This is a genomic window from Dactylosporangium sp. NPDC050588, assembly GCF_040654975.1.
GTDB classification, from domain to species: Bacteria; Actinomycetota; Actinomycetes; order Mycobacteriales; family Micromonosporaceae; genus Dactylosporangium; species Dactylosporangium maewongense.
The window spans coordinates 1-56,099 of the sequence record NZ_JBFAJA010000006.1; the positions used below are offsets into that span (position 1 = coordinate 1).

General features: G+C 71.6%; 54 protein-coding genes and 1 pseudogene (1 of these 55 running past the window's edge). 31 read left to right on the forward strand and 24 right to left on the reverse strand.

Annotated elements, in window-relative coordinates:
* The first annotated feature begins 376 nt into the window (after positions 1-376).
* The gene (locus tag AB0I21_RS05015) at positions 377-553 is read left to right on the forward strand and encodes a transposase (protein ID WP_360559140.1); all 177 of its coding nucleotides are present in this window, start codon (positions 377-379) and stop codon (positions 551-553) included.
* A gap of 416 nt (positions 554-969) precedes the next feature.
* On the opposite strand, the gene AB0I21_RS05020 is transcribed toward AB0I21_RS05015, so the two are convergent.
* The 7 genes from AB0I21_RS05020 to AB0I21_RS05050 are packed head-to-tail and all read right to left on the reverse strand — an operon-like array spanning position 970 to position 8,263.
* Positions 970-2,310, reverse strand: coding sequence for a metallophosphoesterase (locus AB0I21_RS05020; protein ID WP_360559141.1), 1,341 nt, complete (start codon positions 2,308-2,310; stop codon positions 970-972).
* A 3-nt stretch (positions 2,311-2,313) separates the two neighbouring features.
* Positions 2,314-2,559: a MoaD/ThiS family protein gene (locus tag AB0I21_RS05025; protein WP_360559142.1), complete on the reverse strand. Its 246-nt coding sequence runs from the start codon at positions 2,557-2,559 to the stop codon at positions 2,314-2,316.
* Positions 2,556-3,587, reverse strand: a complete 1,032-nt coding sequence (gene moaA, locus AB0I21_RS05030; RefSeq protein WP_360559143.1) for a GTP 3',8-cyclase MoaA — start codon at positions 3,585-3,587, stop codon at positions 2,556-2,558. Before moaA ends, AB0I21_RS05025 begins: the two co-directional genes overlap by 4 nt.
* A 30-nt stretch (positions 3,588-3,617) precedes the next feature.
* The gene (locus AB0I21_RS05035; protein WP_360559144.1) at positions 3,618-4,484 is read right to left on the reverse strand and encodes a fructosamine kinase family protein; all 867 of its coding nucleotides are present in this window, start codon (positions 4,482-4,484) and stop codon (positions 3,618-3,620) included.
* Positions 4,484-4,924 carry a hypothetical protein gene (locus AB0I21_RS05040; protein WP_344500776.1) on the reverse strand — a complete coding sequence of 147 codons (441 nt, stop codon included), beginning with the start codon at positions 4,922-4,924 and terminating at the stop codon, positions 4,484-4,486. The genes AB0I21_RS05035 and AB0I21_RS05040 overlap by 1 nt, the downstream gene beginning before the upstream one ends.
* On the reverse strand, positions 4,896-6,554 hold the full coding sequence (locus AB0I21_RS05045) for a GTPase (protein ID WP_360559145.1): 1,659 nt from the start codon (positions 6,552-6,554) through the stop codon (positions 4,896-4,898). The genes AB0I21_RS05040 and AB0I21_RS05045 overlap by 29 nt, the downstream gene beginning before the upstream one ends.
* The gene (locus AB0I21_RS05050; protein ID WP_360559282.1) at positions 6,551-8,263 is read right to left on the reverse strand and encodes a dynamin family protein; all 1,713 of its coding nucleotides are present in this window, start codon (positions 8,261-8,263) and stop codon (positions 6,551-6,553) included. Before AB0I21_RS05050 ends, AB0I21_RS05045 begins: the two co-directional genes overlap by 4 nt.
* Before the next feature lie 349 nt (positions 8,264-8,612).
* Here AB0I21_RS05050 and dnaK point away from each other — a divergent pair, with 349 nt between their 5' ends.
* The 4 genes from dnaK to AB0I21_RS05070 are packed head-to-tail and all read left to right on the forward strand — an operon-like array spanning position 8,613 to position 12,932.
* Entirely contained in the window at positions 8,613-10,484 is a 1,872-nt protein-coding gene (gene dnaK, locus AB0I21_RS05055) for a molecular chaperone DnaK (protein WP_360559146.1), read from the forward strand.
* Entirely contained in the window at positions 10,481-11,233 is a 753-nt protein-coding gene (grpE, locus tag AB0I21_RS05060) for a nucleotide exchange factor GrpE (protein WP_360559147.1), read from the forward strand. Before dnaK ends, grpE begins: the two co-directional genes overlap by 4 nt.
* 24 nt (positions 11,234-11,257) lie before the next feature.
* Positions 11,258-12,499: a molecular chaperone DnaJ gene (dnaJ, locus tag AB0I21_RS05065; RefSeq protein ID WP_360559148.1), complete on the forward strand. Its 1,242-nt coding sequence runs from the start codon at positions 11,258-11,260 to the stop codon at positions 12,497-12,499.
* Positions 12,489-12,932, forward strand: a complete 444-nt coding sequence (locus AB0I21_RS05070; protein WP_360559149.1) for a helix-turn-helix transcriptional regulator — start codon at positions 12,489-12,491, stop codon at positions 12,930-12,932. Before dnaJ ends, AB0I21_RS05070 begins: the two co-directional genes overlap by 11 nt.
* Positions 12,933-13,055: 123 nt before the next feature.
* Here AB0I21_RS05070 and AB0I21_RS05075 read toward each other — a convergent pair whose 3' ends face one another.
* Positions 13,056-13,487, reverse strand: a complete 432-nt coding sequence (locus tag AB0I21_RS05075) for a hypothetical protein (RefSeq protein ID WP_360559150.1) — start codon at positions 13,485-13,487, stop codon at positions 13,056-13,058.
* A 200-nt stretch (positions 13,488-13,687) separates the two neighbouring features.
* On the opposite strand from AB0I21_RS05075, the gene AB0I21_RS05080 reads away from it, so the two are divergent.
* The 10 genes from AB0I21_RS05080 to AB0I21_RS05125 all read left to right on the forward strand — a co-directional run bounded on the left by AB0I21_RS05080 (position 13,688) and on the right by AB0I21_RS05125 (position 23,831).
* Positions 13,688-14,242, forward strand: a complete 555-nt coding sequence (locus tag AB0I21_RS05080; RefSeq protein ID WP_344500790.1) for a DUF1707 domain-containing protein — start codon at positions 13,688-13,690, stop codon at positions 14,240-14,242.
* The gene (locus AB0I21_RS05085; RefSeq protein WP_360559151.1) at positions 14,230-15,399 is read left to right on the forward strand and encodes a sialidase family protein; all 1,170 of its coding nucleotides are present in this window, start codon (positions 14,230-14,232) and stop codon (positions 15,397-15,399) included. The genes AB0I21_RS05080 and AB0I21_RS05085 overlap by 13 nt, the downstream gene beginning before the upstream one ends.
* A gap of 73 nt (positions 15,400-15,472) precedes the next feature.
* The gene (clpB, locus tag AB0I21_RS05090; RefSeq protein ID WP_360559152.1) at positions 15,473-18,067 is read left to right on the forward strand and encodes an ATP-dependent chaperone ClpB; all 2,595 of its coding nucleotides are present in this window, start codon (positions 15,473-15,475) and stop codon (positions 18,065-18,067) included.
* A gap of 11 nt (positions 18,068-18,078) precedes the next feature.
* Positions 18,079-18,447, forward strand: a complete 369-nt coding sequence (locus tag AB0I21_RS05095; RefSeq protein ID WP_360559153.1) for a hypothetical protein — start codon at positions 18,079-18,081, stop codon at positions 18,445-18,447.
* Positions 18,448-18,516: 69 nt separating this feature from the next.
* The gene (locus tag AB0I21_RS05100; RefSeq protein ID WP_360559154.1) at positions 18,517-19,182 is read left to right on the forward strand and encodes a hypothetical protein; all 666 of its coding nucleotides are present in this window, start codon (positions 18,517-18,519) and stop codon (positions 19,180-19,182) included.
* 103 nt (positions 19,183-19,285) lie between these two features.
* Complete coding sequence (locus AB0I21_RS05105; RefSeq protein ID WP_360559155.1) at positions 19,286-20,080, forward strand: SDR family NAD(P)-dependent oxidoreductase; 795 nt, start codon at positions 19,286-19,288, stop codon at positions 20,078-20,080.
* A 340-nt stretch (positions 20,081-20,420) separates the two neighbouring features.
* A complete protein-coding gene (gene pyrE, locus AB0I21_RS05110) occupies positions 20,421-20,960 on the forward strand; it encodes an orotate phosphoribosyltransferase (protein ID WP_344500802.1) in 540 nt (179 codons plus the stop codon).
* Between the two features lie 63 nt (positions 20,961-21,023).
* A complete protein-coding gene (locus AB0I21_RS05115) occupies positions 21,024-21,404 on the forward strand; it encodes a metalloregulator ArsR/SmtB family transcription factor (protein WP_203848243.1) in 381 nt (126 codons plus the stop codon).
* Position 21,405: 1 nt separating this feature from the next.
* Entirely contained in the window at positions 21,406-22,044 is a 639-nt protein-coding gene (locus AB0I21_RS05120; RefSeq protein ID WP_360559156.1) for a class II aldolase/adducin family protein, read from the forward strand.
* A gap of 140 nt (positions 22,045-22,184) precedes the next feature.
* Positions 22,185-23,831 (forward strand): VWA domain-containing protein, encoded by a 1,647-nt coding sequence (locus AB0I21_RS05125; protein ID WP_360559157.1) that lies wholly within the window; start codon positions 22,185-22,187, stop codon positions 23,829-23,831.
* A 2-nt stretch (positions 23,832-23,833) separates the two neighbouring features.
* Here AB0I21_RS05125 and AB0I21_RS05130 read toward each other — a convergent pair whose 3' ends face one another.
* The 3 genes from AB0I21_RS05130 to AB0I21_RS05140 are packed head-to-tail and all read right to left on the reverse strand — an operon-like array spanning position 23,834 to position 28,459.
* The gene (locus AB0I21_RS05130) at positions 23,834-24,571 is read right to left on the reverse strand and encodes a VTT domain-containing protein (RefSeq protein ID WP_344500810.1); all 738 of its coding nucleotides are present in this window, start codon (positions 24,569-24,571) and stop codon (positions 23,834-23,836) included.
* Between the two features lie 25 nt (positions 24,572-24,596).
* Positions 24,597-27,095, reverse strand: a complete 2,499-nt coding sequence (locus AB0I21_RS05135; RefSeq protein ID WP_360559158.1) for a polynucleotide kinase-phosphatase — start codon at positions 27,093-27,095, stop codon at positions 24,597-24,599.
* Entirely contained in the window at positions 27,092-28,459 is a 1,368-nt protein-coding gene (locus AB0I21_RS05140; protein WP_360559159.1) for a 3' terminal RNA ribose 2'-O-methyltransferase Hen1, read from the reverse strand. The genes AB0I21_RS05135 and AB0I21_RS05140 overlap by 4 nt, the downstream gene beginning before the upstream one ends.
* A gap of 65 nt (positions 28,460-28,524) precedes the next feature.
* Between AB0I21_RS05140 and amrS the strand changes: the two genes are divergently transcribed.
* The 5 genes from amrS (at position 28,525) to AB0I21_RS05165 (ending at position 33,140) form a co-directional block, all read left to right on the forward strand.
* Complete coding sequence (gene amrS / locus AB0I21_RS05145) at positions 28,525-29,589, forward strand: AmmeMemoRadiSam system radical SAM enzyme (protein ID WP_360559160.1); 1,065 nt, start codon at positions 28,525-28,527, stop codon at positions 29,587-29,589.
* The gene (gene amrB / locus AB0I21_RS05150) at positions 29,586-30,464 is read left to right on the forward strand and encodes an AmmeMemoRadiSam system protein B (protein WP_360559161.1); all 879 of its coding nucleotides are present in this window, start codon (positions 29,586-29,588) and stop codon (positions 30,462-30,464) included. The genes amrS and amrB overlap by 4 nt, the downstream gene beginning before the upstream one ends.
* A gap of 140 nt (positions 30,465-30,604) precedes the next feature.
* Entirely contained in the window at positions 30,605-31,522 is a 918-nt protein-coding gene (locus AB0I21_RS05155; RefSeq protein ID WP_360559162.1) for a phytanoyl-CoA dioxygenase family protein, read from the forward strand.
* Positions 31,523-31,578: 56 nt separating this feature from the next.
* Positions 31,579-32,091, forward strand: a complete 513-nt coding sequence (locus AB0I21_RS05160) for a SigE family RNA polymerase sigma factor (protein WP_344500822.1) — start codon at positions 31,579-31,581, stop codon at positions 32,089-32,091.
* A complete protein-coding gene (locus AB0I21_RS05165) occupies positions 32,088-33,140 on the forward strand; it encodes an LCP family protein (protein WP_360559163.1) in 1,053 nt (350 codons plus the stop codon). The genes AB0I21_RS05160 and AB0I21_RS05165 overlap by 4 nt, the downstream gene beginning before the upstream one ends.
* Here the strand turns inward: AB0I21_RS05165 and AB0I21_RS05170 are convergent.
* On the reverse strand, positions 33,137-33,355 hold the full coding sequence (locus AB0I21_RS05170; RefSeq protein ID WP_344500826.1) for a hypothetical protein: 219 nt from the start codon (positions 33,353-33,355) through the stop codon (positions 33,137-33,139). The two genes, AB0I21_RS05165 and AB0I21_RS05170, sit on opposite strands and share 4 nt — an antisense overlap.
* 203 nt (positions 33,356-33,558) lie before the next feature.
* On the opposite strand from AB0I21_RS05170, the gene fbaA reads away from it, so the two are divergent.
* Positions 33,559-34,584: a class II fructose-bisphosphate aldolase gene (gene fbaA, locus AB0I21_RS05175; protein ID WP_360559164.1), complete on the forward strand. Its 1,026-nt coding sequence runs from the start codon at positions 33,559-33,561 to the stop codon at positions 34,582-34,584.
* Between the two features lie 98 nt (positions 34,585-34,682).
* Here the strand turns inward: fbaA and AB0I21_RS05180 are convergent, their stop codons facing one another.
* Complete coding sequence (locus AB0I21_RS05180) at positions 34,683-35,903, reverse strand: hypothetical protein (protein WP_360559165.1); 1,221 nt, start codon at positions 35,901-35,903, stop codon at positions 34,683-34,685.
* 178 nt (positions 35,904-36,081) lie between these two features.
* Here AB0I21_RS05180 and AB0I21_RS05185 point away from each other — a divergent pair, with 178 nt between their 5' ends.
* Positions 36,082-36,498, forward strand: coding sequence for a DUF3151 domain-containing protein (locus AB0I21_RS05185; protein WP_360559166.1), 417 nt, complete (start codon positions 36,082-36,084; stop codon positions 36,496-36,498).
* 4 nt (positions 36,499-36,502) lie between these two features.
* Here AB0I21_RS05185 and AB0I21_RS05190 read toward each other — a convergent pair whose 3' ends face one another.
* Both AB0I21_RS05190 and AB0I21_RS05195 read right to left on the reverse strand, forming a co-directional pair.
* Entirely contained in the window at positions 36,503-38,158 is a 1,656-nt protein-coding gene (locus AB0I21_RS05190) for a chromosome partitioning protein (RefSeq protein WP_360559167.1), read from the reverse strand.
* Positions 38,159-38,220: 62 nt separating this feature from the next.
* On the reverse strand, positions 38,221-39,105 hold the full coding sequence (locus AB0I21_RS05195; RefSeq protein WP_360559168.1) for a diacylglycerol kinase family protein: 885 nt from the start codon (positions 39,103-39,105) through the stop codon (positions 38,221-38,223).
* 89 nt (positions 39,106-39,194) lie between these two features.
* On the opposite strand from AB0I21_RS05195, the gene AB0I21_RS05200 reads away from it, so the two are divergent.
* The 5 genes from AB0I21_RS05200 (at position 39,195) to AB0I21_RS05220 (ending at position 44,446) form a co-directional block, all read left to right on the forward strand.
* A complete protein-coding gene (locus tag AB0I21_RS05200; protein WP_360559169.1) occupies positions 39,195-40,481 on the forward strand; it encodes an adenylosuccinate synthase in 1,287 nt (428 codons plus the stop codon).
* An 8-nt stretch (positions 40,482-40,489) separates the two neighbouring features.
* Entirely contained in the window at positions 40,490-41,737 is a 1,248-nt protein-coding gene (gene purD / locus AB0I21_RS05205) for a phosphoribosylamine--glycine ligase (RefSeq protein WP_360559170.1), read from the forward strand.
* Between the two features lie 60 nt (positions 41,738-41,797).
* The gene (locus AB0I21_RS05210) at positions 41,798-42,289 is read left to right on the forward strand and encodes a SigE family RNA polymerase sigma factor (protein WP_360559171.1); all 492 of its coding nucleotides are present in this window, start codon (positions 41,798-41,800) and stop codon (positions 42,287-42,289) included.
* Entirely contained in the window at positions 42,280-43,092 is an 813-nt protein-coding gene (locus AB0I21_RS05215; protein ID WP_360559172.1) for a hypothetical protein, read from the forward strand. The genes AB0I21_RS05210 and AB0I21_RS05215 overlap by 10 nt, the downstream gene beginning before the upstream one ends.
* 175 nt (positions 43,093-43,267) lie before the next feature.
* Positions 43,268-44,446 (forward strand): hypothetical protein, encoded by a 1,179-nt coding sequence (locus tag AB0I21_RS05220; RefSeq protein WP_360559173.1) that lies wholly within the window; start codon positions 43,268-43,270, stop codon positions 44,444-44,446.
* Positions 44,447-44,496: 50 nt separating this feature from the next.
* On the opposite strand, the gene AB0I21_RS05225 is transcribed toward AB0I21_RS05220, so the two are convergent.
* The 3 genes from AB0I21_RS05225 to AB0I21_RS05235 are packed head-to-tail and all read right to left on the reverse strand — an operon-like array spanning position 44,497 to position 47,755.
* Positions 44,497-46,044: an AMP-binding protein gene (locus tag AB0I21_RS05225; protein ID WP_360559174.1), complete on the reverse strand. Its 1,548-nt coding sequence runs from the start codon at positions 46,042-46,044 to the stop codon at positions 44,497-44,499.
* Between the two features lie 29 nt (positions 46,045-46,073).
* Positions 46,074-47,288, reverse strand: coding sequence for an acyl-CoA dehydrogenase family protein (locus AB0I21_RS05230; protein ID WP_360559175.1), 1,215 nt, complete (start codon positions 47,286-47,288; stop codon positions 46,074-46,076).
* A gap of 11 nt (positions 47,289-47,299) precedes the next feature.
* Complete coding sequence (locus AB0I21_RS05235; RefSeq protein WP_360559176.1) at positions 47,300-47,755, reverse strand: SCP2 sterol-binding domain-containing protein; 456 nt, start codon at positions 47,753-47,755, stop codon at positions 47,300-47,302.
* A 73-nt stretch (positions 47,756-47,828) separates the two neighbouring features.
* On the opposite strand from AB0I21_RS05235, the gene AB0I21_RS05240 reads away from it, so the two are divergent.
* Positions 47,829-48,443: a TetR/AcrR family transcriptional regulator gene (locus AB0I21_RS05240; RefSeq protein ID WP_344500852.1), complete on the forward strand. Its 615-nt coding sequence runs from the start codon at positions 47,829-47,831 to the stop codon at positions 48,441-48,443.
* Here AB0I21_RS05240 and AB0I21_RS05245 read toward each other — a convergent pair.
* The gene (locus AB0I21_RS05245; RefSeq protein WP_360559177.1) at positions 48,440-49,405 is read right to left on the reverse strand and encodes a rhomboid family intramembrane serine protease; all 966 of its coding nucleotides are present in this window, start codon (positions 49,403-49,405) and stop codon (positions 48,440-48,442) included. The two genes, AB0I21_RS05240 and AB0I21_RS05245, sit on opposite strands and share 4 nt — an antisense overlap.
* A 23-nt stretch (positions 49,406-49,428) precedes the next feature.
* Positions 49,429-49,968, reverse strand: coding sequence for a peptidylprolyl isomerase (locus AB0I21_RS05250; RefSeq protein ID WP_360559178.1), 540 nt, complete (start codon positions 49,966-49,968; stop codon positions 49,429-49,431).
* A gap of 215 nt (positions 49,969-50,183) precedes the next feature.
* Here AB0I21_RS05250 and AB0I21_RS05255 point away from each other — a divergent pair, with 215 nt between their 5' ends.
* Complete coding sequence (locus AB0I21_RS05255) at positions 50,184-50,768, forward strand: hypothetical protein (protein WP_360559179.1); 585 nt, start codon at positions 50,184-50,186, stop codon at positions 50,766-50,768.
* A gap of 69 nt (positions 50,769-50,837) precedes the next feature.
* Here AB0I21_RS05255 and AB0I21_RS05260 read toward each other — a convergent pair whose 3' ends face one another.
* Both AB0I21_RS05260 and AB0I21_RS05265 read right to left on the reverse strand, forming a co-directional pair.
* On the reverse strand, positions 50,838-51,977 hold the full coding sequence (locus tag AB0I21_RS05260) for a magnesium and cobalt transport protein CorA (protein ID WP_360559180.1): 1,140 nt from the start codon (positions 51,975-51,977) through the stop codon (positions 50,838-50,840).
* A 226-nt stretch (positions 51,978-52,203) separates the two neighbouring features.
* Positions 52,204-53,295, reverse strand: a complete 1,092-nt coding sequence (locus AB0I21_RS05265; RefSeq protein ID WP_360559181.1) for a PLP-dependent aminotransferase family protein — start codon at positions 53,293-53,295, stop codon at positions 52,204-52,206.
* Between the two features lie 99 nt (positions 53,296-53,394).
* On the opposite strand from AB0I21_RS05265, the gene AB0I21_RS05270 reads away from it, so the two are divergent.
* Positions 53,395-53,898, forward strand: a complete 504-nt coding sequence (locus tag AB0I21_RS05270; RefSeq protein WP_360559182.1) for a Uma2 family endonuclease — start codon at positions 53,395-53,397, stop codon at positions 53,896-53,898.
* A gap of 87 nt (positions 53,899-53,985) precedes the next feature.
* Here the strand turns inward: AB0I21_RS05270 and AB0I21_RS05275 are convergent.
* Together AB0I21_RS05275 and AB0I21_RS05280 are read right to left on the reverse strand one after the other, a co-directional pair.
* Positions 53,986-54,779 (reverse strand): annotated as a pseudogene (locus tag AB0I21_RS05275) (IS5 family transposase); the annotation flags it as partial.
* Between the two features lie 534 nt (positions 54,780-55,313).
* Entirely contained in the window at positions 55,314-55,706 is a 393-nt protein-coding gene (locus AB0I21_RS05280) for a CBS domain-containing protein (protein WP_344500864.1), read from the reverse strand.
* 166 nt (positions 55,707-55,872) lie between these two features.
* Here AB0I21_RS05280 and AB0I21_RS05285 point away from each other — a divergent pair, with 166 nt between their 5' ends.
* Positions 55,873-56,099, forward strand: partial view of a GuaB1 family IMP dehydrogenase-related protein gene (locus tag AB0I21_RS05285; protein WP_360559183.1) — the 5' end (the start) only. The gene runs 1,210 nt beyond the window's last position; only the first 227 of its 1,437 coding nucleotides appear in the window; the start codon lies at positions 55,873-55,875; its stop codon lies beyond the right edge, outside the window.

Here is a 56,099-nt window from a genome sequence, read left to right on the forward strand (position 1 = left end):
TCTCACCCGCACCCCAATGCGCCGCTCCGCGACGCACTGCCCGCGCCGAGACGCGAGGCAGGGCAAGCGGCGCCTGCGCGCCGCATCCGGTGGTCGCCCGCCGCCGTGGCTGGGGCACAGCATCGGCATCTTGCGCTAACACCACGCAAATCCGAAATATCAGGTGTGGGAGGCCTCGCTCTGCCTTGCGGTGCCTCGCCGGTCGCGTCCACGGGGCGAATCGCCTACTTGGGCGTGATGTGGCGAATGGAATTGGCCACCGCTAGATCCTTCAAACGGCGAAGTAACGAAGGAGAGATCAAGCGATGGCCGCACCTCCGAAGGTAGGCGGTGCCACGTTCCTGCGTGAGCACTTGGAGTCCGCGGCACCCGCGCGATGGCGAAGATCTTCGCCGAAGCACTCATATCCGCCGAGGCCGACGCGCTGTGCGGCGCGGGCTACGGCGAACGCAGCGACGCACGCGTCGACTTTCGTAACGGATACCGGCGCCGGGGCTGGGACATCCGCGCCTTCACCGTGGAGCTCGCGATGTCGAAGCTGCGGCAGGGCTAATACGTTTCGGACTGGCCGCCCCGCGCCGAATCAGGCATTGACCAGCCTCGTAGGGACAGCGGGGGACATCACGAACCTGTCGAAGTCGTAGGTGTCGGAGACGGCGGCGAATCTGGACGCGCAGGCCGAGGCGTTCCGTCTCCGGCCCCCTCGACGCAGCCCATTACGCGTTGTGTGGACGGACGCGCTCGTGATCAAGGTCCGCGAACCCGGCGAGTCGGTGCGGGGGATCGCGGCTCAGTCGGGTCGGGTGGCGTCGACGGTGGCCCGGGAGGTCTTGAACCGCTCGAACCATCGGTTGTCTGGGCTGAGGCGGCCGGGTCTGGTGTAACCGGGCGGTGCGGACGCAGGCGTCGTCGGACGCGTGCCCGGCCCGGTCCAAGGGCGGGCACGCTTACCAAACGTTGGGTGGCTTGTCAGGCGCGGTGTAATTCGATGACCGAGATGTCCGGTGGGGCGCCGAAGCGGACCGGGGGGCCCCAGAAGCCGGCGCCGCGGGTGACATAGACCTGGGTGCCGTCGACGGTGCCGAGGCCGGACACCACGGGGGCCTCCAGGCCCACCAGCAGGTTGAAGGGCACCATCTGGCCGCCGTGGGTGTGGCCCGACAGCTGCAGGTCGACGCCGTGCTTGGCGGCGTCGTGGGCCTGGACCGGCTGGTGGGCGAGCAGCACGACCGGGCGCGAGGCGTCGCGGCCGTCGAGGGCCTTTGCGAAGTCCGGCCCGTCGCCCATGTCGGAGCCCGTGACGTCGTTGACGCCGGCGAGGTCGAGGCCCTGGATGTCGAGGCGCTCGTTGCGCAGGACCCGCACGCCGAGCGAGTCCACCTCGTCGATCCACTCCTGGTAGCCGGAGAAATACTCGTGGTTGCCGGTGACGAAGAAGCTGCCCTGCCGCGATCGCAGGTCCTGCAGCGGCTCCGCCGCCGGGCCCAGCTCGGCCACCGAACCGTCGACCAGGTCCCCCACGATCGCGACGACGTCCGCGTCGACCGAGTTGATGATCCGGACGATCCGCTCGGTGTGCGAGCGGCCCAGCAGCGGGCCGAGGTGGATGTCGGAGACCAGTGCGATCTTGAAGCCGGACATGCTCGCCGGCAGCTTCGCCAGCCGGATCGGGACGCGCTTCAGCTGCGGCGCGCTCTTCGCCTGCCACGTGCCGATGCCCACCGCGCCCACGGACAGCACCCCGGCCGTCGCGGCCAGGGACCGCCCGAGCAGCAGCCGCCGTGAGGGGTCGTGCCTGCTGTCCACAGCCTCCGGCAACGGCTCCGCCGCCGACCGCTCGTCCACGACCTCGGCGAACTCGCCGTTGTCCACAGCCTGTGCCGGCCCGGCGGCGGCGCCGATATCCACAGCCCGCCCGCCCGCGTCCACAGTCTCCTGCACAGGTCGGGGACTTCTGTCCACAGGCCCGGCAGTGGTTTCCACAGAGTTATCCACAGGTCGGCGGCGGGTCCACGGGCGCAGGGCGAGCCGGGGCAGCTCCAGCAGCGCGAGCGTCACCAGCAGGTAGAACATCAGGGCCAGCCACAGGAACCCGGGCCACGCCAGGATCGGCTGCTGCTTCAGCGGCAGCACCCGCGAGCCGACCAGCGTCACCGGGATCAGCACCCCGAGCAGCGCCACCACCAGCGTGCCGACCCTGCGGCCGCGGCGGGTGGTGAAGACGTCCTTGACCAGGCGCTTCCACAGATACCAGTGGATGCCGAACACGATGAGCAGCACGACCACCAGGAACAGTGCGATGAACAACACGTGTCAGCCGCCCGCGAACGGTGGAAGGACGTCGACAGTCGCCGTCGCCGGCAGGGCCGCTTCGCGGTCCCGCCAGGACGTGCCGTCGACGAGGAACGAGCAGGCCGTGAGCACCGACGCCAGCCTGGGCCGGTCGTGGGTGAGCACGGCCACGAGCTCGCCGAGCGTCGCCGCCTCGACCTTCTCCTCGGGCACGCCGGCGGCCGCGCGGGCCCCGGCGAAGTAACGCACGAGCAGCACCGCGGTCATCCCCCGATCGCTGACATGGGACGGGCGGGCTGCAGGAACGTCGGGTCGTCGATGCCGTGCCCGGCCGGCTTCGCCCACATCGCCTTGCGCCACAGGTCGGCGAGCTCGCCGTCGGTGGCGCCGCCGCGCATCGCGCCGCGCAGGTCGGTCTCCTCCTGGCTGAACAGGCACGAACGCACCGAGCCGTCGGCGGTCAGGCGGGTGCGGTCGCAGGCGCCGCAGAACGGGCGCGACACGCTCGCGATCACGCCGACCCGCGCGGGTCCGCCGCCGACGGCGGTGTGCCCCTCGACCAGCCAGGTCTCGGCGGGCGCGCCGCCGCGCAGGACGGGGTCGGCTCGCAGGTCGAAGGACTCCCGCAGCCGGGCGAGGATCTCCTCGCCGGTCACCATCTCCTCGCGCCGCCAGGTGTGCCCGGCGTCCAGCGGCATCTGCTCGATGAACCGCAGCTCATAGCCGTGCTCGAGGGCGAACCGCAGCAGCGGCACCGCCTCGTCGTCGTTGACCCCGCGCAGCAGCACCGCATTCATCTTCACCGGCACCAGGCCGGCCTCCGCCGAGGCGGCGAGCCCGGCGAGCACGTCGGCGTGCCGGTCACGGCGGGTCAGGGTCTGGAACCTGGCGGGGTCGATGGTGTCGAGCGAGACGTTGACCCGGTCGAGGCCGGCCTCGGCGAGCGTGCCGGCGAGCCGGGCCAGGCCGACGCCATTGGTCGTCAACATGGTGCTCGGGCGCGGCTCCAGCGCGGCGACGGCCCGCACGATCCCCGGCAGCCCGCGGCGCAGCAGCGGCTCGCCGCCGGTGAACCGGACCTCGGTCACGCCGAGCTGGGTGACCGCGACCCCGATCAGCCTGACGACCTCGTCGTCGGTGAGCAGGGTCGGGCTCGGCAGCCAGTCGAGGCCCTCGGCGGGCATGCAATAGGTGCAGCGCAGGTTGCACCGGTCGGTCAGCGAGACCCGCAGGTCGGTAGCCACACGGCCATGGCGGTCGGCGAGACCGGCACCAGGTGGCTCCGAAGGCTTCATGCCGAAACGGTACCCCAGGGGTCTGACAGTTCAGAGTGCCCGCAATGTCGACCGCACCGACTCCCGGTACGCCGCCCCGAACAGCGCCGTGTGCACCAGCAGCAGGTACAGCCGATGCAACGCCACCCGATCCTGCCAACCGTCGGCGAGCGGCCACGCCTCGCGGTACGCGGCCATGATCCGGTCATGGTGCGGCGCCCCGCCCCACAGCCCCAGCAGCGCCAGGTCGGTCTCCCGGTGCCCGCCGTGCGCCGCCGGGTCCACCAGCCACCCGGCGCCGGACCGGTCCCACAGCACGTTGCCCGGCCACAGGTCGCCATGGATTCGAGAGGGCGGTTCGTCGCCACCGTACGACGAGATGCCGGCGATCACGCGCTCCACATCTGCCACGTCGGAGCCGGTCAGCGCGCCGTTGTCGATCGACGTCCGCAGGAAGGGCAGCAGCCGCCGCTCCGCGAACCACGGTCCCCACGGCCCGTCGGAGGGGTCGTTGGGCAGCGGCGCCGTGCCGATGAACCCGGGCCAGGCGGCCCCGAACGACGGCGCGCCCGCCCGGTGCATCGCCGCCAGCTGCCGCCCCAGCGAGGAAGCCCCGTCGGGGGTCGCCTCACCGTGCTCGATCCACTCGAGGGCGAGCATGGCCGGCAGCTCGGCGATCACCGACGGCACCTGCACCGTGCCGGCCTCCTGAAGCCACCGCAGACCGGCGGCCTCGGTGGCGAAGAACCCCGCGGGCGGGTCATCGAGGGACTTGCAGAAGATCGAGCTGCCGTCGTCGAGCGTGAGCCGCTGCGCGTTGCAGATCGACCCGCCCGGCACCGGCGTCTCGCGGATCCGCTGGTGCTTGATGAACACCGGCAGCTGCCCGGGGTGTGCGCGCAAGAAGTCCAGATCCATCAGCGCTGCCTTCGCAGAGAAACCAAGTGGGTCGCGGCCAGCGCCGGCGGCACCAGCGCCCCGGCCACCAGGCTCAACAGGCTCAGCACCCGATCCGTCGCGCCCATGTGCCCGGCGTGCAGCGCGTGGAAGCCGAAGTGCAGGGTGCCGAAGACGGCCGTGGCCACCCCGGCGAGCCAGCTGGTGGCGGGCCGGTCGAGCACGGCCGCGCCGCCGCAGAGCACCGCGATCATGAGCATCGTGGCGCCCAGGTCGACGATCAGGTGCTGGTTGTAGGGCGGGTACGCGGCCGTCCAGTGCAGCCCGAAGCCGGGAAACGTGGCGAAGAACCGCTCCGGGAAGACCACGGCCCACGCCCCCCAGGCGACGTTGACCAGGGCGATCACGGAGAAACCGGCGCGGCGGACGAAGTCAGCGGGCGGCGGCGCGTAAAGCGTCACGCGCGTCATCGTACGAGCGCAGCACCGCACGCATCGGCGCGACGATGTGCACGTCCGCGACCTGCGCGATCGCGGCCCGCAGCCGGCGGTCGGCGCGCGCCCTGGCCCGGCGGGCGGCCATCCCCACGACCGGACGGACGACGACCGACAGCAGCACCCCGAACAGCAGCCCGCCGACGAGCAGCGCGGTCGGCACCGGCAGCCGCCCGGCGTGCGGCGCTGCCAGGTCCGGCAGTCCGAGGAACGCGAAGACCGCCCGCACCGTCAGCCACAACAGCCCCACCAGCGCGGTGGCGGCGCCGAGCCACTGCAGCGCCCCCACCAGCCGCCACCAGAACGGTTTGCGGTCCATGCCGAGGTCCGCCGAGGCGACCGCCACGTCCAGCGCGTCGGGCACGTCGTCGAGGCGTGCCCGGGAAGCGGCGGTGACCGCGGCCGGCCACGGCTCCGGCAGCCCCGCGCTCGCCTGCTCGGCGACCTCTCGGGACGCGAGCGCCACCGCGGCCTTCTGCGCGGCGCTCGATTCAGGCAGTGACGATGCGGCAGGTGTACTGCCGGCAGGCTGATCCAGGTGCAGCCGCCGCAGCGGATCCGGCCGCAGCCGGCGGACCCAGCGGACGACCGGCCAGCCGAGGACGCCGGTGGCCCGGTGCCGGTAGGTGCGCTCGGTCGCCGCGACGACGACCGGCACCCCGGCCGCAGTGGCGAGGGACTCCGCGAGCCGGTCGATCGCGGCGGGTTGGATGCGCTCGCCCCGTACATCGGCGGCCACCAGCGGATCGAGCTCACCGACGGCACCGCTCACGTCGCCGGCGAGCCGCTGCAGGAAGGCCTGGCGCTGCGCGACGGTGCGCTCCAGCGTGGCGCGGAGCGTGTCGAGGCCGGGCTGGCCCTTCGCGGACGTCGGGAACGCCGGCACGCCGCCGAGCCCGTCGGCTTCCAGCAGGCGGCGCAGGTCGGCGACGAGCCGCTCGCTGTCGGTGCGGGTGAGCCGGTCGGCCTGGTTGAGCACCACGACCGTCACGTCCCGGTGCCGCTGGAACTGGGAGAGGTACTGCTGGTGGACCACGCGGTCGGCGTACTTCTGCGGGTCGAGCACCCACACGACCAGGTCGACGAGGCGCAGCAGCCGGTCGACCTCCAGCCGGTGCCGGGCCTCGATGGAGTCGAAGTCGGGCAGGTCGAGCAGCACCAGCCCGCGCAGGCCGGCCTCGTCCTCGCCGTCGAGCGCGCTCTCGCGGGTGAAGCGCCGGTTGGGCGGCACGCCGAGCCAGTCGAGCAGCGGCCCGGCGCCCTGCGCGCCCCACACGCAGGCGTGCGCGACGCCGGTCGTCGGGCGGCGCACCCCGACCCGCGACAGCTGAAACCGGCACAGCGCGTTGAACAGGCTGGACTTGCCGCTGCCGGTGGCGCCCGCGAGCGCGACGACGGTGTGCGCCCTGGACAGCGCGAGCCGCTCGCCGGCCCGGTCGATGACCGTGCGGGCCGTGACCAGCCTGGCGTCGGGCACGTGGTCCTCGGCCGCCTGCACGAACCGCCGCAGCGACTCCACCCGGTCGGCGAGCTGGTCGGCGTCCACCGAGCCGCCCTGCCGCGGGATCACCTGCTTGATCTTGTCCACCAAGCTCATTTCTGCGGCTCCAGCCGGACGTCGGCGCGGGCGAGCTGCACCGCGGTGCTGGCGGCGCGCAGGCGGCCGGCGTAGTCGTCGTCGATCCCCGCCCCGGCCAGCGCGCTGCGGTAGCGGCCGGCCTCCTCGTCGAAGAGGGCGGTGACCCGCTCCAGCAGGTCCTGTCTGGCCCGGGCGGCGAGCGACCGCACCGCCTGGTCGCCGAAGATCGCCTCGAGCACCTTCTGCGCGGTGACGGTGGTGCCGCCGGCGACCACGATCTCCAGCCCGGTCGGGATGAACGCGGTCGCCGCGAAGACGGAGACCATCACCAGCAGCCCGGTCGCGTTGACCGCATAGGCGCTGGCCCGGGCGAGCACCCGCTTGTCGCCGGCCTCGGAGCGCACCAGGTCGAGGACCGAGCGCTGCCAGTCGCGGATGAGCCGGGCGATCCGCTCGTCGAGGTCGTCGGAGGGGCGGGTCAGATTGGGCGCGGCGGTGAGCAGCGCGGCGCCCGCGGGGTGGGCCTTCCAGGCGGCGCCGGCCCGCTCGGCGGCGTCGGTCGCGGCGCCCTTGAGCAGGATCGCGAGCCCTGAGCCGATCGCCTCCTGGAAGCGCTCGCCGGGCGCCGGCCGGCCGGTGACGGCGGCGACGACCCGGTCGCGGGCGCGCCCGACCCGGGCCTGCAGCGCGCGCATGATGTCGCCCGTGCCGACGAGCTCCTGCCATCGGGCCAGCACCTCGCCCCGCAGCAGCGCCCCGTCGTGGATGCCATGCTCGACCGAGGAGGTGGCGGCCCGGTAGGACCCGCGGACCGCGTCGTCGAGCGACTTCGCCGCCGTGACCTGGTCCTCCGCGGCCGAGGCGAGCATGCCGACGTCCATCGTGAGCGCGTCGACGGCGCCGCCGACGGTCTGGCGGACCACGGCCGCGCGCGCCTCCGCGGAGCGGGCCAGCTTGCCGAACCAGTCGCGCAGCGGCGCCACCTGCGCCTCGCTGAGCAGCCCCTGACTGTCGAGCCGGGCCTCGGGCAGGATGAACAGCGGCACCCCGCCGAGCTCCTGCTCCTGCAGCATCCCGGTCAGGTGCGGGCCGATCTCGTCGGCCGCGCCGCCGCCGGGCACCCGGTCGAGCACCAGAGCGATGGCGGTGCCCCGGTTACGGGCGGTGCGCAGCATGCCCCACGGCACCGCGTCGGCATACCGCGCGGCGGTGGTGACGAAGAGCCAGAGGTCGGCGGCGGCGAGCAGTTGCGAGGCGAGCTGCCGGTTGGCGTCGACGACGGAGTCGATGTCGGGCGCGTCGAGCAGGGCCAGCCCGGGGCTGAGCGCCTGGGCGGACACGACCTGCAGCGTCCTGGCGTCGCTGCTCGCGCCGCTGGTGCGGGTCAGCGAAGGCAGCACGTTGGCCTTGGCGAACCACGACATGTCGGTGGGGTGGCAGACGAGGACCGGCGCCCGGGTGGTGGGGCGCAGCACGCCCGACGGGCTGACCGGGGTGCGGACCAGGCTGTTGACCAGCGTCGACTTGCCGGCGCCGGTCGAGCCGCCGACGACCACCAGCAGCGGCGCGTCGAGCCGGTCGAGCCTGGGCAGCAGATAGTCGTCGAGCTGGCCGACCATGGCGGTGGCGACCGCGGTGGCGCGCTCGGCGCTGGGCAGCGGCAGCGCGAACCGGGTCTCCTTGCCGAGCTCGCGGAGATCGACGAGCGCCGAGACGAGGTCGGCCAGTCCGGACCGCTCCGGCTCCCGGGCGCGCGGGGGCCGACCGGCGGACGGGCCATCAGCTGAAGGGCTGGCAGCCGCCGACCGGGCGGACACCGACTCGCCCTGTGTGGTCACTGCTAAAGCGTGCACGATGTCGCTGTCGAGCGCCATGCAATGGCCGTAAGCATCGATGTCACCCAGCGCAATCTCACCCATGACGTACCACAGCGGCGGCCCCGGGTGTGACAAGTTGCGTCGGTCTCACTCAAGGTTGGACTTGACGATCGAGACTTGCATGGCACTATTGAGTGACAGTCACTCAACTTCGCAGTCGGGGCTCTCGCACCGGCTGTCTCTTGGAGGTCAAGCAGCTATGGCACGTGCGGTCGGCATCGACCTCGGAACCACCAACTCGGTGGTCAGTGTCCTGGAGGGCGGCGAGCCCAGCGTCATCGCCAACGCCGAAGGTGCGCGCACGACGCCGTCCATCGTCGCGTTCGCCCGCAACGGTGAGGTGCTGGTGGGCGAGGTCGCCAAGCGCCAGGCGGTCACCAACCCGGACCGGACCATCCGCTCCGTGAAGCGTGAGATGGGCACCAACTGGGCCATCGACATCGACAGCAAGAAGTACACCCCGCAGGAGATCTCCGCGCGGGTGCTCATGAAGCTCAAGCGCGACGCCGAGGCCTACCTCGGCGAGCAGATCACCGACGCGGTCATCACCGTGCCGGCATATTTCAACGACTCGCAGCGCACCGCCACGAAGGAGGCCGGCGAGATCGCCGGTTTCAACGTGCTGCGCATCGTCAACGAGCCGACCGCCGCCGCCCTGGCCTATGGCCTGGACAAGGGCCCGAAGGAGCAGACCGTCCTGGTCTTCGACCTCGGCGGTGGCACGTTCGACGTGTCGGTCCTGGAGCTCGCCGAGGGCGTCGTCGAGGTCAAGTCGACCTCCGGTGACAACCACCTCGGTGGCGACGACTGGGACGAGCGGGTCATCGACCACCTGGTGAAGACGTTCCGCGGCCAGCACGGCATCGACCTGTCCGCCGACAAGATGGCGATGCAGCGTCTGCGCGAGGCCTCCGAGAAGGCCAAGATCGAGCTGTCCGCCGCCACCACCACCTCGATCAACCTGCCCTACATCACCGCCGGCCCCGACGGCCCGCTGCACCTGGACACCCAGCTGTCGCGCGCCGAGTTCCAGCGGATGACGCAGGACCTGCTCGACCGGACCAAGGTCCCGTTCGAGAACGCGATCCGCGACGCGGGCATCAAGGTCGGCCAGCTCGACCACGTCATCCTCGTCGGCGGCTCGACCCGTATGCCCGCGGTGACCGAGCTGGTCAAGCAGCTCACCGGCAAGGACCCCAACAAGGGCGTCAACCCGGACGAGGTCGTCGCCGTCGGCGCCGCCCTGCAGGCCGGTGTCCTCAAGGGTGAGGTCAAGGACGTCCTGCTGCTCGATGTCACCCCGCTGTCGCTGGGCATCGAGACCAAGGGCGGCATCATGCACAAGCTGGTCGAGCGCAACACGACCATCCCGACCAAGCGCTCCGAGGTCTACACCACCGCCGACGACAACCAGCCGTCGGTGCTCATCCAGGTCTTCCAGGGTGAGCGGGAGATGGCGGCCTACAACAAGCGCCTCGGCACCTTCGAGCTGACCGGCCTGCCGCCGGCGCCGCGTGGCGTGCCGCAGATCGAGGTCACCTTCGACATCGACGCCAACGGCATCGTGCACGTGTCCGCCAAGGACCTCGGCACGGGCAAGGAGCAGTCGATGACGATCACCGGCGGCTCGGCGCTGCCGAAGGACGACATCGAGCGGATGATGCGCGACGCGCAGGAGCACGCCGACGACGACAAGCGCCGCCGCGAGGAGGCCGAGACCCGCAACCTGGCCGAGGCCCTGCAGTGGCAGACCGAGAAGTTCCTCGCCGAGTCCGGTGACAAGATCCCGGCCGACGCCCGCGACCAGATGAACGAGGCGCTGGGCGACCTGCGCAGCGCGCTGGGTGGCAACGACACCGAGCGGATCAAGGCGGCGCACGAGAAGCTGGCGCAGGTCTCGCAGCAGGCCGGCAGCGCGCTCTACGAGCAGCAGCGGCAGCAGAGCGCCGGCGGCGAGGCTCCCGGCGCCGGGTTCGGCGGCGGCGACACGGCCGGCACCGCCGGCAATGCCGGAAACGGCCCGGATGACGTCGTCGACGCCGAGATCATCGACGAGGGCGACAAGAAGTGACCGACGAAGCCCGCGCCGCCGGCCCGGAGGGGCCGGCGGAGCGCGTTGTGATCAAGGACAAGCGGAAGGTGTCGGCCGACAGCAAGCAGGCCGAAGCACCCGACGCCGGACACACCGCGGAGGAGGCACACGTGGAGGTCGAGGAGACCGAGACCGTCGCCGAGCAGGCCGGGACGGACGTCGCAGAGACCGACGAGGCGCCGGTCGAGGGCGAGATCGTGGACGAGGCGTTCACGGTGCACGCGCCGCCGGTCAGCGAGCCGGGCGAGGCCGCCGCGCAGGGCACCACGGACGACGCGCACCAGCACGGCCTCGGCGCCGAGCTGGCCGCGCTGCGCACCGACCTCGACGAGCGCACCCGCGACCTGCAGCGGGTCACCGCCGAATACGCCAACTACCGCAAGCGGGTCGACCGCGACCGGGCGCTGGTGGTCGAGCAGTCCACCGGCAACGTGCTCGGCGCGCTGCTGCCCGTGCTCGACGACCTGGACCGGGCCCGCGAGCACGGCGACCTGGTCGGGCCGTTCGGCGCGGTGGCGGAGCAGCTGACGGCGGCGCTGACGAAGTTCGGGCTGACCGTCTTCGGGTCGAAGGGCGATCCGTTCGACCCGACCCGTCACGAGGCGGTGGCCCACCTGACCTCGGCCGAGGTGAGCGAGCCGACCTGCATCGACGTGATGCGGCGCGGCTACCTCCTCGGCGAGCGGCTGCTGCGACCGGCCCTGGTCGCCGTTGCCGACCCGGAGTAAGAGACGCCTGGAGGAGGTGGCGCGATGAGTTCGAAGGACTGGTTGGAAAAGGATTTCTACGCGGTTCTGGGCGTCACCAAATCCGCTACCACCGACGAGGTCAAGAAGGCGTACCGCAAGCTCGCGCGCGAGCTGCACCCCGACCGCAACCCCAACAACGCGGCGGCCGAGGAGCGGTTCAAGGCGGTGTCGGAGGCGTATGACGTGCTCTCCGACCCGGGCCGGCGCAAGGAGTACGACGAGATGCGGTCACTCTTCAGCGCGGGCGCGTTCCGGCGCAACGCCCGGGCCGGCAGCCACGGCCCGGGCGGGCCCGGCTTCGACTTCTCCGACCTGTTCGCCAATGGCGCGCAGGGCGGCGGGGCCGGCCCGGCCGCCGGCGCGGGTGTCGGTGGCGACCGCCGCTTCGGCGGTGCGGGTTTCTCCGACCTGTTCAGCTCGATCTTCTCCGGTGGCGGCGGACCCGGCGCGCCCGGTGGGACGCCCGGCCGCCGCGGCCGCGGACGCGACGTCGAGACCGAGGTGGTCCTCAACTTCGCCGACGCGGTCCAGGGCGCGACGCTGCCGATCACGCTGCGCACGCCCGGCACCTGCGAGACCTGCCACGGCAACGGCGCGGCCCCCGGCTCCACGCCGCGGACCTGCCCCAACTGCCGCGGCCAGGGTGTCGTCAGCAGCAACCAGGGCTCGTTCAGCTTCACCGAGCCGTGCCGCGAGTGCCAGGGCGTGGGCACGATCGTCGACGAGAAGTGCCCGGAGTGCGTGGGCAGCGGCGGCGTGACCAAGACCCGCACGATCAACGTGCGCATCCCTCCGGGGGTCGCCGAGGGTCAGCGGATCCGCCTGAGCGGTCGGGGTGAGCCGGGCACGCGTGGTGGCGCGGCCGGCGATCTGTTCGTGTTGATCAGGGTGCGTCCCGACTCGGTCTTCGGCCGGACCGGCGACGATCTGACCCTGACGGTGCCGGTGACCTTCGCGGAGGCGGCGCTCGGCGCCGACCTGCGGGTGCCGACCCTCGACGCGGCCGTGACGCTGCGGGTGCCCCCGGGCACCCCGAGCGGTCGGACGCTGCGGGTGCGCGGCAAGGGGGTCGCCCGGCGCGACGGGAAGGTCGGTGACCTGCTCGTCACGATCGACGTCCACGTGCCGGCGGAGCTCAGCGAGGCCGCCCGGCAGGCACTGTCCGACTACGCGGCCGCGGCGCCGCCGGCTCCGAGGGAGCGGCTCGACGCGATCGCACGGGAGCGCAGCAGCTATGAACGATGACGATGACGAGCGTGCGATCTTCATCGGCTTCGAGGCGGTCTCCGACGCCAAGGTGCTGATCATCTCGATCGCCGCCCGGCTGGCCGGGATGCACCCGCAGACCCTGCGGCAGTACGACCGCATGGGGCTGGTGCAGCCCGGCCGCACCTCCGGCGGCGGCCGCCGCTACAGCGAGCGCGACGTGGCGCTGCTGCGCGAGGTGCAGCGGCTCAGCCAGGAGGAAGGCGTCAACCTCGCCGGCATCAAGCGGATCATCGAGCTGGAAGGGCTCGTCGGTGACCTGCGCCAGCGGGTGGCCGACCTGGAGGACGAGCTGATCCGCACCCGGACCAGGCTGGCGCAGCTGGAGGCGGCCGGCTTCCCACGCCGCGATCTGGTGCCGACCAACCAGCACCCGACGGCGCTGGTGGTGTGGCGGCCTTCGCAGAAATAGCGTGTTTGCCGTTCCCCGCCGCAGGGCATCAGGTGCGCAGGGAATGGTGTGGTCATCCGGAGGGCTGACCGGATGCTCGCAGGGTGTGGTCAATGAGGGGGCGCCGTCGCTGACGGCGCCCTTTCAGCTGATCCTGCGGGGTGCGCGGGTCAGGCCGCCCTCGCACCAGTCGTGGTACTCGAACAGCTCCGGCCGGGCCAGCAGCATCCGGGCGTTGTGCGCCCAGGTGGTCAGGTGCTCGTCGCCCTGCTCCTCGGCCTGCTCGACGAACTTGCGCAGCCGCCGCTTCGGGTGGGCCCGGAAGTGCGTGCGGATCCCGTCGGCGGCGTAGATGTACAGGCAGTGCAGCGCGAACCGGCGGGCCGGGCAGGCCGGGTCCATCGCCAGGTCGAACAGCGTGCCGATCAGCCGGTCGCCGGCGACCAGGAGGTCCCAGTCGGGCGGCATCGTCTGCAGCACCGCCGCGTCGGGGTGATAGGCCCAGGCACGCAGCTCTGCTGGAGTAGGGTCGACCGGATTGGCAAAGCCCCGGAATCCCGCTTGTTGCACGCTCACTGTCAGCTCCCGTGGCCAGCGGGTATGTGATCGCCAGAGGTCCTGGAGTCGGCGACAACTTAGCCCGCCACCTGGCGACTGCGGAAGAGCCGAAGGGACCGGTTACTCTCCGGATACAGCCATACGGGTGGCTTTAGGGTGAAAAGTCGCCCCGGTTCAGGGCTATATCAATGGATCTCGCCTGGGTCTACAGTGTCGTCGTGAGCACGGACCATCGCGACATGCGCATCTCAGACGCGGAGCGCGAGCGGGTTGTGGCCCAGCTGAACACGGCGGTGTCCGAGGGTCGGCTCACCCTCGCGGAGTTCGAGGAGCGCGTCGACGGCGTCCTGCGCTCCCGCACGTTCGGCGAGGTCGAGCCGTATGTGATCGACCTTCCCGTGCAGCAGGTGACCGCGCCCAAGCTCGTCGAGATCCGCAACCGGGCGTCGGCGCTGAAGCGGCAGGGTCGCTGGACCGTCCCCCGCCTGCTGTCGATCTCGACCCGGTCCGGGTCGGTGAAGATCGACTTCACCGAGGCGATCTTCAGTGCCACCGCCGTGGACATCGCGCTCGACGCGCAGTCCAGCTCGGTCGAGCTCATCCTGCCCGCCGGCGCCGCCGCCGACCTCGACAGCATCGACGCCGACGCGAGCAACGTGCGGTCGAAGGTCGAGCCGTCCGGGCCGGGCGTCGCGTTCCGCATCAGCGGCCAGGTCAAGCGCAGCAGCGTCAAGGTGCGCTACCAGCGGAGGTTCCTGCGGTGGCGGTGGTGAAGCCGGTGGCGTCGGGGAAGCGTCGCGCGCTCGCCGCCGCCTTGGCCGTCACGCTGTCCATGACGCTGACCGCCGGTTCCTGCGGCCCCGGCGAGGAGCAGGCCGACGACCCCGCGCCGGACGTGTCCTACCAGGAGGAGGCACCGGCCCCGGCCGGCTCGGAAGACCCGCACAACCGGCAGTCGGTGGTCCAGGTGCCGAAGGGCACTTCGCCGCGCTCGGTCGAGTTCGCCGACGCCGACACCGGGTATGCCCTGTTCAGCACGTGCGTCAACGGGCAGGCCTGCCAGGTCGGCCTGGTCATCACGCTCGACGGCGGGCAGTCGTGGGTGCCCCGCAAGGTGCCCTTCGACGACGCCACCGAGGTCGAGATGCGCCTCGGCCGGGGCAACGTGCTGCTGCTCCGCACGGCGCCCGGCGGCTGGTATGTCTCCAAGGACACCGGCCACACGTTCAAGCAGTACCCGCTCAACCCGCCGCCGCCGGAGCTCAACCTCACCGAGCCGCGCTTCAGCGTCGGCTGCCTCGACGGCACGGTCGACTGCGCGGCGCGCCAGCCGATGGAGATCACCGACGACGGCAAGCGCGTGGCGCTGTCCAGCCACCCGTCGGGCAACCAGCGTTTCACGAGCCTGGTCGCGCAGGCTGACGGCAAGCTGTGGCTGACCGCGCAGTCCGTCGAGACCTCCGGCAGCGTCCCGCCGATGATCACGGTCAGCGTCTGGAGCAGCGCCGACCGCGGCCGCACCTGGCACACCGAGGGCACGGCCAGGCTGCCGCAGCAGAGCGGCGTGGAGCCGCACGTGGTGGTGGCCCCCGACGGCTCCGACGTGTGGCTCGCCGCCAACCAGTTCGCGGCCCGCCGCACCGAGGGCGGGACCTGGGTCGAGGCGAGCGCGATGCGTGAGGTCGCCGAGGTGTACGGCGCGGAGGTCCTGCCCGGCGGCCTGCTGCTGGTCGCCAGCGGTCAGGGCGTCTGGACGGTGGACAGCGAGCGGCGCACCCGCGACCAGGGCGGCCGGTTGGTCTTCCGGCTGCGCCGGCTGTCGGAGACGACGATCCTCGGCTACCCCGCGCAGCAGTCGGGTGAGGTGTGGCTGTGCGAGGTGAAAGACAAGAATTGTGAGTGGTCGAGGGTCGCTGTCGCTGCACGATAAGACTTGAGTGGAATAGACTCAACCTCGCGAGCGTCGTACCTGGTGCACAGGTATGGACCGGAACGAGGAGCCGATGAACGCCGAACGCCTGACCACCAAGAGTCGCGAGGTCATCAAGGCCGCCGTTGACGCGGCGAGCCAGCGCGGACACGCGACCGTCGAACCATGGCACCTGCTGCTGGCGCTGCTGGACACGGGCGGCTCGACTGCCGCGGGCCTGCTGCGCGCCGTGGGCGCCAACCCCGCCGACATCCGCCGCGCCGCGCTGCACGCCGTGGACCGGCTACCCAGCGCCAAGGGCTCCAGCGTGGTCGAGCCCAACGTCGCCCGCGAGTTCGCCAATGCGATCGCGGCCGCGGAGCAGATCGCCCGCCCGCTCGGCGACGAGTACACCTCGACCGAGCACCTGCTGGCCGGCCTGGCCCGGGTCGGCGGCGCGGTCGCCGCCCGCCTCAAGGAGTCCGGGGCCACCGAGGAGACCCTGGTCGCCGCGTTCCCGCAGGTCCGCGGCGGTGACCGGCGTGTCACCACGGCCGACCCGGAGCAGACCTTCCAGGCCCTGGAGAAGTACGGTGTCGACCTGACCCAGGCCGCCCGCGACGGCAAGATCGATCCGGTCATCGGCCGGGACTCCGAGATCCGCCGGGTGATCCAGGTGCTGTCCCGCCGCACCAAGAACAACCCCGTGCTGATCGGCGAGCCGGGCGTCGGCAAGACCGCGATCGTCGAGGGCCTGGCCCAGCGGATCGTGGCCGGCGACGTGCCCGAGTCCCTGCGCGACAAGCGCCTGGTCAGCCTCGACCTGGCGGCCATGGTCGCCGGCGCGCAATACCGTGGCCAGTTCGAGGAGCGCCTCAAGTCCGTCCTGGAGGAGATCAAGGGCTCAGACGGGCAGGTCATCACGTTCCTCGACGAGCTGCACACGATCGTCGGCGCCGGCAAGGGCGAGGGCTCGATGGACGCCGGCAACATGCTGAAGCCGATGCTGGCCCGCGGCGAGCTGCGGATGGTCGGCGCGACCACCCTGGACGAATACCGCGAGCACATCGAGAAGGACCCCGCGCTGGAGCGCCGGTTCCAGCCGGTCGTGGTCGGCGAGCCGTCGATCGAGGACACCATCGGCATCCTGCGCGGGCTCAAGGAGCGCTACGAGGTGCACCACGGCGTGCGGATCACCGACGCGGCCCTGGTCGCGGCGGCCACGCTCTCCGACCGGTACATCAGCGACCGCTTCCTCCCGGACAAGGCGATCGACCTGGTCGACGAGTCCGCCTCGCGGCTGCGCATGGAGATCGACTCCCGGCCCGTCGAGGTGGACGAGGTCGAGCGGACCGTGCGGCGGCTGGAGATCGAGGAGATGGCGCTGGCCAAGGAGCCCGACGCCGCCTCCGCGGAGCGGCTGGAGCGGCTGCGCGCCGAGCTGGCCGACCGTCGCGAGCACCTGACCGCGCTGACCGAGCGCTGGCAGAACGAGAAGCAGCACATCTCCGCCGTCTCCTCGATCAAGGAGCAGCTGGAGCAGCTGCGCGGCGAGGCCGACCGGGCCGAGCGCGACCTCGACCTCGCGAAGGCCTCGGAGCTGCGGTATGGGCGGATCCGCGACCTCGAGCAGGAGCTGCGCACCGCGGAGGTCGAGCTCGAGGAGCTGCAGTCCGCCGGCTCGATGCTGAAGGAGGAGGTCTCCGCCGACGACATCGCGGCGGTGGTCGCCTCGTGGACGGGCATCCCCGCCGGCCGGCTGCTGGAGGGCGAGACCGCCAAGCTGCTGCGGATGGAGGAGTCGCTGCGCAGCCGGGTCATCGGCCAGGAGGCCGCGGTGCAGGCCGTCTCCGACGCGGTGCGCCGCGCCCGCGCCGGGATCGCCGACCCCGACCGCCCCACGGGCAGCTTCCTGTTCCTGGGCCCGACCGGCGTCGGCAAGACCGAGCTGGCGAAGGCGCTCGCGGAGTTCCTCTTCGACGACGAGCGCGCCATCGTCCGCATCGACATGAGCGAGTACGGCGAGAAGCACACGGTCGCCCGGCTCGTCGGCGCGCCGCCCGGATACGTGGGCTACGAGGAGGGCGGCCAGCTCACCGAGGCGGTCCGCCGCCGGCCCTACTCGGTGGTGCTGCTCGACGAGGTCGAGAAGGCGCACCCCGACGTGTTCGACGTGCTGCTGGCGGTGCTCGACGACGGCCGGCTCACCGACGGGCAGGGCCGCACGGTCGACTTCCGCAACGCGATCCTCATCCTGACCTCCAACCTGGGCTCCGAGGTGCTCGCCGACGACCCGACGCTGACCAGGGAGCAGCGGCGCGACGCCGTGATCGCCTCCGTCCGGCAGCACTTCAAGCCGGAGTTCGTCAACCGGCTCGACGACATGGTCGTGTTCGACGCGCTGTCGCCCGCCGACCTGCGCGAGATCGTCGACATCCAGCTGCGGGCGCTCGGCCGGCGGCTGGCCGAGCGGCGGCTGACGCTGGACGTCACCGACGCGGCGCGTGACTGGCTCGCCAGTCTGGGGTATGACTCGGTGTATGGCGCCCGCCCGCTGCGGCGCCTGGTCCAGACGTCCATCGGCGACCAGCTCGCCAAGGCGCTGCTGGCCGGCACGATCCGCGACGGCGACCGCGTCGTGGTGGACCTGGCGGACGACAAGAAGGCGCTCGCTGTCAGCGCCGGATAAGGACGAGGGCGATGCTGTGGAAGAGGAAGGGCGCGTTCGACGATGAGCTGAGCCAGCTCGCCGCCGCTGACACGCTGGCGTTCGGCGGGGTCGGCTTCGCCGGCACGCTCACGCCCGCCACCAAGGCGTATTTCGCGGTCGGGGAGGGTCTCCACCGGCACGGTGCCAAGCTGCGGCCCAAGCTGGAGGCGCTCCTCGACCACGCCACGCCCGCCGGCCGGGTGTACGCGGCGGAGCTGCTGACCCGCATCGACCCGGCGGCCGGCAGGGCCGCGTGGCAGCGCCTGGCGGGGCAGGACGCCGCGGTCAGCACGTTCACCGGATGCATGATGGGCAGCACCACGCTGGCCCAGTATGCGCAAGATCGCCTCAACAGCTGAGCCCATAGCCTGCGCCCGCAGCCCGACATCGATACGGTTGATCCTCAAGGTTTCCTGGGAGGAGATCCGATGGCATTCGCCGACCCAGCGTCTGGGCCGCGAGCCCGACCGTCCACCGTCAACCTGGCCGTCTACCTGCTCTACGCGGCGGCCGGGATCGAACTCATCAACATCATCATCTCGCTCGTCTATGCCGGTGCGCTCGCCGACGGCGCCAAGAAGGCCGTCGCCGGCACGTCGCAGGAGGGCGCCGGGTTCGGCGCTGGTGCCAACGGTGCCGTCACGCTGATCTTCGGCATTCTGATCATCGTCCTGCTGGTCCTGCTCGCCGTCTTCGTCGGCAAGGGCAAGCAGGTCGCCCGCATCCTCACGTGGGTGCTCGGCGGCCTCGCGGCGTGCTGCTCGCTCGGTGGGTTCGCCTTCTCGCTCGCGGGGGAGAGCCTCTGGGAGCAGGCGCGCAAGAACGACCCGAAGCTGCCGACCTGGGACAAGTACAACGAGCTGCTCTACTCCGAGGTGCCGGGCTGGTTCCAGCCGGTGACCACGGTGCTCGGCGTGCTGCTGATCCTGGCGATCCTGGCGGTCATCGTGCTGCTGGCGCTGCCGGCGTCGCACCCGTACTTCCGCAAGGTCGAGGCGCAGTGGGAGCCGCCGGCGCCCGGCGACACCGGCTACCCGGGTGGCTACCCGCCGCCCGCCGACGGGCCGCCGCACCAGCCGCCGCCGGCTCCGTAAGGCCGCACCGCCTCTGTAGGGCGACACCGCCGAAGCGGCTCAGCACACTCGAAGGCCCCGGGAGACCGGGGCCTTCGGCGTGCCCGGGACTAGATTGGCGCGCATGACCCAACGGCCAGTCGCTCTCATCACCGGCGCCACCGCGGGCATCGGTGCCGCGTTCGCCCGCGAGCTCGCCAAGACCCACGATCTCGTGCTGGTGGCCCGGGACAAGGCCCGCCTCGAGGCCGTGGCGGCCGAGACGGTGGCGGCCGGGGCGGGCGGCGCCGAGGTGCTGCCGGCGGACCTGTCGACGCCCGAGGGCTGCGACCTGGTCGCGGCCCGGATCACCGCCGCGGACCGGCCCGTGGACCTGCTGGTCAACAACGCCGGGATGAGCCTCAACACGCCGTTCCCGCGCTCCAGCGTGGAGCGGGAGGAGCTGCTGCTGCGGCTCAACGTCCACGCGGTCATGCGGCTGACGCTCGCCGCGCTGCCCGGGATGACCGCCCGCGGCCGGGGCGACATCATCAACGTCTCCTCGGTGTCCGGGTTCGCCGCGATGATGCCCGGCTCCACGTACCCGGCGACCAAGGCCTGGGTCACCAACTTCAGCGAGTCGACCGGCCAGCTGGTGCGGGCCGGAGGGCTCCGCGTGATGGCGCTGTGCCCCGGGTTCACCCGCACCGAGTTTCACCAGCGGGCCGGCATCGACGCGGGCAAGACGCCGCCGTGGCTGTGGCTGGACGCCGGCAGCGTGGTCCGCGACGCCCTGCGCGACCTGGGGAAGGGCAAGCTCGTCAGCGTGCCCAGCTGGAAGTACAAGATGGTCGTCTTCGGGGTGCGGCACGCCCCGCAGGCACTGATGCGGCGTGTCGCCCGGGGCACGAGGAGCCGCATCGGCCGCGATGATCATTGAGGGGGGCCAGCATCGAGCATGATTGACGTCACGATGCCGCCGAACGGTCGGACTTGTGCGGCGAAGGGCTGAGTCCCCGGGACAAGCCCACCCCAGAAGTGGTGTTCGCGCAGGTCAGGGCCGATGTGACGGGCTCCGGCGAGGGGTACGAACCGGTGAAACCAACGCGAATCTCCCTCATGTGTGGTTCGTTGACCCCTGTCACCGTCACCCCTCGCGTCACTCGTGGTGATCGCTGCGATCACCTTCGTATTCCTCCTTGTCCACTTGACGGCCCTATATTTCTGCGAGAGTGCGGGTCATCGATTCGCCGAGCAGATTTAGCGCGTACGCTTCGGTCATGACCGACCGTGACGACCTGCTGAAACTCGTGCTCGACCTGGCTGTGGTCCGAGGCAAGGTGACGCTGTCGTCGGGACAAGTAGCTGACTGGTACGTGGACCTTCGTCGCTTGACGCTGCACCATGCTGGTGCGCCGCTCGTCGGCCGGGTGCTGCTCGATCTGGTCGCCGACTGGGATTTCGACGCTGTGGGAGGGCTGACCCTCGGCGCCGATCCGGTGGCCACCGCGATGCTGCATGCGGCTGCCGCGCGGGGGACGGGACGCGAGCTCGATGCGTTCGTCGTCCGGAAGAGTGACAAGGCTCACGGTCTGCAGCGCCGGGTCGAAGGACCCGACGTGGCGGGCCGGCGGGTGCTGGCGGTCGAGGACACCTCCACGACTGGGGGAAGCGTCCTCACTGCAGTAGAGGCGTTGCGCGAGGCCGGCGCGGAAGTTGTCGGTGTCGCGGTTATCGTCGACCGTGGGGCGGAAAAGGCGGTCCGCGCCGCGGGGCTGAGCTATCGCTCAGCATTTTCGTTGGCCGACCTCGGCCAATAGGGCTGAAAAATTGTCGATTCGGACCTGCGTATATGCAGGCGGGTCGATGGTGTTGGTGGAAGGATGGAATACGTGGGAACTGCGCTGGCTGAGATGACCCTGCCCCAGATCTCGCCACTTGCTGGCGAGCCGATTGACCGCGCCGATGCCGAGCGTCTTGCCGGCGTCCTGAAGGCACTTGCCGACCCTGCCCGACTCCGGCTCCTGAGCCTGATCCAGTCGGCACCGGACGGCGAGGCGTGTGTGTGTGACCTGACGGCCCCGCTCGGGCTCTCGCAGCCCACGGTGAGCCACCACCTGCGAATCCTGACCGAGGCCGGTCTCCTGGAGCGCGAGAAGCGGGGTGTCTGGGCGTTCTACCGCCTGGTGCCCGCCGCTATCGGCACCATCGCCGACCTTCTGACGCCGCCGCGCAAGCGCGCGACCAAGAAGGCACCTCGGTAGGTTGCTCCAGCGGCCCGGCGACCTGCGCGACCAGCTTGCCCTCCTGGGGCGGGCGGTCGTGCGGTCAGGGCTCGTCGTGGGCTCGGGCGGCAACCTGTCCGCCCGGGCGCCCGGCTCCGACGAATGCTGGGTGACGGCTGCCGGCACCTGGCTCGACGGACTGTCGCCGGACTCGTTTGTTCGGGTCCGAATCAGCGATGGCGCGGCGCTTGACAAAGATGCCGCGCCATCATCTGAGCTTGGGCTCCACCTGGCGACCTACCGCGTCCGACCCGACGCGAACGCGATCGTGCACCTCCACCCGCAGACGGTGCTGCTGCTCGACGCGATCGGCGAGCCGATCCGGCTCGTCACCACCGACCATGCCTTCTACCTGCGGCAGGTCGTGACCACCCCGTTCAGCCCGCCCGGCGATCCCCGGGTCGGTGAGCTGGCCGCGGCCGCGTGCGCGGGTGGCGTCAACTGCGTGATCCTCTCCCATCACGGCTGCTCCGTGATCGCCGACTCGGTCGAGCTGGCCCATAAGCGCGCCCTCTATCTGGAGGAAGCCGCGCTGCTGACTTACCGAGCGTTAACCCTGGGTCGCACCCCGCAGCCGGTGCCGACCGACTGGCTGAACCTTCCCTCAGCAACCGCCTGACCTGCGCCTACACTGCTCCGATCGCGTCGACGCGAGCGGAGACACGCGGCAACGCGCGAAGACACGCGGAGACGCGAGCAGAGGCACGCGAAGACCCGTAACAGGGACGCGAGCAGGCGGCGAAGGGCACGGTGAGGCACGTGGCGCGAGGGAAAGCACCGTTGGCGGTCGCCGGGATCGTGGCACTGATCGGCGTCGCCGTGGTCGCCGTCCGAGCGGTGGCCGGCGGCTCCGGCGACTGCGACGGCGGGATCAGGCTCGTCGTCGCCGCGGCGCCCGACATCGCGCCCGCGGTCCGCGACGCGGCGGCCCGCTGGAGCGCCACGAAGCCCGAGGTCGGCGGCGACTGCGTCCAGGTGCAGGTGCGCGCCGCCGAGCCGGCCGACGTCGCCGGCCAGCTCGCCGCCCGGGCCGGCGGCGCGATCAACGTCGCCGCCACCGCGGTCCCTTCCCCCGCCGCCGCCGACGTGCCGACCGTGTGGATCCCCGACTCGACCGCGTGGCTGGTGCGGATGCAGGCGGTCAGCCGCGAGGCGTTCGAGCCCGATGCCCTGTCCGTCGCCACCAGCCCGGTCGCCATCGCCGTGCCCGATCCGCTCGCCGCCACGCTCGACGCCGCCGGCGGCACCGCGGGCGCCCCCCAGGTCGCGGCGCTGCTCGCGAAGGTCGCCAACAAGCAGGTCCAGCTCGCCGCCGTCGACCCGCGCCGCAGCACCGCCGGCCTCGCCGGGGCCGGCCTGCTCTACGACTCGATCCTCACCGACCCCAAGCGACTGGTCGACGTGGTCAAGGCGTACCGGTCGATCGCCGTCGCCGCCGACCAGACCGCTCTGGACAAGAGCACGGGCCCGGCCCAGGTGGCGCCGATGAGCGAGCAGGCGGTCATCGCCCACAACGCGGGCGGACCGGTCGTGCCGCTCACCGCCCTGACCGTGGATCCGGCGGTGACGCTCGACTACCCGTACGCCATGATCAACGGTAAACCGAGGGCCAACCTCGAGGCAGCGGGCCGCTTCCGGGCCGCGCTGACGGCGGAGGGCAACCGCGACCTCTTCGCCAGGCTCGGCTTCCGCGCCGCCGACGGCTCCACCAGCGCCGGCTTCCCCGCCGGCCGCGGCGCCGCCACCGCTCCGGTCACGGTGAAGGCGCTCGCCGAGGAACGGAAGATCACCGACATCCTCGGGTACTGGAACGCCACGACCGCCCCGTCGCGCGTCCTCACGCTGGTCGACACGACGTCGTCGATGAACCGGCCGATGGCCGGCGCCGGCTCCCCGTCGCGCCTGCAGGTGCTGCGCAAGACGGCCACCGACGGGCTCGCCCTCTTCACCGACGACAGCGAGCTGGGCCTGTGGGCCTACGCCTCCGGGCATCAGGAGGTCGTGCCGCTCAACCCGCTCAGCCAGGGGCAGCGGGCCAGGCTGACCACCGCCGTCGCCGGCGCCAAGGCCACCACCGCCGACGTCTGCGGGCTCTACGAGACGGTCCTGGCGGCGTACAAGGTGCTGAAGGAGGGCTACAAGGAGGGCCGCTCCAACACCGTCGTCGTCTTCACCGACGGCACCAACTCCAAGCCGGGGATGAGCCTGGAGACGCTGAAACTGGAGCTGGAACGAGCGACGGACCCGACCCGTCCAGTACGCGTGGTGCTACTGGGGGTCGGGCCCGACGTCAAGCAGCAGGAGCTGGCGGAGATCGCCGCGGCCACCGGTGGCCGGTCCTTCGTCGTCACCGACCCCGAGCAGATCGGCAACATCTTCCTGCAGGCGCTGATCAGGACCAGCTAGCGCTACTCCGCGGCGCGGTGGGCGCCGGCGCGGCCCTCCTCGACGGGGACCGCGGGGGTGCGGCGGCGCTCCCGCCAGCCGCGGAAGATCTCGATGAAGATCGGCAGGGCCGAGATCAGCACGATCAGCAGCACCGCCGGCAGCAGGTACTTGTCGATCTGGCCGTCCGGGATCGCGTCGTTGATCTGCTTCGCGAGGCCCCAGCCGACGAGCAGGATGCCGTCGGTCCACAGGATGCCGCCGATCACGTTCCAGAGGAAGAACTGCCGGGCCGGCATGCCGATCGTGCCGGCGACCGGGTTGAGGAACGTCCGGACGATCGGGATGAACCGGGCGAGCACCACGGCCTTCGCCGGGCCGAACTTCACGAAGTAGTGCTCGGCCTTCTCGACGTACTCCTTCTTGAACAGCCGCGAGTTGGGCCGGTCGAACATCCTGCGGCCATATTTGGCGCCGAGGAAGTGGCCCAGCTGGGCGCCGGCGATCGCGCACAGCGGCGCGCCGATGAGCAGCTGGGTCAGGCTCAGCCTGGTGCCCAGCAGCTCCTCGGCGACCGATGACGCGCCGACGCCGGCCAGGAACAGCAGTGAGTCTCCGGGGAAGAAGAAGCCCACGAGGAGGCCCGTCTCCACGAACATGATGATCCAGACGCCGATCACGCCGAAGGTGTTGAGCAGGCCCTTCGCGTCGAGCGGGTTGAAGGCGAGCAGCTCGCTGAAAGCGCGAGTCTTTTCTTCCATGGCGCACCAGCGTACGTGAGCCCGGCTACAAACGGGGATCGACCGGCTCGCTTTCACAGGCCAGCAGGGCAAACACCAGCTGGTGCACAGTTCGCGCGGAGCCTCCGGCCGCCAGCAGGTCCAGCGCCGCGAGCCCCAGGCCCTGCTCCCGCAGCGCCAGGTTGCGCTTGCGCTGCAACCCCCTGGCCCGCAGCTGATCGAGCCGCGTCAGGTAGTCGGGGCCGTAGATGATCCGCAGGTACTCCCGGCCGCGGCACTTCAGCGCCGGCTGGACCCGCGGCCCGGCGTCGACGGCCGGCTTGAGCACCATGCCCTCGCCGCCCGCCGCGGTCAGCTCCAGCCACCAGTCGGTCGCCGCCGCGACGTCCGTGGGGGACGCCGGGTCGACCACCAGCCGCCGGGTCGGGGCGAACAGGTCGTCCGCCGCCACGAGCCGGTCCACCATCGCCAGGTGCCACTCGTGGTCCTGGCGCAGGTACGCCGCGCCTTCCCCGGCCAGCACGTGGAACGGCGCCAGCCGGAGCCCGTCGAGTCCGTCCGTCGGCCAGCAGTACTGGCGGTACACCTCCGTGAACGCCGCCATCGACGCCACCCGGCCGGTGAAGCGGGCCTGCAACGACGCCACGTCGACGCCCCGCCCGGCGGCGGCGGTCAGGGCCGCGACGGCGGCGGGCAGCGCGGCACCCGCCGCCGCGGCGACGCTCGCATACTGCTCGCGGATCAGCGGCTCGGCCTTCGCCGACCACGGCAGCACCTCGGCGTCCAGCAGCAGCCAGTCGGTGCCGAGCTCGTCGAAGAGCCCCATGGCAGCAGTCCTGACCCGGTCCAAGATCGCTGATTCCAGCGCCGGGTCCCCGAAGAACGGCCGCCCCGTCCGCGTGTAGATCACCCCGCCGCCGGCGATGCCGAAGCGCCGAAGGCCCGCGGGTGGGGTGCGGCACACGACGAGGACCGCCCGCGAGCCCATGTGCTTCTCCTCGCACACGACCCGCGGCACGCCCGCCTTGGCATAGTCGGCCAGGGCCTCCACCGGGTGCTCCAGGTAGCCCTCGACCGCCGACGTCGACGCGGGCGCCATCGTCGGCGGCAGCCACACCAGCCAGCGCGGGTCGACCGCGAAGCGGCTCATGACCTCCAGAGCCGCCGCGGCGTTCTCGGCCGCCACCGTCACCCGCCCCCCGGGCGTCTCCAGAGTGCGCCGCCCGGTGACGTCGGCGATGTCCAGTCCGCGCTCCTCCGGCACCGGCGCGGCCAGCGGCCGCACCGGCTCGTAGTGCGTGCGGACGGCCGGCACCGAGACCAGCTCCCGGGACGGGTACCGCAGCGCGGTCAGCGCGCCACCGAAGACGCAGCCGGTGTCGACACAGATCGTGTTGTTGACCCACTCGGCGGCCGGCACGGGCGTGTGGCCGTAGACGACGGTCGCCGCGCCCTGGTACTCCTGCGCCCACGGGTAGCGGACGGGCAGCCCGTACTCGTCGGTCTCGCCGGTCGTGTCGCCGTACAGCGCGAACGCCCGCACCCGCCCCGAAGCGCGCCCGTGGTAGGCCTCCTTGAGCCCGGCGTGCGCGACCACCAGCCGCCCGCCGTCGAGGACGTAGTGGCTGATGAGCCCGTCGAGGAAGGCGGGCAGCACGGCGCCGAGCTCGGCGTCGGTCTCGAGCTGGTCGAGGGTCTCCTGCAGCCCGTGCGTCCGCTTGACGTTGGCGCCCCGCAGAGCCCGCAGCAGCTTCGCCTCGTGGTTGCCCGACACGCACAGCGCGTGCCCGGCCGCGACCATGCCCATGACCAGCCGCAGGACGCCGGGGGAGTCGGGGCCGCGGTCGACGAGGTCGCCGACGAACACCGCCGTGCGCCCGTCCGGGTGCCACGCGTCCGCGGGCCGCCCGGCGGCGTCACGGTCCAGGACGTAGCCGAGCCGGTCCAGCAGCAGCTCCAGCTCCTCCCGGCAGCCGTGCACGTCGCCGATGACGTCGAACGGGCCGGTCAGCTCCTTCTTGTCGTTGAAGAGCTTCTCGTACGCCACGACCGCCGACTCCACCTCGGCCACGTCACGCAGGACGTGCACCTGGCGGAAGCCCTCCCGCCCGAGGTGCTTCAGCGAGCGGCGCAGGTCGCGGTGCTGCCGCGACAGCACGGGCCGGCCGAAGTCCCGGTCGGGGCGCAGCTCGGTGCGCGCCCAGCACTCGCTCTCCGGCACGTCCAGGACGATCGCGACGGGCAGCACGTCGTGCGCCCGGGCCAGGTCGACCAGCGCCTTCCGCGCGTGTGCCTGCACGTTGGTCGCGTCGACGACGGTGAGCCGGCCGGCCCGCAGCCGCTTGCCGGCGATGTAGTGCAGCGCGTCGAACGCCTCCGCGGACGCGGACTGGTCGTTCTCGTCGTCGGCGACCAGCGCCCGGAACGCGTCGGACGACAGCACCTGCGTCGGCGCGAACTGCCGCCGCGCGAACGTCGACTTGCCGGAGCCGGAGATGCCGACCAGCGCCACCAGGCACAGCTCGGGGATCGTCACCGTGGTCACTTCTTGAACACCGCCATCTGGGTGGACGTGCCGACTTCAAGGTCTTCCTCGCCGATGCCGTGGCGCGTCACGGTGTACCCGTAGCGGGCCGCGACGTCGTCGCACCACGCGCCGAACTGCGCCCTGTCCCACTCGAACCGGTGGTCGTGGTGGCGCATCCGGCCGTGCTCCAGGCCGGGGTACCGGACGTTGTACTCGACGTTGGGGGTGGTGACGACGACCGTGCGCGGGGCCGCGTGCCCGAAGACACTGGCCGCGAGCGCCGGCAGCCGTGGCGGGTCGACGTGCTCGACGACCTCCATGAGGACCGCCGCGTCGTAGCCGCGCAGCCGGTCGTCGCGGTAGGTCAGGGCCGTCTGCAGCAGCCGGATCCGCGCCCGCTGCCGGTCGGGGAGGCGGTCCAGGCGCAACCGGCGGGCGGCCATCTCCAGCGACACGGTCGACACGTCGGCGCCGACGATCTCGGTGAACCGCCGGTCCCGGATCAGCTCGCCGAGCAGCGCGCCGGGGCCGCAGCCGAGGTCCAGCACCCGGCTCGCGCCTGCCTCGGCCAGCTGCCGGACGACCGCGGCCCGGCGCAGCGCCGCCAGCGACTCGGGCCGGGGAGCCCGTTCGATCACGGAGTCGGCGTCGGGATCCACGTCCGACAGCCGGGACAGCGCCTCGTTGGTCAGCGATGTGCGGTGCGCGAGGTACCGGCGGGCGATCACGCCCTTCGCCGGGTGCTCCGCCAGCCACCCGGTCCCCGCCCGGATCAGCTTCTCGACCTCGTCGGAGGAGACCCAGTAGTGCTTGGCGTCGTCGAGCACCGGCAGCAGCACGTACACGTGGTTGAGCGCGTCCGCGAGCCGCATCGTGCCGCGCAGCGTCAGGTCGACGTACCGGCTGGGCCCCCACTCCGGGTGCGCGGCGTCCAGCGGGATCGGCGCCGCCTCGACGGTCCAGCCGAGCGGCTCGAAGAACGTGGCCGCGTCACCCTTGCAGCGCAGCGCCGGGATCCGCAGCTCGAGGGGGATCGGGGTGGCGGCGAGCTCGGGCCGGTCCCGTGAGTCGCCGCGCAGCGCGGTGCGCAGCACCCGGCCGAGCGCCACCGCCAGCAGGCTCGACGCGGCGTAGGGCCGGTCGTTGACGTGCTGGCGCAGCGTGAACGTGTCGGGCCCCTTCCCGGGCCCTTTCGCACTGCGCGCCGCCGGATCCGCGTCCAGCAGCAGGGCGGCCGTGCACCGGTCCTCACCCGCCTCCGGGTAGAAGACGTGCGCCGTGCCGCCGCTGACCTCGAACGACTGCAGCCTGCCGGGATGCTTCACGAGCAGGTAGCCGAGGTCGGTCGCGGGCCGGTGGGTGGTGGTGATGGTCAGCAGCACCGCGTCATGGTCCCGCCGCGATTATCGGTGGGTCAGGTGGTTTTCCCGGGCGTACAGTCGGGCTTATGGCGACGGTGCCGACCGTGCACTGGCACCGGTTGGCTGACGGCCGGGTGCAGTGCGACGTCTGCCCGAGAGCGTGCCGGCTCCATGAGGGCCAGCGCGGGTTCTGCTTTGTCCGGCAGTGCTCCGGTGACGAGATCGTCCTCACCACCTATGGCCGTTCGTCCGGTTTCTGCGTCGACCCGATCGAGAAGAAACCGCTCAACCACTTCCTGCCGGGCTCGCCGGTGCTGTCCTTCGGCACCGCGGGCTGCAACCTCGGCTGCCGCTTCTGTCAGAACTGGGACATCTCCAAGAGCCGCGAGATCGACACCCTCGCCGCCTCCGCCGACCCTTCGCAGCTCGCCGCGGCCGCTGTACGGCTGGGCTGCCGATCGATCGCGTTCACCTACAACGATCCGGTGATCTTCATGGAGTACGCGATGGACGTCGCCGACGCCTGTCGCGAGGCCGGGATCAAGGCGGTCGCGGTGTCCGCCGGCTACATGAACCCGGCGCCGCGGGAGGAGTTCTACCGGCACATCGACGCGGCCAACATCGACCTGAAGGGGTTCACCGAACGGTTCTACGAGAAGGTGACCTTCGCCCGCCTCGACGCGGTGCTGTCCACATTGGAGTACCTGCGCGGCACCGACGTGTGGTTCGAGATCACGACGCTGCTCATCCCGGGGCAGAACGACGGCGACGACGAGCTGCGCCGCGAGTGCGACTGGCTGCTGGAGCACCTCGGCACCGACGTGCCGCTGCACTTCACCGCGTTCCACCCCGACTTCAAGATGCGCGACATCCCGCACACGCCACCGGAGACGCTGCGCCGGGCCCGCCGCATCGCGCTCGACGCCGGCCTGCGGTTCGTCTACACCGGCAACGTCCACGACCCCGACGGCCAGACCACGCACTGTCCGGGCTGCGACCGGCCGGTCGTCGTCCGCGACTGGTACGACCTGCGCGCCTACCACCTGACCGACGACGGCCTCTGCGTCCACTGCGGACACCGGCTGCCCGGCGTCTACGACGGCCCGGCCGGGACCTGGGGCCAGCGCCGCCTGCCAGTAGTTTTGTCATGACGCGCCCGGCGGCAGTGGCCGGCACGTTCTACCCGGCCGATCCGGTGGAGCTCGCGACCCTGATCGACGCGATGCTCGACGCCGCACCCCCGGCACGGACACCGGTCAGTACGAAGCCGCCTGGCACGTCGGGTGGCGCGCCGTCCGACCCCACGCCCTCGACACAGACGATGGTCACTACCACGTCCGTCGATGGGCTGGTGGCCTACATCGTGCCGCACGCGGGCTACCAGTTCTCCGGCCCGACCGCCGCCCACGTCTACCGCGAGCTACGCGACCGCCCGGCGCCCTTCGAGCGGGCCGTCGTCCTCGGCCCGGCCCATCATGTGCCGCTGCGGGGCGCCGCCGTGTCCACCGCCACTGCGTGGGCGACCCCCCTCGGCGAGATCGCGATCGACACGGACCGCGCCCGGCTGCTGGTCGACCGCGGGCTCGCCGTCGCCGACGACCGCCCGCACGCCCCTGAGCACTCGATCGAGGTGCAGGTGCCGCTGCTGCTTCGCGTACACCTGCCGAAACTGCTGCCAGTGCTCATCGGGCCCGACGATCCGGACGCGGTCGCCGCGCTGCTCGACGCCGTCGCGGGACCGGGCACGGTGGTGCTGTGCAGCACCGACCTGTCGCACTACCTGACCGAGGAGGAGGCCCGGCGGCGCGACGCGGCCACCGCGGCGGCCATCGACGACCTGGCGCCGGAGCGGATCGGCGCGGGCGACGCCTGCGGCCGGCACGCGCTGCGCGGCCTGCTCACCTGGGGCCGGCGGCACGCGCTGCGCGTGGACCGGCTCGCGCTCGCCACGTCCGCGGACACCGGCGGGCCGAGGGACCGGGTCGTCGGCTACCCGGCGGTGCGTCTCTCCCGCGCGCCTTACTAGGTAGACGTCGCGGACGGGTTCATCCGTTGCACGCGAAATGTCCAGAAATTGCCGCACGAACGGGCGACCACGGTCGTGGAGCCCGTGCCCGTCTGGTGCGGTGAGGGCGCCTGCGGACGGCGCCGGAACTGGAGACGGGGATGTCAGCGATAGCGGCAGCGCCGGACAACGGCACCGCGACCTGGACGCCGATGACCCGCGAGCAGCGCGAGCAGTTCGACGCGGACGGTTACCTCGTGATCAAGGGCGTGCTGAGCCCGGACGAGGTGCGCCACTACGCGTCGGTGCTGGAGACCGCGCACCAGCAGCACCCCCGCGCCGCGGACGGCTCGTTGCACCTGCTCAGCCCGGTTACCCACCATCCCGACCTGGTCGACCTGATCGACCACCCGGCGACGTTTCCGCTGGTCTGGTCGATCCTCGGGTGGAACGTGCACATCTACCACTCGCATCTTGACGTACACCCGCCGCTGGCGGCGCCGAAGCCCGACTGGTGGCACTGGCACCAGGACGGCGGCCGGCAGAACCGCGAGCTGGAGACCGACCCGCGCCCCCGGCTGTCGGTGAAGCTCGCCTACTGGCTGTCCGACGTGTCGGAGACCGGCCGCGGCAACCTGACCCTGATCCCCGGCAGCCACCGGACCAACTGGCTGCCCGGCCCGCCGACCCGCGACGTGCCGTGGCCGACGCCGGACGGTGCGCGGCAGGTCGCGGTCGACGCCGGTGACGTCGTGTTCTTCGACCGGCGGATCTGGCACGCGCGGTCGGACAACCTCTCCGACATCACGCGCAAGTGCGTGTTCCTCGGCTACACGTACCGGTGGATCGCCATCCGCGACGACGTCGCCGGCCTGCCGCAGCGCTCCTGGTGGTCGGGCCTGAACCCGGTCCAGCAGCAGCTGCTCGGCGGCGTCGGGAACACCGGCGGCGGGCACGGCCACGACAACGGCACCGACGGCGACCACCACTGGGGCCACTACCCGCAGACCACGCCGCTCTACGAGGCGCTGCGCGACCGCGGGCTGTTGGACCCCGGTTACCCTCCGCTGATTCCCTGACATTCGCAACAGATCCTCCCCCTGACCCGTCATAGGGTCATGGGGAGGGGGTCGGGTTGACGTTCGAGGAGTTCGTGGAGGCGCGGCTGCAGGCGCTGCTGCGCTACGCGGTCATGCTCACCGGCGATCCGCACACCGCGCAGGACCTCGTGCAGGAGACGATGATCCGGGCGCAGCTGAAGTGGCGCCGGATCGCCGCCGCCAGCGTGCCTGAGCACTACGTCAAGCGCATGCTCACGAATGCCTATATCGACCTGCACCGCGGCTCGTGGCTGCGCCGGGTGGTGCTGCGGGCGGAGCTGCCCTCCGAGGCGGCCAACCGTGATCTCGTGGTGGCCGATCACGCCGGGGCGTCCGCCGACCGCGACCAGATGTGGATCTGGCTGGCCCGGCTGCCCCGGCGGCAGCGGGCCGCCCTGGTGCTGCGGTACTACGAGAGCCTCAGCGACGTGGAGATCGCCGAGGTCCTCGGCTGCGCGATCGGCACCGTCCGCTCGCTGATCTCCAGGGCGCTCGCGACGCTGCGCACCGAGGTCGTGCCGGAGCTGATCGGCGGCGACGTCCGATGAACGACGCCGTGACCTCGCCCCTCACCGACGCCCTCACCGACGCCTTCGCCCGGCACGAGGACGACGTGCCTGACGCCATGGCGCTGCGCCCGGCGATCGCCGCCGGTGCCAGCAAGCGCCGCGCGCGTCGCCGCCGCCGCTGGGCGGTCTCCTCCGGCGCGCTGGTGCTGGCGCTCGCCGCGTCCCTGGTCTTCACCCTGCGCGACCCGTCGCCGCCCGCGCCCCAGGTCGAGTCGCTGGTGGACGCGGGCACGGCCGATGTCAGCAACTTCCTGCTGCTGGGCACCGACCGGCGGCCGCAGTCGGCGGGCGACACGGTGCGCGCCGACGCGATCCTCCTGTTACACGTCGACCCGGACACCCGCACCGTCTACCAGCTGTCCATCCCGCGCGACCTGGTCGTGGACGTGCCCAACTTCGGCCGCCAGCAGGCCAACAACGCATACGTCTTCGGCGGTTACGAGCTGACCGCCCGCATCCTCGGCGACCTGCTCGGGGTCGGGATCGCCGGTGGCGCGGTCGTCGACTTCAACGGCATGCAGCGGGTCACGGACGCCGTCGGCGGTGTCGACCTCTGCGTCGACCAGCGGACCGTCTCCATCCACCTCGGCGTCGACGCCACGGGCCGCACCGCGCCGCTCCGTCCTGGCATGCGCCCCGTCGTGTACGAGCCGGGCTGCCGCCACTTCGCCGGATGGGAGGCGCTGGACTTCGTCCGGCAGCGCCAGTCGCTCACGAACGGTGGCGACGACCGCGACACGCACCTGCGGCAGCTCCTCGCCGCGCTCGCCCGGAAGCTCAGCGATCCGGTGAAGCTGGCCAAGGCGATGCCGGTCGCGGGCGGCGCCCTCGACCTGCACCTCGGCGACATGTCGCTGCCGACGCTGGCCGGCATGCTGGCCCGCTACGACGCCGCGCACGTGCCGGGCCTGAAGCTGCCGCTCAGGGCGGACCGCACGATCGTGCCGGGCGGCGACGGCCTGTTCGCCGCGCTGCGCAACGGCACCGTGCCGGAGTGGGCCGCCGCGCATCCGCAGTTCGTGTCCTAGCGGTATTCGTCGTCCTGGCCGGCGTCGCGGTCCTGTTCGACGGCGTCGTACTCGTTCGCGTCCCAGGGATGCGCGCTCTTGAACACCGTCCCGCGCTCCGTCGGGTCGGCAGGGAGTGCCTGCTCGGCGGCGTCGGCGGGCGATGCCTCCGGGTCGCGCACATCAGGGTCGAGCCGGTCGTCGACGGTCAACAGATCTTCATCGGGCTGAGCCATGTGTCCTCCCTCAGGTTTCTCCAACCGTACGACCGAATCGGCGGTAACGCGGCCTAGCCGGGCAATTCACCTTGTCCCCACCCTCCCGCCGTACATGAGCCAATGCCACTGCGAGATACTCCGTTGCAGGACAGCGCGGTCCTCGACGAGCCGCGCACGCCCGGCTCCAACACCGCACGATCCAACAGCCAAGGAGCGCCGTCATGCCCATCGCCTCTCCCGATGTCTACGCCGAGATGCTCGACCGCGCCAAGGCCGGCGCGTTCGCCTACCCGGCGATCAACGTCTCGTCGTCGCAGACGCTGAACGCGGCGCTGCGCGGCTTCGCCGATGCGGAGAGTGACGGCATCATCCAGGTCTCCACCGGCGGTGCCGAGTACCTCTCCGGCCCGACGGTCAAGGACATGGTCACCGGCTCGGTCGCCTTCGCCGCGTTCGCCCGCGAGGTCGCGAAGAAGTACTCGATCAACGTGGCGCTGCACACCGACCACTGCCCGAAGAACAACCTCGACAAGTTCGTCCGGCCGCTGCTCGCCATCTCGGCCGAGCGCGTCGCCAAGGGCGAGGAGCCGCTGTTCCAGTCCCACATGTGGGACGGCTCGGCGGTGCCCCTGACCGAGAACCTGCAGATCGCCGAGGAGCTGCTGGCGCTGACCGCCGCGGCCAAGGTCGTCCTGGAGATCGAGGTCGGCGTCGTCGGCGGCGAAGAGGACGGTGTCGTCGGCGCGATCGACGAGAAGCTCTACACCACCGTCGAGGACGGCCTGGCCATGGTCGACGCCCTCGGCCTCGGCGAGAAGGGCCGCTACATGGCCGCCCTGACCTTCGGCAACGTCCACGGCGTCTACAAGCCGGGCAACGTGAAGCTCAAGCCCGAGATCCTCAAGACCATCCAGGACGCGGTCGGCGCCAAGTTCGGCAAGGACAAGCCGCTCTCCCTGGTCTTCCACGGCGGCTCGGGCTCGCTGCTCGAGGAGATCCGCGAGGCACTCGACTACGGCGTCGTGAAGATGAACATCGACACCGACACGCAGTACGCCTTCACCCGCCCGGTCGCCGCCCACATGTTCAGCAACTACGACGGCGTCCTGAAGGTCGACGGCGAGGTCGGCAACAAGAAGGCCTACGACCCGCGCGCCTGGGGCAAGGTCGCCGAGGCCGGCCTGGCCGCCCGCGTCGTCGAGGCCTGCGAGCACCTCCGCTCGACCGGCACCACGCTGTCCAAGTAGTTCCCGCGGTTTTTCCGAGGCCCGGCCCCTCTCACCCGAGGGCGCCGGGCCTTCGCATGCGGCCCGGCAACCGGATCGGCGGCCGGGCCTTCGCGTGCTCAGGCGGTCAGGATCTCGGCGGCCTCGGCGACGTCGTCGGTGATGTGGAGCAGGTGGCGCAGGTCGCCGACGGGGGACGCGGCCAGCAAGGGCTCCAGCAGGCTGCGGACCGGCAGGCGCTCGGTCCAGTGCTTGCCGTCCAGGAAGACGAACGGGCCGCTCACGCCGTCGGTGGCGTAGAACGTCTTCGTCGCGGCCTGGAAGATCTCCTGCACCGTGCCGGCCATGCCGGGGGCGAAGACGATGCCGCCGCGGGACAGGCGCAGGATGGTGTCCTCGCGGATCGCGTTGGAGAAGTACTTCGCGATCTTGGCGGCGAAGAGGTTGGCGGGCTCGTGGCCGTAGAGCCACGTCGGGATCGCCAGGCCGCCGCGGCGGGCCCAGGTCACCGGGTCGACGGCCACCTGGTCGGCGGGCTCGACCGAGTCGGGCGTCGGCGGGACCGGTCGCGCATACGCCGCCCGTACGTCCAGCGCCGCCCTCGTGAAGGGGTCGTGGTCGTGGAAGTCGGGCGCCGCGGACAGGCGGTCGATCGCGTCGGCGAGGGCGCTCAGCGGCTGGTCGGCGAGGAACGCGCCCAGGTTGGCGGCCTCCATCACGCCCGGGCCGCCGCCGGTGACCACCAGCCGGTCCGCGCCGGCGAGACGCCAGGCCAGCTCGGCGGCGTTGCGGTAGTCGGAGGCGCCGCGGGGGACGGCGTGGCCGCCCATGATGCCGATCGCGGCGGCGGGGCCGCGCGCGCCGATCCAGCCGGCGGTGACGTTGGCCAGCGCGTTGTCGATCCCGGAGTCGTGCATCCGCTGCGCGATCGCCTCGCGGATCTCCGGCGTCGCGCCGCCGGTCGCCCGGAAGTGCTCGTAGACCAGCGTGTCGAACATGCCGCCGAACCCGTCGGAGGCGAACCCGGCGGCGAGGTCGTCCGGCACGTACAGCTGCGAGGGGTGCGTCGGGTAGGGCAGCCCGGCGAACTCGGGGACCACCACCGCCCGCCGCCGCAGCAGGTCGACGACGGCCTCGGTGGCCGCGAAGTGGCAGCCGACGAAGAGCGTGTCCTGCACGTCGACGCCGGAGAGGTCCACGGCGGCGAGGTCGAGACCCTGGACGACCTTCGTGGCGAGCGAGCCGTTGTCCAGATGGAACAGCAGCTCCTCCGGCGACTCGATCTCGTCGGGCGAGTGGTCGTGCAGCGCGACCACGTCTGGCGGGGGCGGAGTGGGCACGACGCCATCTTGCCAGGTGGTGCAAAGGGCGATGGCCCGACCGTGGAGATCGGGCCACCGCGTTACCGGGTCCTGGGGAGGCTCCGGACCTCCCTTTCTAGTACTCGCCCGAACCGGGCACACCCCCCGCTCGCGGGACGCAGCCTCCACCGTTCAGCCAACCTGGTTGAATGGCTGGATGCAGAACCTGCTGCCCCAGCCTTCACCGACGCTGCTTCCCGACGAGCCCGAGGCCGCCGCGCAGCTCGCCGCCGCCGCCGGTTCCGAGAAGGACGTCAAGGACGTCGCAGCGGCCCACCCGGCGTTCAGCGCCGCCTGGGCCGAGCTCGCCGAGCTCGCCCTCGCCGACGGCGAGCCGGTCACCGCCTATGCCTACGCCCGCACCGGCTACCACCGCGGCCTCGACCAGCTGCGTCGCAACGGCTGGCGCGGCGCCGGCCCCGTGCCGTGGTCGCACGAACCCAACCGGGGCTTCCTGCGCGCGCTGAACGCGCTCGGCCTCGCCGCCGAGTCGATCGGCGAGGCCGACGAGGCGGAGCGCTGCGCGAAGTTCCTCGACGACAGCGACCCGGCGGCCACGGCCGCCCTGCGGTAACCCGTCACAGCCCTTCGGAGATGGCCGCGGCGACCTTCAACCAGGCGTCGCGGCTCGCCGAGGTCAGACCCCCGTAGCGGATCGGCTCTCCCGAGTCGATGAAGCGTTCGTACGGCGCGAGCAGCACCGTCCTGGTCCGCGCCGCGAAGTGGCGGGTGATCGCCGGGATGTCGAGGTGCCGGCGGCTCGGCGGCATCGACACGACGGTCACCGCCTGCCGGACCAGCCGCTGCCGGCCGTGCTGCTCCAGGTGGTCGAGCATCCTCGACGCCGTCTCGGCCGAGTCGTTGCGGGCCGACATCGTGACCACCAGCTGGTCGGTGGCGTCGATCGCGGCCTGCCAGTTCTCCGCGCGGACGTTGTTGCCGGTGTCCACCACGATCAGCTTGTAGAACCGGCTGACCACGTCGCGGATCTCGCCGAACGACTGCGCGGTGAGCATCTCGCCGGCGGTCGCGGACTCGTCGCTGGCGAGCACGTCGAACATGCCCTCGCCCTGCGCCCTGACGTACTGCGACAGGTCGCCGACCCGGCCCTGCGCGCCCTGGAAGTGGTCCAGGTCGCGGAGCAGGTCACGGACGGTCCTGTTGTGGAAGTCCTGCTGCGCCCGCATGCCGAGCGTGCCCTGGGTCTCGTTGTTGTCCCAGGCCAGCACGTACCCGCCGCGCTTCTGCCCGAACGTCATCGCCAGCAGCAGCACCGCGACCGTCTTGCCGGCGCCACCTTTCGGGTTGACCACGGTCACCTGCCGCAGCCCGCCGAAGTTGCGCCGGACGAGGTCGACGTCGCGCCGGAACTCCAGCTCCCGCCGTCCGGGGCTGAGCGACAGCACGCCGAGCGTGCCCTTGGACACCGCCCCACGCACCCCGCGGGCCGCGACCGGGTCGGCGGGCCGCGCCTGCCTGCGCCGCGCGAACTCGTCCGCCGTCGGCGTGCTCCCGTCCGACCAGCTCGCGGGCGGGGGCGCCTCACTCGGCGGCCGGTGCGCCACCGGCGGCGCCGGGTGACCGGGCGGCGCCTGATGAGCCGCAGGTCCTTGGTGTGGCGTCGGCGGCTGATGCACGGGCGGCGCCGGCGGCTGATCCGTCGGGGGAGCTTGATACGCGGGCGGCGCCGGCGACTGATCGGTGGGGGGCGCCTGGTAGGCGGGCGGCGGTTGATACGTGGCGGGCGCCCGGTAGGTGGGCGGCGCGGGCGGTGGTGGCGCCGCCTGCGGGTGGGACAGGACCGGGGGCCGCGGCGCCGGCACGCCGTTGACCGGCACCGCACCGTTGCCAGGTGGCGCTCCGCCGCCCGGCAGGAAGATCGGCCCCGCGCCCGAGACGGGGATCCCACCGGCTCCGGAGACCGGGATCGCGCCCGCGCCCGAGACCGGCACGTGCGGGACCGGCTGCCCGTGCTGAATCTCACTGCCGCGGTCGTCGGCGTCCGGTGCGGGCTCGAGCCACGGCCCCGGATCGCCGGCGTCGACGTCGCCCCGCCCGCTCGCCTGCGTCAACCGCGTCCGGGTCGGCGGCTGTGACCAGGGCGACCCGACGTGCTCCGGCTCCTCCTGCGGAGCGTCGTCCTCCCGCGGAGCGCCGCCGCCCTCCCGGACGGCGTGAGCTTCGGTGCGCCGGCCCGAGACGAACTCGTCGGGCGGCCAGAGTGCGTCGTTCACAGCTGTTCCCCTCCCGCGCTCCCCCACCGTATGCGAGTCGGCACCGTATGCGAAGGAGACGCTTAGGGGACGTACACGGCCCAGGCCGCGCGCTCCATCCACCACGAGCGCTTCCGCGTGAGGGTGCCCTCGGCGCCGTCGTCGACGAAGGGGATCTCGGTGCGGGGGGTGATGGCGACCGCCCGGCCGTGCGCGCGGCGGACCTCGATCTCGACGCGGGGCCGGCGGAAGAGCGACCTGGATGCCCGCGGCACCGCCACCGCCACGTCCAGGACGCCGTCGTCCACGGAGGGCGACAGGACCAGCGGGAGGCCGTCGACCGTCGCATACCGCGAAGCGTTGGCCACCACCGACATGAGCACGGGCTCGGTGCCGTCGGCGAGGACGGCGTCGTCGACCTCGACCCGGGCGAGGAACGTGCTGGCCGAGCCGCTCGCGTCGACCCCGCCGACCAGGACGCCGTCGAGGGTGACCCCGCCGCCGTCGTTGCGCAGCAGGTCCAGGCGGCGGGTGTTGCCACCGAGGACGGCGGCGGCCACGTCGGCGGGGTTGCGGGGCAGGCCGAGGCGGGTCACGAGGTCCGTGGAGTCGGGGCCGAGCGGCAGGATGCCGACCGGCGGCAGGTCCGGCAGCGTCCGGTCGTCGGGGATGACCTCCTCCGACAGTGCCCGCTTGCTGGGCGCCGGGGCGTACATCCGGACCAGCCGCCGCATGACCGCGCGGAGCTGGCCGTCGGCGGCGGTCGCCACGACGAGCCGCACGTCCGGCAGGGCCTTCAGCGCCGCGTCGATCTCCGCGTCGGTGTGTGCGACGACCGTCTCGACCTGGGCGCTTGCTGTGCGCAGCGCGTCGCGGCAGGCAAGAATAGGGGTACGCGTGCCGCACGCGCCGCCATCGCAGCCGCAGGAGCTGCCTTCGCCCAGCGCGAGCACCACCACGTCGACCACCGTTGTCAACCTGCCTTTCACGCGGTTGTTAGCCTGGCACCCCGGGCGACCCGCTGGGGCGCCCGACCCTTTGGAGAGGGCAACAGACGATGCCAGCGATCGTGCTCATCGGCGCTCAGTGGGGCGACGAGGGCAAGGGCAAGGTTACCGACATGATTGGCGGCGACGTCGACTACGTCGTGCGCTACTCCGGCGGCAACAACGCGGGTCACACCGTGGTGACGCCGGACGGGCAGAAATTCGCCCTGCACCTCATGCCGTCAGGGGCACTGTGGCCCAACGCGGCGATCGTCATCGGCAACGGGGTGGTCATCGACCCGAAGGTGCTGCTGGTCGAGATCGACGGTCTCGCCGAGCGCGGCGTCGATGTGTCCCGCCTGATGATATCGGGTGACGCACACCTCATCATGCCGCATCACCGGGCCCTGGACCGGGTCGTGGAGCGCTACCTCGGCTCGTCCCGGATCGGCACGACCGGCCGTGGCATCGGCCCGGCCTATGGCGACAAGGTCGCCCGCATGGGCATCCGCGTCCAGGACCTGCTCGACCCGGGCATCCTGCGCAAGAAGCTCGAGATCGTGCTGCGCGAGCGCAACCAGGTCCTCTTCAAGGTGTACAACCGCAAGGAGATCGACGTCGACGCGACGGTCGAGGAGTACCTGACCTACGCGGAGCGCCTGCGGCCCTACATCACCGACACCCGTCAGGTGCTGTGGAAGGGCCTGGAGGAGGGCCGGACGGTCCTGCTCGAGGGCGCTCAGGCGACGATGCTCGACATGGACCACGGCACGTATCCGTTCGTGACGTCGTCCAACCCGACCGCGGGCGGCGCCTGCGTCGGCGCGGGTGTGCCGCCGACCGCGATCACGCAGGTCATCGGCGTGACGAAGGCCTACACGACGCGGGTCGGCTCCGGCCCGTTCCCGACCGAGCTGTTCGACGACTTCGGCGTGCACCTGCGCAAGATCGGCCGGGAGTACGGCACGACGACCGGCCGGGAGCGCCGCACCGGCTGGTACGACGCGGTCGTCGCCAAGTACGCCACCAGGCTCAACGGCATCACCGATCTGGTCGTTACCAAGCTCGACGTGCTCTCCGGCCTGGAGAAGGTCCCGCTCTGCGTGGCCTACGAGGTGGACGGCAAGCGCACCGACGAGATGCCGATGACGCAGACCGAGTTCCACCACGCCACCCCGGTCTACGAGGAGCTCCCCGGCTGGTGGGAGGACATCTCGAAGGCGCGCGAGTTCGCCGACCTGCCGGCCAACGCGCAGCGCTACATCGAGCGGATCGAGGAGCTCGCCGGCACCCGGGTGTCGATCGTCGGGGTGGGTCCCGGGCGTGACGAGAACGTGGTGCGTCACAGCCTGCTTTAATCTGTCGCGTGCGCGTACTCCTGCTCGGCTCCGGCGGTCGTGAACACGCCATCGCCGCCGCCCTGGTTGCCGACCCGGCCGTGACCGATCTGATCGTCGCCCCGGGCAACCCCGGCACCGCCGCGATCGCGACCAACGTGGGGGTCGACGCGCTCGACCCGGACGCGGTCGCGGCCCTCGCCGTCGAGCGCGGCGTCGACCTGGTCGTCGTCGGCCCGGAGGCGCCGCTCGTGGCGGGGGTCGCCGACGCGGTCCGGGCGAAGGGCATCGCCTGCTTCGGCCCGTCGCAGGCGGCCGCGCAGCTGGAGGGCTCGAAGGCGTTCGCGAAGGACGTGATGCGGGCGGCGGGCGTGCCCACCGCCCGCTCGTTCGTCTGCACCTCGCCCGAGGAGCTGGCGGAGGCGCTCGACACGTTCGGCGCGCCCTACGTGGTGAAGGACGACGGTCTCGCCGCCGGCAAGGGCGTCGTCGTCACCGAGAGCCGCGACGAGGCCCTCGCGCACGGCGCCGCCTGCGGGCGGGTCGTCGTCGAGGAGTACCTGGCCGGCCCCGAGGTCTCCCTCTTCGTCGTCACCGACGGCACCGCCGCCGTGCCGTTGCAGCCGGCCCAGGACTTCAAGCGCATCGGCGACGGCGACACCGGGCCCAACACCGGCGGGATGGGCGCGTATTCGCCGCTGCCCTGGGCCCCCGCGGGCCTGGTCGACGAGGTCATGGTGGCGGTGGTGCAGCCCACGCTGGCCGAGATGCGCAAGCGCGGCACGCCCTTCACGGGGGTGCTCTACGTGGGGCTGGCGCTGACCGCCCAGGGCCCGAAGGTCATCGAGTACAACTGCCGCTTCGGCGATCCGGAGACCCAGGTCGTCCTGGCCCGCCTCGAAACGCCGCTCGCCGGCGTCCTGCACGCCGCCGCCGTCGGCCGGCTCGCCGAGGACCCGCCGCTGGCGTGGCGCCCCGGCTCGGCCGTCTGCGTGGTCATGGCCAGCGCCGGCTACCCGGAGTCGGCCCGCAAGGGCGACGTCATCGCCGGCGCCGACGGCGTCCCCGGTGTCATCCACGCCGGCACCGCCCGCTCGGAGGACGGCGCGCTGGTCACCGCGGGCGGGCGGGTCCTCACCTGCACCGCGACCGGCGACACCCTGGCCGACGCCCGCGCGGCCGCCTACCGGCTCGTCGACGCGATCAGCTTCGACGGCGCCCAGCACCGCACCGACATCGCCCTCGCCGCCCTCGAGGACAGGATCTCGATCCCCTAGGCAACCCCGCACGTGCCGGCCTCCGTTCTCCCGGTGAACCCGACCGGAGAGGGAGCACGGATGCCGACCGAGCAGGCCTACCGCGACTACGTCGCGGGCAACCTGGACCGCCTGCGCCGCACCGCGTACCTGCTGTGCGGCGACTGGCACCTGGCCGACGACCTGACGTCGACCGTGCTGGTCAAGCTGCTGCGGCACTGGAAACGCGCGTCGAGGATGGAGCATCCCGACGCGTACGTGCGGCGCATGCTCATGTCCGCCTGGCTCGACGAGCGCCGCCGCCCCTGGCGCCGCGAGTCGTCCACCGACCGCCTGCCGGACCGCCCGGCCTCCGGTCCGGACGCCGACCAGCGGCTGGACGTGCTCTCCCTTCTCGCCGGGCTGCCCCCGCGCCGCCGGGCCGTGCTCGTCCTGCGGTACTTCTGCGACCTGTCCGTCGAGGAGACCGCGCAGGCACTCGGCTGCAGCGAGGGCACCGTCAAGAGCCAGGCCGCCCGCGCGCTGGAGTCGCTGCGGGCCGGCCTTACGGAGGGAGACCCGCAGTGGATCTGACCCATGCCATGCACGCCGCCACCCAGGACCCGCCACCCACCAGCATCGACGTCGACCAGCTCATCACCGGCGAGCACCGCCGGGTCCGCCGCGTGCGGGCGGTCGCCGCGGCCCTCTCGGTCGCGGTGCTCGTGACGGGCGTCGTCGCGCTGCCGCAGTACCTGTCGCAGAAGCCGTCCGGGCAGAGCCCCGGCCTGCCCCCGCCGTCGGCGATGGCCACCGCGACTCGGTCGCCGGGCGTGTGCGTCACGCCGTCGCCCACGGTCGTCGTGCCGACCGGATACCCCAGCAAGGAGGAGGCCACGCCGCACCCGCTCGTGCCGGTGACCGAGTCCTGCGGCGCCGCGATCGCCCGGCTCAGCGACGAGCTGACCGCGCTGCTGCCCCGCATGGCGCCCGGCGCCACCTTCACCAACGCCAGGGACGGCAGCCCGCTGCCCGCGATGGTGATGAAGGACGGGGGCCCGCAGCTCGGCTACTCCGCCGGGTTCAACGTCGGCGCCGGTGTCGTGTCGATCCATTTCGTGGCCGCCGAGCAGACCCCCGCGCAGTTCCGCGCCTTCGCCGTCGAGCAGTGCGCGATCGTCGGAGCGAACTGCCGGACCGCCACGGTGTCCGGCGCCGAGCTCCTCGTCCGCAACGACCTGAAGAGCGGCTACGGCATCGACGTCTGGGCCGTGCGCCCCGACGGCGTGCAGCTGCTCGCCCTGACCCGCGCCAGGACCCCCGACCGGCCGACGCCGCTCACCGAGCAGCAGCTCATCGACCTGGTCATGAACCCCGCCTTGACGCTCTACCCCTGAGTCGAGCCTGCACGAGGTCCTGCGTGACGGCCATCGAGGTGCACCACTCAGATCCTGGGGTCGGCAGCAGCGCAGATGATCGCCGCGAAAAGTCTCGCCAGTAGTGCAACCTCCCGACGCGGCCGGCGTGTCAGTGCTGCACACCCGTCCCGGTGTGCCTGACGGGGAGGAACCCATGAGAAGACACCCGCTGCTGGGGGCGGCCGTGGCCGGCGCCGCACTGGTGCTGGCGCAGGTCGTGGTCGCGCCCGCCGCGACGGCCGTGACGGTCCCGCCGGCCGCGCCGACGGTGACCGCGGTCAGCACGTCGTTCACCGTCGGCGTGAAGGGGAAGTTCCGCTTCGCCGAGCCGGCCGGCGGCCCGGTCCCGGCGGCGTTCGTGTATCAGCTCAACTCCGGGGCGCCCACCCGGGTCGCCACCAGCACGCGCGCGGTCACGGCCGTCGAGCCGGACGGCACGTTCACCGACACCACCACGATCTTCTTCAACGCCGCGTACCCGCCGCCCTTCGCCGACCAGGACCTGACCGGCGACGGCCGGCCGGACCTGCTGACCGCCGGGCCGGCGACCGGGCTGCCGCAGGGCGTGTGGCTCGCCGCCGGCCGCGCGCAGCGCGGTGGGCTGCGCACCCCGGCGGCGGGCATCGCGGGCCTGTCCTACTGGCCCGCACCTGACTTCGACGGCGTGCAGGTCATCTCCGGCCGGTTCACCGGCACGAGCTTCAACGACGTGTTCGTGTTCTACCCGACCGGCCCCAACGCGGGGCTTGCCATGATCGTGCCGAGCCTCGACGACGGCGGCCCGCTCGACGTCACCGGGGCCACGATGCTGTACGCCGGCACCATGTCGGACCTCGACGGCAACAACCCGATCGCGGTCGCCAACGCCTACGACAGCGCCGCCTCGGGCTTCGCCTATCCCGACCTGTTCGGCATCGTCGGCGCCCCGGGCTCGGGCTACACCCTCGACTACTACCCCAACTTCAACGGCACCGGCGCCTACTACATGCCCAACCCGACGCCGCTGGCCACGCCGGCGGGCGGCACCGACTGGGAGTCGTGGCGGATCGCGTCGAAGCTGCTGCCCAGCGGCACCGCGCTGCTGCTGTGGAACGGGTCCACGGGCGCGGTGCACCTGTGGACGTCGGTCACCTACGACGGCACGACCCTGCACTACACGGACCACCGGCTGGCCACGGACTGGCACCCGGATGCCGCGTCGGTGCAGCTGACCCAGGACGCGGACGGCAACCCGGTCATCTGGACGGTGTCCACGGCCGGGGTCGCGACCGCGTACCTGGTCAAGAACCTGTCGACGCTGAAGGCCCAGCCGGCCCAGCCGCTCCTGCCGTGAACCCGCGCCCGCGTGCGGTCGACAAACGGGGGACCGCACCCGGGCGCGGTTCAGTCGCCGAAGAGGCGGCGGCGGACGACCTTGCCGGTGGCGTTGCGGGGCAGGGCGGCGACGAAGTACACGTCGCGCGGGACCGAGAAGCGGGCGAGGCGGTGCCGGACGTATTCGCGCACCGCCTCCGGGTCGACGTACTCGCCGTCGTGCAGGGCGATCCACGCGGCGAGCCGCTGGCCGAACTCCTCGTCCGGCACGCCGGCGACGGCGACCTCGCGGACCTGCGGCAGCTCGGCGATGACGTCCTCGACGGAGCCCGGGTAGACGTTCTCGCCGCCGGAGATGACCATGTCGTCCTCGCGGCCGTCGACGAAGAGCAGGCCGTCGGCGTTGAGGTGGCCGAGGTCGCCGGTGGCCAGCAGGTCGCCGTGGGACTCGCGGCCGGTGCCGTTGGTGTAGCCCTCGAAGAGCATGTCGTTGCCGACGAAGATCCGCCCGATGACGCCGGTCGGCAGCTCGGTGCCGCTGTCGGAGAGGATCGCGACCCGGGTGCCGCGCGGTGGGCGACCCGCGGTGCCGGGGGCGTCCCGCAGCTCGTCGGGGGTGGCGATCGACGCCCAGGAGGCCTCGGTGGAGCCATACAGGTTGTACAGCACCGGCCCGTACACCTCCATGAAACGTGACGCGAGGGGGCCGGTCAGCGCCGAGCCCGAGGTGGCCACGACCCGCAGCGTCGGCATGGGTGCGGGCGCCTCCAGGAGGCGTTGCAGCATCACCGGCACGGCGAAGAGCGAGGTGCACCCGGTGGCGCCGACCGCGGCCACCGTCGACTGCGGGGTGAAGCGGCGCGCGACCACGATCGTGCCGCGCAGCGCCAGGCACAGCTGCAGCGCGGCCAGCCCCCAGGTGTGGAACAGCGGCGCGGCGACGAAGATCCGCTCGCCGGCGTAGAGCGGGATCCGTGACACCACCGACGCGAGCGGCCCGAGGCCCGACGGGTTGCGGCGCCGCGCGCCCTTCGGCGCGCCGGTCGTGCCGGACGTCAGCACCACCACCGAGCCGGCGGCCGCGGGCGGCTCCAGCTCGGCGGAGGGCGCCCGGTGGATGAGCCCGGCGGTCTTGGACATCGCCAGTCGCGGCAGGTTCGGCGGCACCGCGGCGAGCATCCCCAGCAGGTCGTCGTCGTGGATCAGCAGGGCCAGCGACTGGTCGTGCGCGACGGCCTCCAGCTGGGAGTCGCCGAGGCCGGTGTTGACCAGGACGGCCTGCGCGCCGAGCGCGATCAGGGCGAGCATCGCCTCGACCATGCCGACGGAGTTGTTGCACAGCAGGCCGATCCGGTCGCCGGCGCGCACCCCGTGCTCGGCGCGCAGGGCGTTGGCGAGGCGGCGGACCCGCAGGTCGAGCTCGGCGTACGTGAGCTGCCGGTCCTCGTCGACGACCGCGACCCGGTCGGGGTCGCGGGCCGCGGTCGAACGCATCTCGCCGTACAGCCCGAAGCCCCAGCGACGCAGGGCGTTGAGCTGCCGGACGATCCGCGTGGGCCGGCCGGGGTTGAGCAGTTTCCGGCCGGCCATCGTGCGGAGGATGAAGGGGGTGTCCATGGCTCCTCCGGCCTGTCGAAGGGGGGGAGTTACCGGATGTAGGTGCCCGAGATCGCGCGGGCGACGACCAGGCGCTGGATCTCGCTGGTCCCCTCGAAGATCGTGTAGATCTTCGCGTCGCGGAACCAGCGCTCGACCGGGTGCTCCCGCAGGAAGCCGGCCCCGCCGAGGATCTGCACGGCCTTCTCGGTCGTCGCGACGGCGACCTCGCCGGCCTTGAGCTTGCTCATCGAGCCCTCGCCGGCCTCGAACGGGCGGTTGTTGCGCCCCATCCAGGCGGCCCGCCACACCAGCAGGCGGGCGGCGTCGATCTCCATGCGCATGTCGGCGAGGGTGAACGCGATCGCCTGGTTCTCGATGATCGGCCGGCCGAACTGCACCCGCCCCTTGGCATACTCCAGCGCGTACTCGTACGCGGCGCGGGCCACACCGAGCGCCTGCGCCCCGACCGCCGGCCGGGACAGCTCGAACGTGCGCATCGCGGCCTGCCCCTGCGCCTTGCGGCCCTCGCGGGCGCGGGCGAGCCGGGCGTCAAGGGCGTCCTTGCCGCCGAGCAGGCACCGGCCGGGCACCCGCACGTCGTCGAGGAACACGTCGGCGGTGTGTGAGGCGCGCAGGCCGAGCTTCTTGAGCTTCTTGCTGCCGTTCAATCCCACTGTACCGGGGGGCACGACGAACGCCGCCTGCCCGCGGGACCCCAGCTCGGGCTCCACGCTGGCCGTCACGACGTGGACATCGGCGATGCCGCCGTTGGTCGCGTAGGCCTTCTGCCCGCTGATGACCCACTCGTCCGTCGCTTCGTCGTACCGCGCGCGGGTCTTCATCGAGCCGACGTCGGATCCGGCCTCCGGCTCGGTGGTGCAGAACGCCGCGACCTTCGGGTCGGCGGCGTCGCCGAAGCACTGCGGCACCCACTCGAGCATCTGGTCGGGCGTGCCGGAGGCGTAGATCGCGGCGACCGCCAGGCTGGTGCCGAAGATCGCCATGCCGATGCCGGCGTCGCCCCAGAAGAGCTCCTCGGACGCCAGGCACAACGACAGGCCGGTCGGGTCGCCCCAGGTGTTGGCGAGGAACTCGAAGCCATACAGGCCGATCTTCGCCGCCTCCTGGATCACCGGCCAGGGGGTCTCCTCGCGGGCATCCCACTCCGCGGCGGCCGGGCGCACGACGTCGGCTGCGAAGCCGTGCACCCAGTCGCGGAGATCCCGCTGCTCCTCGTTCAGGTCGAGCGAGAACTCGGGCATGGGGCGCTGCCTCAGGCCTTCGGGATGTCGAACAGGTTCGCGATGTTGGCGGCCAGGCCCAGGTCGCCCTTGGCCTTGAGCTTGCCGGTCATGAACATCATCATGGGGTTGCCGGCGCCGGAGACGACCTTGAGGAAGTCGACCGGGCCGACGGTGATCGCGAGCTTCGGCTCCTGGTCGGCGCTCGGCGAGAGCACGCAGGTGCCGTTGGCGATGACCAGCTCGTAGGTCTCGGCGCCGCCGTCGGGCGCGCCGGTGATCGTCCAGTGGATGATCGCGTTGGTCGCGCCGGCCCGGTCGGCACGGAAGAGCTCGGGGAAGCGGGAGAAGATGGTGTCGAGGATCGCCTTGCGCTGCGGGCCCGCCATGAGCTCGCCGAGCTGGGCGTCGGAGGCGCCCTTCACCAGCTGCGCGAACTGCTTGGGGTCGACGGAGTTGAAGTCGCCCAGGGCGTCGAGGTCGGCCATGTCGGTGTGCCCTTCGTCCTTTGAAATAAGCTACTGATGCGTAACCTTACGCACGAGTAGGTAAGGTGACAAGATGCTGAAACGACTTCCGCGCGTGGTGCGTGAGCAGCAGATGCTCGACGCCGCGGTGCAGGTCTTCTCCAAGCATGGCTTCCACGCCGCGTCGATGGACGAGATCGCGGAGGTCGCCGGCATCTCCAAGCCGATGGTCTACGCATACCTCGGCACGAAGGACGAACTGTTCGTCGCGTGCCTGCACCGGGAGGCGACCAGGCTCATGGAGGCGGTGGCGGCAGGTGTACTGCCCGCGGCCCGCCCCGACGAGCAGCTGTGGCACGGGTTGCGGGCGTTCTTCACCTTCGTCGGGGCGCACCGGGACGGCTGGCGGGTGCTCTACCGGCAGGCCCGCAGCGAGCCGCACTTCGCGGGCGAGCTCGCCGGGATGCGGGCGAGGATCGTCGAGGTCGTCGCCGGGCTGCTGGAGAGCGCCGCCACGGCCGCGGAGGTGCCGGGCCGCCCGGGCGACTTCACCGCGATGGCCTACGCCTACGTCGGCGCCGCGGAGTCCCTCGCCGACTGGCTCGCCGACCACGAGGAGGAGGACCCCGACCACACCGCGACGCGCATGATGAACTTCGTCTGGGTCGGGGCCGACTCGCTCCTGCAGGGCCGCGTCTGGCGCGCCTAGTTGCCGCCGTTCAGCTGGGTGACGTAGTCGCCGGTGGGCATCAGCCCGGCGGTGTGCACCACGGTCAGGACCGCCAGCACGGCCACGACGGCGACGAGCGCCCCCGACTGGATCAGGGAGCGGTGCTGCCGCGGCGCATACGCCAGCCCGGCGGCCGCGGCCGCGCCGGCCACCATGCCACCGAGGTGCCCGGCGATCGAGATGCCGTCGATGCTGAACGTCAGGACCAGGTTGAGCACCAGCACCGGCAGGATCCCGGCGACGCTGCGCCGCATCTTGCGCAGCACGATGATCAGCGCGGCGAACAGCCCGAAGATCGCGCCCGACGCACCCGCGGTCTGCGAGAGCGGGTTGGAGAACAGGTAGACCGCGACGCTGCCGCCGAACCCCGCCACCAGGTAGAGCGCGGCGAACCGGGCCCGGCCGAGCATCGCCTCCAGGGGGCGGCCCAACACCCACAGCGCCCACATGTTCATCAGCAGGTGGAAGACGCCGTAGTGCAGGAACATCGAGGTGAAGAGGCGGTAGTAGTCGCCGTCGATCATGCCGCCGGGGATGATCTGCGCCTCGGTGGCGCTGATCTGCCGCGAGTTGTAGGTGACCAGCGAGCCCCACTCGTGCAGCGGCGTGCCGCCACCGAGCAGCCCGCCCATGCCACCGCCCGCGATCGACTGGGCGCTGCCGGAGCTGATCACACCGGCGAGGAACACCAGCACGTTGATCACGATCAGCGTGATCGTGACCGCACCGACGGCACCTTCCGTGCCGCCGCCGAACGCGGTCCGGGCGGGACGCTGCGTCCTGGCACCCTCGCGGACGCACTCCGGGCACTGGAAACCGACCGACGCCTCATTCATGCAATTCGGGCAGATCGGCCGGTCGCAGCGGGTGCACCGGACATACGTCTCGCGGTCAGGGTGCCGGTAGCAGTGAGGGACCACGTTCGCCGGCGGCTGAGTCATGCAGACAAGATTAGCCAGGCCTCCTATGAGACCCGTTCGATGTCCACCCGCTCGATCACGATGTCCTGGCGGGGCCGGTCCATCTGGCCGGTCTGCGTGCTGCCGATCTGCTGCACGACCTTCTTCGAGTCGTCGTCGACGACCTCGCCGAAGATCGTGTGCTTGCCGTTGAGGTGCGGCGTCGGGCCGAGGGTGATGAAGAACTGCGAGCCGTTGGTGCCCTGGCCGAAACGGACGCCCGCGTTGGCCATGGCCAGCAGGAACGGCCGGTTGAAGTGCAGCTCGGGGTGGATCTCGTCGTTGAAGTTGTAGCCCGGACCGCCGGTGCCGGTGCCCGTCGGGTCACCACCCTGGATCATGAAGCCGTCGATCACGCGGTGGAAGATGACGCCGTTGTAGTACGGGCCCTTGCCGGGCTCGCCCGTGCGCGGGTCGGTGTATTCCTTGCTGCCCTCGGCGAGCTCCACGAAGTTGCGAACCGTCTTCGGGGCGTGGTTGGGGAACAGCTCCAGCCGGATGGCGCCGACGTTGGTGTGCAGCGTCGCGAACAGTTGCTCGGCCACCAGTTCTCCCTTTCTTTGGTGACATTCCGTCATCACGGTATCGGATGCGGATTCTGGCGGATCCGGGTGTGCGGGCCGCTCGCACGCGGCAGGATGGCCAACAGCGGACCGGTTCGGAATGTTCTGCCTGGGTAACCCGGGGAGGACGAGGTTTCGCGGCCATGGAGGTGGAGCAAGTGTTTGGACGTCGTGAGGTCAAGACGCACCGTCGTCTCATGCAGGAGGAGCTCGGCGAAAGCCTGGGCCACCTGCGGATGGCCGCAGCGCACGCAGCCGATGGCGCTTCGGGTGCCTTGGCGCCGCGCGTCGAATACGCCCGCAAGGCGGTCAAGCCGGGCCTCGCGAAGGCCAGCGGCGCGGCGGGGACCGTCCTCGTCATCGCCCGCGAACGTTCGCTCCAGGCGAGCAAGCAGGCCGAGAAGATGGGGCGCAAGGGGAAAAAGAAGATGATGAAGAAGGAGAGCCGCACCGGTCGCCGCTGGCCGATGACCATCGGTGGCCTGCTGATGGCGGGCGCGGCGGTCGGCGCCGCCACCGCCCTGATGCGGCGTCGCCGGGCCAACCAGGCCTGGGACGAATACGGCTCGACCCGGACCACCAGCGACACCGGCTCGATGCTCGACTCGGCGAAGTCCACGATGGATGCGGGGATCGACAAGGCCAAGACGATGGGCGAGGCGGCCAAGGACCGCGCCTCGGACCTGATCGGCAGCAAGAGCGCCAACACGGGCCCCGCGGGCAGTGGCGAGTACGAGAAGCACCCGATGCCGCAGGCGGCGTCGAAGAACAGCCGGTCCTGACGTGAGCGCGCGGACGGGCCCTCCCCAGCCACGGGGGACGGCCCGTCCGCGTTTCGCTGCGCTACGTTGCTACAGCCAGCCCGACTTGCGGAACGCGCGGTAGAGCAGGGCCGAGGCGACGACCATCAGCGTCATGACGCCCGGATAGCCGAAGACCCACTTCGTCTCCGGCATGAAGTCGAAGTTCATGCCGTACACGCCGGCGACCGACGTCCATACGGCGGCGATACCGGCCCAGGCGGCGATCTTGCGCATGTCGTTGTTCTGGTCGACGCTCACCTGCGCCAGCCGCGCCTGCAGCACCGAGTTGATCACGTCGTCGAGGTAGAGCACCTGCTCGACCGTGCGCACCAGGTGGTCGTTGACGTCGCGGAAGTAGCGGCGGATCTCCTCGGGCACCTCGGCGAGCTGGCCGCTGACCACCCCGGCCAGCGGGCGCTGCAGCGGCAGGACCGCCCGCTTGAACTCCATCAGCTCGCGCTTCAGCTGGTACACCCGCTGAATCCGATCGGTGCCGGTCTTGCCCTTGCTCCGCTTCGCCGGGCTGAACACCTGGTCCTCGATGATCGCGACGTCCTCCTCGATCGCCGCGACGACCTCGACCATCACGTCGACGATGGTGTCCGCGACGGCGTACGCGACCGCCCACGGCCCGCGTGCCAGCACCTCCCGGCGCCGCTCAAGGTCCGCGCGCACCGGCGTCAGCCGGCACGCGTCGCCGTGCCGGACGGTGATGATGAAGTGCTCACCGATGAACATCAGCACGTCGCCGGTCTCCACGACCTCGCTGCTCTCGGTCAGCTCGTCGTGCTCGACGTACCGGGCGGTGCGCATCGTCATGAACGTCATGTCGCCGTACCGCTCGACCTTCGGCCGCTGCGAGGAGGTCACGGCGTCCTCGACGGCCAGCTCGTGCAGCTGGAACGTCTCCGCGATGGCGGCCATCTCCTGCGCGCCCGGCTCCTTCAGCCCGACCCAGACGAACCCGTGCCGTTGCCGCCGGGCGGCTGTGAGCGCCTCCGCGTAGTGCCAGCTGCCGGGTTGCCGTACACCATCCACATACAGCGCACAGTCGACGATCGAGCTCGTCGTCGTCGGTGGATCAGCCGTGGCCGGGACCGGTGTCGCGGGGCTCAGGATGCGTGACATCGCCCGCACCGGCCTGGCCAGTGCCCTGGACAGGGAGCCGGCCAGCTGCTCGTCGGTCATCGCGACCTCCGCCCTGTTGTTCTCGCACCAAAGTAGGCACCGGGTGAGTCGACCGCAGGTGGGGGGTGGGGGCGCGGTCGACCCACCCGGTGCCGTTGGGGGGCGGGGGGTGATGTCTGCAGCGCGATTCAGCAAAGCGCGCCGGGCTGGATTTTGGGCCATCCGGAGCCGCCTGCGGAACCCACCCCGCCATCACGGTTTGGTGTCGCTTTGGTTCAGCTGCGTTTCAGCCCTTGCGGACGGCCTCGATCGCCGCCGCCAGGCGGCTGACACCCTCGTCGACCTGGTCCGTCAGTACCGCCGAGAACGCGAGCCGCACCGAGTGCTTCCCGCCCTCCAGGAGGAAGTCGCTGCCCTTGACCACGGCAACCCCGAAGTCCCGGGCCGCCACGGTCTCCAGCTCCGTCGTGTCGACGTCCTCGGGCAGCTCCACCCACAGGAAGTAGCCACCGTCGGGCTCCACGAACGTCGCGTCCGGCACGTGCTTGCGCAGCCCCTCGGCCAGCAGGCGGGCCCGCTCGCCGAGCGTCGCCGACACCTTCGCGATCGACCGCTCGATGTCCCCGCTGACGCAGAACTGGTGCGTGATCGCCTCGGCGACCATGCTCGGGGAGATGTACAGGTTGGTGGCCCGCTTCGCGATCGCCGCGATCGTCGCCTTCGGCCCGACCAGGTAACCCACCCGCAGACCGGGCGCGATCGTCTTGGTGAACGAGCTCGCGTGCACGACCACGCCGGTCGTGTCCTGCGACAGCATCGTGGGCAGCTTCTCGCCGCGCCAGCGGATGTCCGCGTACGGGTCGTCCTCGAAGATCGTGAACCCGAACTCCTGCGCGAGCGCGACGAGCGTCGCCCTCCTCTGCGCGCTCAGGGTGACCCCGGCGGGGTTCTGAAAGTTCGGGATGATGTGCGCCAGCGTCGGGCGCACCCCGCTTTCGAGCAACGCGCGCAGCTCGTCGGTGTCGATGCCGTCGGCGTCGACCGTCACCTGGTGCACCGTGGCGCCCAGGTTGCGCAGGTTGAGCAGCGTCCGGTCATACGTGGGCTTCTCCACGATCACCGCGTCGCCCGGCTTCACCAGGTGCTCGAAGAGCAGCGCGTCGGCCTGCAGCGAGCCGTTGGTCACGATGACCTGCTCCGCGTCGACGCCGTGCTTGGCCGCGATCCACGACCGCAGCGGAAGGTAGCCGACCGACGTGCCATACGCGGTGATGCCGGCCGGGTCGGCCTCAAAGGCCCGCACCGCAGCGGCCTTCAGCCCGTCGATGTCAATGATGTCGAGACTGGGTGCGCCGCGGGCAAAAGAGATGAGCTGCATGCCGCCAGCCTACGAGAGCGTGCCGGTGCCCCTCAGCCGAGTTCCGCGCGCTCCACCTGGTGGAAAAAATATGTCGTACCCCAGTGGCAGCATGGGGGCATGACGATGGTTGGTGTTCTGGCTGACTCGGCTCAGTCCCTGCTCACGCTGCCGCCGGCGGTCTCCCACCGCCGCGCGAGCCACCGCCTCGAGACGCTGCTGCACAAGGCCTGCCCGCCCGACTTCGCCGTCCTGGCCGTCGGCCTCGGCGTCGACTGTGGCGAGGGTCGCACCTATGTCCCCGACCTGCTGGTCACCCGCCCCGAGGCCACCGACGACGACGGCGATGTGGTCCCCGCCACCGACGTCCTGATCGCCGTCGAGGTGATGTCCCTCAGCAACCCGCTGCCCGGCCTGGTCCTGCGCCGCCACGACTACGGCGCCGCGGGCATCCCGCAGTACTGGATCCTCGACGCCCGCAACCAGACCCTGACCGTCCACACCAACCCCATGCCCAGCCCCCACCCCGACGGCTACGAGACCACCACCACCGCGACACCCACCACCCCGTTCACCACCACCATCCCCTTCCCCATGACCATCGACACATCCTTGATCCGCTGACCTTCCGCCCCGCCTCCGCTCGGACTGCCCGCTCAGCCCGCGGGCCGTCCGCTCGGCTCCAAAGGCGTGTTTGGTGAGTCGGGTCCAGAGCCATTCGTTGATCGCGGTGATGGTGACGGTGGCCTGGTAGCGCACGGCGAGCAGTCGAAGCGGGTGGCCATGCCGCGGTTGCGTTCAGCTGGTTGATGCCGCACTCCACGGCGTGACGCTGCTTGTACAGCTCTGGGTCGAAGGCCGGCGGTCGTCGCCCTTCGACCCGAGGTTGCGCCGGTTCGCGGGCATGGTCGGCCTTGATCGGGATCGTTGCCCGGATGCCGTTGCCCGCATACGCCTTGTCGGCCAGGACCCGATCCGGGCGGGTCCGCGGCCGGCCAGGACCCAGGCATGGCACCCGGATACGTTCCAGCACGGGCACGAACTGCGGACCGTCGCCGCGATGGCCGGCGGTCAGCAGCAGCGATAACGCCTTACGCCCCTGGTCGCAGGCGAGGTGAACCTTCGTGGTCCGCCCGCCCCGCGACCTGCCCAGGGCGTGATCGTCTGGTTCGGTGTCCGGACGCTGGTGGAGTCGACGCTGACCGTCCACCGGACCCGGCCCGCAGCGTTTGCGCGAGCCTGCAAAGCGGTCAGCACGACAGGCCAGGTCCCATCACGCTGCCGCCGACGAACAGCCAGTACACCGTCTGCCACGGCCCATAGTCGACGGGCACGTCACGCCACGGCGAACCGACCCGGATCCGCCACCGGATGCCATCGATCAGCTGCCGCCTGCTCCACTTCAGCGGTCTGCCCTTCACCGATACCGCAGGCAGCAGCGGCGCAGGCACCGCCCACTGTGCGTCGGTCAGGTCATGCCGCCTCGTTACCGGTTCGGTGTCCACGAGGTCTCCGGAACTTGGTGCGTCTTGGTCGATACACCAGATACCGGAGACCTCACTCGTTATCGATCACCGCCACACCGACAGACCGCGGGCCTCGTGTCCCGGTCGGCCGCCGTGCTGCTGCTGTCGGCTTCGTTCTGCGGCTGGGTGCGCCCGGCTCGGTGCGCCCGACTGGGTGGGGTCTGACTGGGCGAGGCGGCATGCCGGGTGGTCTTCGGTGCCGGTGTCCTGTCGCTGGCGTGACCTGTGGGGACCGTAGATCGCGGAACGCTCGGCCAGCGCTGGTGACCGGGGCCGCCGTCGCGCTGGGATTCGTTCTTCGGACACCGTGGCGCTGAGTTCTGCCGCTACGAGCCCCGCACGCTGAAGGCGGTGGCGGTCCACAGCGCGGCAGTTCAATGTCGGCTACTGAGATGCATCACTGAGGCTTCCGGGCGGCTGGCTCCGTCTGCGGCCTCATGATCCCGAACCATTTGGTAGGTCTGGCTACCGGAATCGTTCGGGATCATGAGGGGGGGTGGTGGCGGCGGGCGGTCAGGCGGCTACGGGGGAGTTCTGGTGGACCCAGACGCGGAGGATGTCGCGGACTGAGATGACGCCCAGGACGTCGTCGTTGTCGAGGACGACGAGGTGGCGGAAGCCGCCGCGGACCATGGCGGAGGCGGCCTCTTCGATGGTCCAGGTGGGGCTGGCGTAGACGACTTCCCAGGTGATGTGCTCGGCGGTGCGTTCGACGTCGGGGTCGAGGTCGGCGCCGATGGCTTTGAGGATGTCGCGTTCGGTGATGATGCCGACGCCCGCGCCGTCGGGGTCGAGGACGATGGCGGAGCCGACGCGGTGGCGGGACATCAGCTGGGCGGCCTGGCGGAGCGTGTGGTCGGGGCCGAGCTGGACGACCGCGGTGGACATGGCCTCGTGGACCTGCATCAGGCATCACTCCTCGCAACCGGCACTTCACGCAATTCTCCCTGCTCAGGAGGGCGCGCTCAAGGGTTGACCACCCTCGCGGAGGTGGCAGGAACAGGGGCATGACGCGAGAAGGAGCGCGAGAAGGCCCGATACCGCGCCGGAACGCGCGTTAGAGTTCCGAGACGTGCGCTTTCTCAACGATCAGCAGCCGGGCTACGACCTGACGTATGACGACGTGTTCATGGTGCCGAGCCGCAGCGCTGTCGAGTCGCGCATGGCGGTCGACCTGAACTCGCGGGACGGCAGCGGCACGACGATCCCGATCGTGGTGGCGAACATGACCGCGGTCGCGGGGCGGCGGATGGCGGAGACGGTGGCGCGGCGGGGGAGCCTGGCGGTCATCCCGCAGGA

What these genes read in the sequence shown, in the direction of transcription:
- AB0I21_RS05015 (WP_360559140.1), top strand. Translation starts at nt 377, where the DNA reads ATGGCGAAGATCTTCGCCGAAGCACTCATATCCGCCGAGGCCGACGCG.
- AB0I21_RS05025 (WP_360559142.1), bottom strand. Translation starts at nt 2,559, where the DNA reads ATGACCGCGGTGCTGCTCGTGCGTTACTTCGCCGGGGCCCGCGCGGCC.
- moaA (WP_360559143.1), bottom strand. Translation starts at nt 3,587, where the DNA reads ATGAAGCCTTCGGAGCCACCTGGTGCCGGTCTCGCCGACCGCCATGGC.
- AB0I21_RS05035 (WP_360559144.1), bottom strand. Translation starts at nt 4,484, where the DNA reads ATGGATCTGGACTTCTTGCGCGCACACCCCGGGCAGCTGCCGGTGTTC.
- AB0I21_RS05045 (WP_360559145.1), bottom strand. Translation starts at nt 6,554, where the DNA reads ATGAGCTTGGTGGACAAGATCAAGCAGGTGATCCCGCGGCAGGGCGGC.
- dnaK (WP_360559146.1), top strand. Translation starts at nt 8,613, where the DNA reads ATGGCACGTGCGGTCGGCATCGACCTCGGAACCACCAACTCGGTGGTC.
- dnaJ (WP_360559148.1), top strand. Translation starts at nt 11,258, where the DNA reads ATGAGTTCGAAGGACTGGTTGGAAAAGGATTTCTACGCGGTTCTGGGC.
- AB0I21_RS05070 (WP_360559149.1), top strand. Translation starts at nt 12,489, where the DNA reads ATGAACGATGACGATGACGAGCGTGCGATCTTCATCGGCTTCGAGGCG.
- clpB (WP_360559152.1), top strand. Translation starts at nt 15,473, where the DNA reads ATGAACGCCGAACGCCTGACCACCAAGAGTCGCGAGGTCATCAAGGCC.
- AB0I21_RS05095 (WP_360559153.1), top strand. Translation starts at nt 18,079, where the DNA reads ATGCTGTGGAAGAGGAAGGGCGCGTTCGACGATGAGCTGAGCCAGCTC.
- AB0I21_RS05100 (WP_360559154.1), top strand. Translation starts at nt 18,517, where the DNA reads ATGGCATTCGCCGACCCAGCGTCTGGGCCGCGAGCCCGACCGTCCACC.
- AB0I21_RS05105 (WP_360559155.1), top strand. Translation starts at nt 19,286, where the DNA reads ATGACCCAACGGCCAGTCGCTCTCATCACCGGCGCCACCGCGGGCATC.
- pyrE (WP_344500802.1), top strand. Translation starts at nt 20,421, where the DNA reads ATGACCGACCGTGACGACCTGCTGAAACTCGTGCTCGACCTGGCTGTG.
- AB0I21_RS05115 (WP_203848243.1), top strand. Translation starts at nt 21,024, where the DNA reads ATGGAATACGTGGGAACTGCGCTGGCTGAGATGACCCTGCCCCAGATC.
- AB0I21_RS05130 (WP_344500810.1), bottom strand. Translation starts at nt 24,571, where the DNA reads ATGGAAGAAAAGACTCGCGCTTTCAGCGAGCTGCTCGCCTTCAACCCG.
- amrS (WP_360559160.1), top strand. Translation starts at nt 28,525, where the DNA reads ATGGCGACGGTGCCGACCGTGCACTGGCACCGGTTGGCTGACGGCCGG.
- amrB (WP_360559161.1), top strand. Translation starts at nt 29,586, where the DNA reads ATGACGCGCCCGGCGGCAGTGGCCGGCACGTTCTACCCGGCCGATCCG.
- AB0I21_RS05155 (WP_360559162.1), top strand. Translation starts at nt 30,605, where the DNA reads ATGTCAGCGATAGCGGCAGCGCCGGACAACGGCACCGCGACCTGGACG.
- AB0I21_RS05165 (WP_360559163.1), top strand. Translation starts at nt 32,088, where the DNA reads ATGAACGACGCCGTGACCTCGCCCCTCACCGACGCCCTCACCGACGCC.
- AB0I21_RS05170 (WP_344500826.1), bottom strand. Translation starts at nt 33,355, where the DNA reads ATGGCTCAGCCCGATGAAGATCTGTTGACCGTCGACGACCGGCTCGAC.
- fbaA (WP_360559164.1), top strand. Translation starts at nt 33,559, where the DNA reads ATGCCCATCGCCTCTCCCGATGTCTACGCCGAGATGCTCGACCGCGCC.
- AB0I21_RS05185 (WP_360559166.1), top strand. Translation starts at nt 36,082, where the DNA reads ATGCAGAACCTGCTGCCCCAGCCTTCACCGACGCTGCTTCCCGACGAG.
- AB0I21_RS05200 (WP_360559169.1), top strand. Translation starts at nt 39,195, where the DNA reads ATGCCAGCGATCGTGCTCATCGGCGCTCAGTGGGGCGACGAGGGCAAG.
- AB0I21_RS05210 (WP_360559171.1), top strand. Translation starts at nt 41,798, where the DNA reads ATGCCGACCGAGCAGGCCTACCGCGACTACGTCGCGGGCAACCTGGAC.
- AB0I21_RS05220 (WP_360559173.1), top strand. Translation starts at nt 43,268, where the DNA reads ATGAGAAGACACCCGCTGCTGGGGGCGGCCGTGGCCGGCGCCGCACTG.
- AB0I21_RS05225 (WP_360559174.1), bottom strand. Translation starts at nt 46,044, where the DNA reads ATGGACACCCCCTTCATCCTCCGCACGATGGCCGGCCGGAAACTGCTC.
- AB0I21_RS05230 (WP_360559175.1), bottom strand. Translation starts at nt 47,288, where the DNA reads ATGCCCGAGTTCTCGCTCGACCTGAACGAGGAGCAGCGGGATCTCCGC.
- AB0I21_RS05235 (WP_360559176.1), bottom strand. Translation starts at nt 47,755, where the DNA reads ATGGCCGACCTCGACGCCCTGGGCGACTTCAACTCCGTCGACCCCAAG.
- AB0I21_RS05240 (WP_344500852.1), top strand. Translation starts at nt 47,829, where the DNA reads ATGCTGAAACGACTTCCGCGCGTGGTGCGTGAGCAGCAGATGCTCGAC.
- AB0I21_RS05245 (WP_360559177.1), bottom strand. Translation starts at nt 49,405, where the DNA reads ATGACTCAGCCGCCGGCGAACGTGGTCCCTCACTGCTACCGGCACCCT.
- AB0I21_RS05255 (WP_360559179.1), top strand. Translation starts at nt 50,184, where the DNA reads ATGCAGGAGGAGCTCGGCGAAAGCCTGGGCCACCTGCGGATGGCCGCA.
- AB0I21_RS05260 (WP_360559180.1), bottom strand. Translation starts at nt 51,977, where the DNA reads ATGACCGACGAGCAGCTGGCCGGCTCCCTGTCCAGGGCACTGGCCAGG.
- AB0I21_RS05265 (WP_360559181.1), bottom strand. Translation starts at nt 53,295, where the DNA reads ATGCAGCTCATCTCTTTTGCCCGCGGCGCACCCAGTCTCGACATCATT.
- AB0I21_RS05270 (WP_360559182.1), top strand. Translation starts at nt 53,395, where the DNA reads ATGACGATGGTTGGTGTTCTGGCTGACTCGGCTCAGTCCCTGCTCACG.
- AB0I21_RS05280 (WP_344500864.1), bottom strand. Translation starts at nt 55,706, where the DNA reads ATGCAGGTCCACGAGGCCATGTCCACCGCGGTCGTCCAGCTCGGCCCC.